General features: G+C 40.4%; 32 protein-coding genes. 8 read left to right on the top strand and 24 right to left on the bottom strand.

Features of this window, described 5'->3' with window-relative positions:
* Window positions 1–54 precede the first annotated feature (54 nt).
* The gene (locus FD17_RS10170; protein WP_057826081.1) at window positions 55–756 is read left to right on the top strand and encodes an ABC transporter ATP-binding protein; all 702 of its coding nucleotides are present in this window, start codon (window positions 55–57) and stop codon (window positions 754–756) included.
* 123 nt (window positions 757–879) lie between these two features.
* Here the strand turns inward: FD17_RS10170 and FD17_RS10165 are convergent, their stop codons facing one another.
* The 8 genes from FD17_RS10165 to FD17_RS10130 form a co-directional block, all read right to left on the bottom strand.
* Window positions 880–2,238 carry a serine hydrolase domain-containing protein gene (locus FD17_RS10165; RefSeq protein WP_057826080.1) on the bottom strand — a complete coding sequence of 453 codons (1,359 nt, stop codon included), beginning with the start codon at window positions 2,236–2,238 and terminating at the stop codon, window positions 880–882.
* Complete coding sequence (gene dltD / locus FD17_RS10160; protein ID WP_057826079.1) at window positions 2,210–3,487, bottom strand: D-alanyl-lipoteichoic acid biosynthesis protein DltD; 1,278 nt, start codon at window positions 3,485–3,487, stop codon at window positions 2,210–2,212. The genes FD17_RS10165 and dltD overlap by 29 nt, the downstream gene beginning before the upstream one ends.
* Window positions 3,484–3,717 carry a D-alanine--poly(phosphoribitol) ligase subunit DltC gene (gene dltC / locus FD17_RS10155; protein ID WP_020281524.1) on the bottom strand — a complete coding sequence of 78 codons (234 nt, stop codon included), beginning with the start codon at window positions 3,715–3,717 and terminating at the stop codon, window positions 3,484–3,486. Before dltC ends, dltD begins: the two co-directional genes overlap by 4 nt.
* Window positions 3,718–3,737: 20 nt before the next feature.
* On the bottom strand, window positions 3,738–4,955 hold the full coding sequence (gene dltB, locus FD17_RS10150) for a D-alanyl-lipoteichoic acid biosynthesis protein DltB (protein WP_057826078.1): 1,218 nt from the start codon (window positions 4,953–4,955) through the stop codon (window positions 3,738–3,740).
* The gene (gene dltA, locus FD17_RS10145; protein ID WP_057826077.1) at window positions 4,952–6,478 is read right to left on the bottom strand and encodes a D-alanine--poly(phosphoribitol) ligase subunit DltA; all 1,527 of its coding nucleotides are present in this window, start codon (window positions 6,476–6,478) and stop codon (window positions 4,952–4,954) included. Before dltA ends, dltB begins: the two co-directional genes overlap by 4 nt.
* Before the next feature lie 13 nt (window positions 6,479–6,491).
* Window positions 6,492–6,635 carry a teichoic acid D-Ala incorporation-associated protein DltX gene (locus FD17_RS10140; protein ID WP_057826076.1) on the bottom strand — a complete coding sequence of 48 codons (144 nt, stop codon included), beginning with the start codon at window positions 6,633–6,635 and terminating at the stop codon, window positions 6,492–6,494.
* 69 nt (window positions 6,636–6,704) lie between these two features.
* The gene (locus tag FD17_RS10135; RefSeq protein ID WP_057826075.1) at window positions 6,705–7,898 is read right to left on the bottom strand and encodes a serine hydrolase domain-containing protein; all 1,194 of its coding nucleotides are present in this window, start codon (window positions 7,896–7,898) and stop codon (window positions 6,705–6,707) included.
* Between the two features lie 340 nt (window positions 7,899–8,238).
* Complete coding sequence (locus FD17_RS10130; protein WP_057826083.1) at window positions 8,239–9,615, bottom strand: serine hydrolase domain-containing protein; 1,377 nt, start codon at window positions 9,613–9,615, stop codon at window positions 8,239–8,241.
* Between the two features lie 274 nt (window positions 9,616–9,889).
* On the opposite strand from FD17_RS10130, the gene FD17_RS10125 reads away from it, so the two are divergent.
* Entirely contained in the window at window positions 9,890–10,405 is a 516-nt protein-coding gene (locus tag FD17_RS10125) for a hypothetical protein (protein WP_057826074.1), read from the top strand.
* A 97-nt stretch (window positions 10,406–10,502) separates the two neighbouring features.
* On the opposite strand, the gene FD17_RS10120 is transcribed toward FD17_RS10125, so the two are convergent.
* The 3 genes from FD17_RS10120 to FD17_RS10110 all read right to left on the bottom strand — a co-directional run bounded on the left by FD17_RS10120 (window position 10,503) and on the right by FD17_RS10110 (window position 14,357).
* A complete protein-coding gene (locus FD17_RS10120; RefSeq protein WP_057826073.1) occupies window positions 10,503–12,005 on the bottom strand; it encodes a hypothetical protein in 1,503 nt (500 codons plus the stop codon).
* A gap of 185 nt (window positions 12,006–12,190) precedes the next feature.
* Window positions 12,191–12,745 carry an SDR family NAD(P)-dependent oxidoreductase gene (locus FD17_RS10115; RefSeq protein ID WP_235803209.1) on the bottom strand — a complete coding sequence of 185 codons (555 nt, stop codon included), beginning with the start codon at window positions 12,743–12,745 and terminating at the stop codon, window positions 12,191–12,193.
* Window positions 12,746–12,902: 157 nt separating this feature from the next.
* Window positions 12,903–14,357, bottom strand: coding sequence for a zinc ribbon domain-containing protein (locus tag FD17_RS10110; protein ID WP_057826072.1), 1,455 nt, complete (start codon window positions 14,355–14,357; stop codon window positions 12,903–12,905).
* A gap of 297 nt (window positions 14,358–14,654) precedes the next feature.
* On the opposite strand from FD17_RS10110, the gene FD17_RS10105 reads away from it, so the two are divergent.
* A complete protein-coding gene (locus FD17_RS10105) occupies window positions 14,655–16,031 on the top strand; it encodes an ABC transporter substrate-binding protein (protein ID WP_420864823.1) in 1,377 nt (458 codons plus the stop codon).
* A 267-nt stretch (window positions 16,032–16,298) separates the two neighbouring features.
* A complete protein-coding gene (locus tag FD17_RS10100) occupies window positions 16,299–16,601 on the top strand; it encodes a zinc ribbon domain-containing protein (protein WP_057826070.1) in 303 nt (100 codons plus the stop codon).
* A 293-nt stretch (window positions 16,602–16,894) separates the two neighbouring features.
* Here the strand turns inward: FD17_RS10100 and FD17_RS10095 are convergent, their stop codons facing one another.
* The 7 genes from FD17_RS10095 to FD17_RS10065 all read right to left on the bottom strand — a co-directional run bounded on the left by FD17_RS10095 (window position 16,895) and on the right by FD17_RS10065 (window position 26,873).
* On the bottom strand, window positions 16,895–17,926 hold the full coding sequence (locus FD17_RS10095; protein ID WP_057826069.1) for a 5-methylcytosine restriction system specificity protein McrC: 1,032 nt from the start codon (window positions 17,924–17,926) through the stop codon (window positions 16,895–16,897).
* The gene (locus tag FD17_RS10090) at window positions 17,916–19,835 is read right to left on the bottom strand and encodes an AAA family ATPase (protein ID WP_162256781.1); all 1,920 of its coding nucleotides are present in this window, start codon (window positions 19,833–19,835) and stop codon (window positions 17,916–17,918) included. The genes FD17_RS10095 and FD17_RS10090 overlap by 11 nt, the downstream gene beginning before the upstream one ends.
* A gap of 253 nt (window positions 19,836–20,088) precedes the next feature.
* Window positions 20,089–20,838 (bottom strand): SDR family NAD(P)-dependent oxidoreductase, encoded by a 750-nt coding sequence (locus FD17_RS10085; protein WP_057826067.1) that lies wholly within the window; start codon window positions 20,836–20,838, stop codon window positions 20,089–20,091.
* A 124-nt stretch (window positions 20,839–20,962) separates the two neighbouring features.
* A complete protein-coding gene (locus FD17_RS10080) occupies window positions 20,963–21,853 on the bottom strand; it encodes a hypothetical protein (RefSeq protein ID WP_057826066.1) in 891 nt (296 codons plus the stop codon).
* Between the two features lie 215 nt (window positions 21,854–22,068).
* Window positions 22,069–23,586 carry a YfcC family protein gene (locus tag FD17_RS10075; RefSeq protein WP_057826065.1) on the bottom strand — a complete coding sequence of 506 codons (1,518 nt, stop codon included), beginning with the start codon at window positions 23,584–23,586 and terminating at the stop codon, window positions 22,069–22,071.
* Between the two features lie 13 nt (window positions 23,587–23,599).
* Window positions 23,600–24,751 (bottom strand): ArgE/DapE family deacylase, encoded by a 1,152-nt coding sequence (locus FD17_RS10070; RefSeq protein ID WP_057826064.1) that lies wholly within the window; start codon window positions 24,749–24,751, stop codon window positions 23,600–23,602.
* A 346-nt stretch (window positions 24,752–25,097) separates the two neighbouring features.
* Window positions 25,098–26,873, bottom strand: a complete 1,776-nt coding sequence (locus FD17_RS10065) for a phosphatase PAP2 family protein (RefSeq protein ID WP_057826063.1) — start codon at window positions 26,871–26,873, stop codon at window positions 25,098–25,100.
* Between the two features lie 270 nt (window positions 26,874–27,143).
* Here FD17_RS10065 and FD17_RS10060 point away from each other — a divergent pair, with 270 nt between their 5' ends.
* Entirely contained in the window at window positions 27,144–27,947 is an 804-nt protein-coding gene (locus tag FD17_RS10060) for a hypothetical protein (protein WP_057826062.1), read from the top strand.
* Here the strand turns inward: FD17_RS10060 and FD17_RS10055 are convergent.
* The 6 genes from FD17_RS10055 to FD17_RS10025 form a co-directional block, all read right to left on the bottom strand.
* On the bottom strand, window positions 27,934–28,605 hold the full coding sequence (locus FD17_RS10055; protein ID WP_057826061.1) for a hypothetical protein: 672 nt from the start codon (window positions 28,603–28,605) through the stop codon (window positions 27,934–27,936). The genes FD17_RS10060 and FD17_RS10055 overlap by 14 nt on opposite strands.
* A gap of 491 nt (window positions 28,606–29,096) precedes the next feature.
* Window positions 29,097–30,845 carry a DUF2075 domain-containing protein gene (locus FD17_RS10050; protein ID WP_057826082.1) on the bottom strand — a complete coding sequence of 583 codons (1,749 nt, stop codon included), beginning with the start codon at window positions 30,843–30,845 and terminating at the stop codon, window positions 29,097–29,099.
* A gap of 18 nt (window positions 30,846–30,863) precedes the next feature.
* The gene (locus FD17_RS10045) at window positions 30,864–31,175 is read right to left on the bottom strand and encodes a nucleotide pyrophosphohydrolase (RefSeq protein WP_057826060.1); all 312 of its coding nucleotides are present in this window, start codon (window positions 31,173–31,175) and stop codon (window positions 30,864–30,866) included.
* Between the two features lie 416 nt (window positions 31,176–31,591).
* Window positions 31,592–33,343 (bottom strand): DUF262 domain-containing protein, encoded by a 1,752-nt coding sequence (locus FD17_RS10035; RefSeq protein ID WP_057826058.1) that lies wholly within the window; start codon window positions 33,341–33,343, stop codon window positions 31,592–31,594.
* A 100-nt stretch (window positions 33,344–33,443) separates the two neighbouring features.
* Window positions 33,444–34,289, bottom strand: a complete 846-nt coding sequence (locus FD17_RS10030; protein ID WP_156653620.1) for a hypothetical protein — start codon at window positions 34,287–34,289, stop codon at window positions 33,444–33,446.
* Between the two features lie 27 nt (window positions 34,290–34,316).
* On the bottom strand, window positions 34,317–34,682 hold the full coding sequence (locus FD17_RS10025) for a hypothetical protein (RefSeq protein ID WP_057826056.1): 366 nt from the start codon (window positions 34,680–34,682) through the stop codon (window positions 34,317–34,319).
* 345 nt (window positions 34,683–35,027) lie between these two features.
* Between FD17_RS10025 and FD17_RS10020 the strand changes: the two genes are divergently transcribed.
* From FD17_RS10020 to FD17_RS10010, 3 genes are all read left to right on the top strand, one after another.
* On the top strand, window positions 35,028–36,170 hold the full coding sequence (locus FD17_RS10020; RefSeq protein ID WP_057826055.1) for an exonuclease SbcCD subunit D: 1,143 nt from the start codon (window positions 35,028–35,030) through the stop codon (window positions 36,168–36,170).
* Window positions 36,170–39,307, top strand: a complete 3,138-nt coding sequence (locus FD17_RS10015) for an AAA family ATPase (protein ID WP_057826054.1) — start codon at window positions 36,170–36,172, stop codon at window positions 39,305–39,307. The genes FD17_RS10020 and FD17_RS10015 overlap by 1 nt, the downstream gene beginning before the upstream one ends.
* A gap of 198 nt (window positions 39,308–39,505) precedes the next feature.
* Window positions 39,506–40,732, top strand: coding sequence for a DNA cytosine methyltransferase (locus tag FD17_RS10010; RefSeq protein WP_057826053.1), 1,227 nt, complete (start codon window positions 39,506–39,508; stop codon window positions 40,730–40,732).
* Window positions 40,733–40,773 lie beyond the last annotated feature (41 nt).

The raw sequence follows: 40,773 nt of genomic DNA, 5'->3' as shown, positions 1-40,773 counted from the left end.
TTACTTAAGAGATTTTAGACAGCTTCTTAGGAATAACAATTCGGGAGGCACATCATGGCATATATCGACGTCAAGCAAGTTTCCAAAATATACGGCAGTGGGGAGCAGGAAGTTCGCGCCAATGACGATATTAATTTTGAAATCAAAAAAGGAGAACTCACCATTATTGTGGGAGCCTCCGGAGCTGGTAAATCAACGTTATTAAATATTTTGGGCGGAATGGACACCCCAACCAAGGGTGATGTTATCGTTAACGGTAAAGATATTTCCAACTACTCACCCAAACAACTGACCACTTACCGCCGGCTGTCCGTTGGATTTGTCTTCCAATTTTATAACTTGATTCCCAACCTAACAGCATTGGAAAATGTTGAACTGGCATCCCAAATCTCACCTGACTCGTTAGATGTGCGCGAAGTCATGAATGACGTTGGCCTTGCAAAACGAACCAACAACTTTCCTGCCCAACTATCAGGTGGTGAGCAGCAACGAGTCGCCATCGCTCGGGCAATCGCCAAAAATCCTGACCTGCTGCTTTGTGATGAGCCGACAGGTGCTTTGGACTACAAGACTGGTAAAAGTATCTTGAAATTACTGCAGGATTTCAGTCATAAAACCGACAAGAATGTCATCATCGTTACTCATAATGGCATGATTAAGCCGATGGCCGATCATATTATTGAGATTGGTGATGGGCAGGTTAAGAATGATGAGATGAATGAGACACCGGTTTCGGTTGAGGAGATTGAGTGGTAAACATAAAGAATTTTTCATCTATCTATTTTTACAATGCTCACTCAGTATTGATAAAGCCTAATAGTTCCACAACAAAAAACGGCAAGCACTCATAAGTGTTTGCCGTTTTGCATATCCAAATAATCAATAATATGTCGCCACATCATACATCTTCGACACAAACTGCTTCGATGATAAGTTACCTCCAAGTGGTGACTGGTTGGAGAAGACAACCGCAATGTGCTCATTATCATCAGATGCAAAAAAGCCGGTATTGTAACCCGTACCACCAAATGAACCGTTGTTGAAATAAATTCCGGTTCGGGTCACATACACACCACCTGAATATGTTGAGCCATATCCCAGAAGGTCGTCATGCTGATCAAACGGCAACAAGCTGCCATTTCTAATCGCCAAAATAAACTTATAGTAGTCACTCGGGGTGCTCAACAAATTTCCAGCTCCGGGAATTGCCGACATCCGAGCGTACGAGATTGTCTGCGGATTCGTATAGTCTTGGGTGCCGTTCTTCTTGTAGCCTGTTGCAAGGGTATCCTTTAGCTTAAGCTTACTTCCGGTCACCATAAACGTATTGGTCATCCCAACCGGGTTTATAATGCGCTGTTCCAAATTTTGAGCATAACTTTCCCCAGTGACTTTGGCAATAATCCCTGCCAACAGCACATAGTTTGCATCACTATATGCAAATGACTGGTTGTTGGTGGATTCCAATGTCTTGATCATATTGGCGTATGCCTGATTCTCGGTCATTTGCTTGGCTGGTGTCATATCCGTATTTTCCAAGCCGGAGGTCATCGCCAACATTTCAGCAATGGTGATATTGGCACTATACGGAACTTGCGGATAATATTGGCTCAATGGCGTTGTTGCCGATAACTTATCCTCGTCAATCAGCTGTTGGATCATCACCGCGGTCATCGCCTTTTGCAGTGATGCCAGAGGATAAACGACCGTGCCGGATCCATCATTCAATACTTTATGCGCCTGATCGGCATAACCATTGCTGACAATCACCGGTGGCTGAGTCGTATAAGGTTCAAGGGCTGCGGTGCCGATCACATCATATTGCTGCATCGTCCCCTGGGCTACTTGGGAGAAAGAAACTGGTTTGATGCCATGAACATTCATCCAACCAAGATAGTTTTTAAAATACCTTAACCGTACATATGAACCAGTCTTGGTCGTCTTGGTCTGCATCACTCTGACATAGGCATTATTGTATTTGTATCCGTTGCCCACTGCCCTTATGGATGTCGGGCTGGTATTATACGGTCCATCCAAATAAAGATTGTAGCCGGTTTTCAAATTTGTCTGGTTCACAATTTGAGCATCGTAGTGCTTGTTGCTGGTAGCTGTGACTGGATTGTATGCAGCAAAAGACTTCTGCCTGATCGCATATCCGCCAACTATCAGCACCCCCGCCAAAAAAAGCACCACAGTCCGAATTTTTGATTTAGTAGTCAAGATTGTTCTCACTTCCATTTTCGTTCTGCCACTTTTTGGAGTAGAACTGTTTGTTAATTTGATAATGAGGTGTTGCCACCTTCTTAGTTAAAAATGGTCGAATTGCCTGATCCATCTTCAGCCAACCGCGCCACCCTGGGTGAATCGTATCGGTCATAAAGTAAGGCACGTTACCGTCATGGCTGAGGTCGTCGATATGACTAAATCCTTGGGACTTCAGCTGATAAGTAATCTTTTGATCGAACTGGTCCAACATCGACTGCGAAAGGCCGGTGTATTTCTGCCACTTGGCGTTAATCGGTGGGATGATGAATAAGACCTTAGTGCGATCGTTGGCAAATTGGTTCAAAATCAGCTCAAAGTCGCTATATTCCGGGGACTTGAGGAAACTCATCCGAGTCTGAAACCCCTTCAGTTTTTTGACGTGAGGCTTCAACCGATGATTCCAAAAGTTATTGTCAATCCCAAAATTATTCGAAGATGTCTTTTGAGCGCCAATCCGGCTTGCCAAGGCATCCAACCTTTGATAGTTATAGTGCGCTGGTAGTTTCTGCTCATTCTTGTCAATCGTTTTTTCATTGTTCAACGGAATCCGATAACGCGAAAAGATCTGGTCCTCATTGAGCAGAATTCGATTTCGCAAACCAACGTAAAGCATCTGAGAAGAAGTGGGCTTCAATCCGGCAGCGATGCGGGCCAGTGCACCGGCAATCACCTTATCGGAACTCCCTGAAGGCATCTTTAACAGTCGATATGCCGCATAGCGGTCCATCTTGGAACCATTTTGATGTTCAATCCAGCTGGTCGTTTGAAGCGTTGAATAGTAAAAGGAAAACGCGTTTGGATCCTCGCCCATCGGTGTAAACCACTGGGGAGAAATGAAGAAGACGGCCTTTTTGTTTTTCAATTGAGGATTGATCGATTGCATTACAAAGAAGTGGGTCAATGACTGACTTCCACGAGCCCCTAGTAAAAACGGTCGATAACTGCGATGATACTTGGCAGCCAAAACCGATGGATGAAATGGATCAAACCGTGACCATTCAGACGAACCGAAGAATGGCACATAACCATTTTCGAATGCATTTCGTTTAATCAATTGGCCTTTTAAAACTTGCGGCGACAGTGATGCGGCAGCGTTATCAACCACCTCCGGCTTAACATAATTGAACCCCGACCACAGTGGTGATAAAAACACTGCCAGCATCAATAATGCCGCAGCAAAAATCGGCCCAAATATCATGAAGAGCCGCTTTTTCATACTCATTTGGCCGCTTCAACTTTCGCAATGATTTTGGCCGGGGTATTCCACTCGTTTCGATCGAATTCGGAAACCGGTGCTTGAACGCCCAACTTATCCTGGAGGTCCAGCAGCAGTTGAACAGTTCCCATTGAATCAAGCAGTGCACTGGCAAACAGGTCTTCGTCCAAGTTGTCGGAAAAATCTTCACCGGTTAAGTCTTGCAAAATATCCAATACAGTTTGTTTATCATCCATAACGAACAGCTCCTCTTAAATTAATATGGTTTTGGTGCAAAAAACAACGTGTTCAGGAATCCTGAGAAGATCAGGAAGCTGAAGCAGACAACGTTAAACGTTAGAAAAATCGCAAATAGTTCTGTCAATTTATTGTGGGGAATGTGCTTTTGATGCTTCTTCTTGAATTTCAGCCAGGTATCATTGATCACCATCGCAAACCCGTGGTAGAGACCATAAGTAATGTAGAACCAGGTTTCACCATGCCAGAATCCCATGATTAACATGTTAATGACATAGCACACGTTTGCGGTTGTGGTTCGCGATTTGAAGATGTGGTGTTTCATACAGAAGAACACCAGTCTCATGAAGATGTAATCCCGGAACCAAAACGATAAGGTCATGTGCCAACGATTCCAGAAGTCCTTAATGTTCTTGGATTTAAATGGCTGGTTGAAATTCATCGGTGTCTTGATGCCCATTAAGTAACTGATGCCAACGGCAAACAGGCTATAACCGGCAAAATCAAAGAAGAGATCCATACTATAAGCATACATATAGCCGACGATATTCCAGGAAAATCCGTGAGCCAACAATGCCTGCTGTTGAAGCTGCGGCATGAGGATCGTGCCAAAGTAATAGGCAAGGATGAACTTGTATAAGAAACCTTGGAACACATAGCGGACACCCTTTTGAATCATGTCCAAATATGCTTCGCGTTCCGGCACCTTTGCGTAATCAGCTTCAAAGCGCCGATATCGGTCAATTGGTCCCGATGAAATCGTCGGGAAAAATAACAGAAACTGGCCAAATAATACTGGGTGAAATTCCTTAATCATGCCATCACGGGTTTCCATAATTGTCTGGACAACCTTGAAAGTGATATAGGAAATGCCCATGAAACCGATGATCGACTGTCGCCCCGGCGTAAACAACGGCGTCAACTTAACAATCACCAGTGGCACAATTGCCAAGACGACTGCGGTCACAAAAATCCAGCCTTTGTTCGGTGAACCTTTGGGCTGGCGGTATCGGGAATACAATCCCACCAGAATCATCTGATAAACCAGGTAACTGATTAATGAAATACCGGTCTTCCAATTTGGCCCACCAAAGGTCAGTATCAAAAAGAATAGTGAAATGATTGTCTGGTATCCTCTGAACCGACGGCCGTACAATAATCCGATCATTAACGGGATAATCGCCAGCGCAAGCCAGATAAAGTAGGTCGGATTACCGTACGGAATGTACCATCTCATTGGGTGTTAACCGCCGCAATCACCGCCTTAATGTCGACCTTCCCGTTAGAGCTCAACGGCAGTGATTTTTGATAAACAATCTTTTGTGGGATCATGTAGTTCATCATGTCCTTAGCCAGGTTTTTCTTAATGGCAGCCGTCAATTGAAGGTTGTTCTTAAAGTTTCCGATTTCGGGAACCACATATGCGATCAGCATGGAAACAGTGTGTTGAGAGTTGTACTTCGGTACAACAACCGCCTGCTTGACGTGCTCTTCTCGGTTAACCATTGCGGAAACATCTTCCAATTCAATTCGGAAACCATTGAGCTTTATTTGAAAATCTTTGCGGCCAAAGTACCTCAATAAGCCATTTGGTGCCATGGTGACGATATCACCGGTTCGATAAGCTTGTTGGGTACCAATTTTGAAGAATGCCTGAGCATTTTTCTCGGGATTATTGATATACCCCTTGGAAACGTTGGTGCCGTATATGACCAACTCACCACGAGTACCATCTGTGATAAAGTCGCCATTTTCATCAACGACGCGGGCGTTCATATCCGGCTTCACAAACCCAATCGGCAACCGGTCATACTCTTCAAGGACATCGTCGGTAATTTCAATTTCCGTAATCGCAACTGTCGATTCGGTCGGCCCATAAGTATTGAAAATGTGGGCATCCGGGAATCGCTGTTTTAATGCCGCAGCGGTCTTGTGAGTCAATTCTTCTCCACAGAAAAGAAAGTGCCTCAGCTGAGGATAGTGTTCCTGATCAAATGATGATTCGAGAAGACAAATATCCATGAAGGACGGTGTGGAAACCCAGGTGTTGATGGGCATGGATCTAAGTGCTGTGAACAAAACGATGAAGTTATCGGTTGTCTTTTTCGACAACACGTGAAGGGTGCCACCCAGGTACAGAGTTGGATACAAGCTCATGACGGAGAGATCAAATGAATAGGCTGGCTGCTGAAGCATGTCCAACTTCCTTGGCAGCTCAAATTCATCACCTACAATCCAGTCCACGAAACTCTTCAAATTGCTGTAGCTGATTTCGACACCCTTTGGCACCCCCGTCGTCCCCGAAGTGAAGATGATGTAATAGGTCTGATTACCGGAAATCGGATGAGTCAGGTGATAATCAACCTTTTCCAAACAAACGTGTTCAAGTTGTTCCTCATCGATTTCTGGAACCCCATCCAGCTTGGTCGGCATTGGTTCAGCGGCAATCACTGCGACTGGCTGAGCGATTTGATTGATCATCTCCAACCTCTCTGCTGGTGAATTAACGTCTACCGGAATGTAGGCGTGACCTGATTTAACTGCCGCCAGGAACGCAACAATCATCGTAAAGGATTTCCCGCCGAACACGATAATCGGCTCATTAAGCGGTAACCCCATGGCATCGATGTGTTCAGCCAAGGCGTCTGAATAAGTTTTGAGTTCGGCGTAGGTGTGCTGCTTGCCATCGTAGGAGTATGCAACCTTATCCCCCGCTGTTTCTGCATAGTCATCGATTGCCTGAATTAAATTCTTGGACATAAAGTTCTTCCCCCTAAAAGTCGTTATAAATAAATTTTGCTTGGTTAATGCCGCTGTAATCGTAAAGATAAAATAAAACCATCATGATTGCGAAGTAAACGAGTGTGTGCAATAGAAACTGGACAATTGGTTTGCTCAGCCATTCCCTCAGTGCCATGTAACCATCTCCTTGGATAAAATCTATCTGCTGATTATGTGATATCATTCAAAATACATTTTTCGACAGCTAGGTTGCCAGATTATCAAACAGCTTAGCTGCCAAGTCCTGAATCGAGTTAGCAGGCCGATAATCATTGCTTAATAAGACGACCCCCGAACGGCCATTTCGAGTGATAAAAATAGAAGATTCATACCCATAGCCAATTCCATGGGATCGGATCCCGTTATTTTGGTTGTAGATTCCACCACCATATGGCGCATTACTGCCCGGTTGATGAAGTAAGGCAACGCTTGACTGTGGAATGATATTGCCGCGCAGAATATGCTGCTCGGTCTTATATAAGTCCCAGGCCGTCATGAAAACCTGTCCGGTACCCAGTTCGTTTTGCATTGAGGCGCGGGCTTCGTGATACTGTTTGTCATAATTTTGCTTAATCTGAGTCGACTTCAGCCAGTGATACCCCAGCGTCCGGTTGGGTCTTGACCCCCATTGCTGGACGAACCCGGTTCCTTTGAGTCTCAACGGTTTAGTGAAGAGTTTGTCGAAATACTTTTTGTATGAAGTATGGGTAATTTTTGAAATAATGCCCGCCAAGAGGACGAAGTTGACCGGCTGATACCAGTCTTTGTTACGTGGCGACCTGTTAATCACATGTTCGGTCGCATATTTAACAACTTCTTTTTCCTTGAGCGGCCTGTATGATCCGGTTCTGTTCATGACCAGGCCGGAATCCATATCCATCAAATTGCGGATAGTGATATTTCTGGCATTTTTAACCTTTGGATAGTACTTCGACAGCCTGGTGTTCAGTGATAACTTTCCCTGATGAATCAGCTTCATGGCCATCACCGCAGTCAATGACTTTTGGATTGAAAGAATCTGATACTCTGATTTCGTTGAGTTGCGTTGTTTGGTCGCATAATTTGCGTACCCAAACCCTTTTCGATAAATGATCCGGTTGTTCTTGACGATCAGGGCCGAGCCCACAAAATGATTCCGGTTGAGGTATCTCGTCACCCTGGTAGTCTGCTTAGAGGTCTTGGTGCTCAACTTCTTGGGTGCCGTCCGATTGACTTTGGCCTGTCGTTTCTTCTCCTCAACGTTTAACGCCTGTTCACGCTTGCGAGTATTTGCCTGTTTTCGTGCTTGCTGCGTTCGAAATTCTTGGTGATTGGTCCGCCAGTATACGGCTCCTCCAGCGACGCCAATGACCGCCAACAATACTGCTAATATGTATAAGTACGTGCGTCCATGCTTCATACGCACCGCCCCCTTTGATAGCCGGAAATGTGGTTGTAAATCTCCTGTAACATTCCGGTAACAATTAATTACGTCCATTATGAGCAGAAGCAAATAATTGGCAATCATTTCAACGTTCAAATGTAAGCCCTTTAGCTAACTTTTAAAATCTTGGCATTTTCTTTAGTTTTCGGTGAGTATTTGGGAATAGGTATGACGATTGAGCATGATTTTTTGATTATGATTAGAGTGAGTTGCATGATCGATTTTGGATAAACGAAAAGCCCTTGATATCGGCATTCTCATTGATTGAGACTACTTCTATCAAGGGCTTTATCAGTATGTTCAGTTGGTTATAATTTTAATAATAAGTGGCGATATTGTTCATTTTTTGGGTAAATTGGGCTGGCGTCATGTTGTTCTTCAGCGGTGATTGATTTAAGAATGTCACCGTCACATGCTGATTACCGTCAGATGCGTAGTACCCAGTGCTAAATCCGGTATCAGTGTATGTGCCGTTATTGAACTTAACTGCCTTTTGATTGACATACATTCCACCTGAATATTTGGTACTGTATCCGGTCAGCTTCTTGTAGCTATTAGGCGTCAGGATCTTGTTGTTTTGAATGCCCAATACGAATTTGTAGTAGTCGGTCGGCGTGGTTAATACGTTGCCGGCACCTGGAAGGGCAGACAATGTTGGATAAGATACCGATTGTGAATTTTGGTAATCTGAATTGCCATTCAACGTGTAACTAACCGCCTTGATTGCGGCCATCGTCGGTTGGGTATCATTGACGATGAAAGTGTTCTTCATGCCCAGCTTATTTAAAATCCGTGACTGCAGATTTTGCGTATAAGTCTTGCCGGTTACTTTGGAAATAATGCCCGCCAGTAAGACATAGTTGATGTCACTGTACTTGAAGGTTGTCTTGCCGGTTGAGGTCAAAGACTTGATGGCGTTGTCGTAGGCGTCATCTTCACTCAGCAAGTCACTTGGCGTCTTAATGTTGCCCTTGATTCCCGAGGTCATTGTCAATAATTGCTGGATCGTGAAGGTCTTGCTGTGGGCAATTTGTGGATAAAATTTGCTCAGCTTGGTCGTTGGCGTTAATTGTTTGGCGTTAATCAGCTTTTGAATGATGACGCCGGTCATGGTGCTTTGCAGAGATGCCAATGGATAGACCACCGTGCCATCACTGGCATTTTTGGTGCTGTGCAGCATGTTGGCAAAACCGTTGCTGACGATGGTTGGCGTGAGACTCTTGTTGTGTGAAACAAGCACAGTGCCAATTGCGTCATATTGCTGCATAGTGGCTTGGGCGATTGACTTGAATGAAACCTTTGTGAGACCATTTGCGTTCATCCAGCCAAGAATCTTGCCATTATAACGGATCTGCGCGTATGTAGCCGAACCGGAATCCTGTGTCTGCATGACGCGGACGTACTTGTTGTTGTACTTGCTGCTACTGGTTACCGTGGTTGGCGTGCCGGTGGTGTTCTTGGTCCCCGGTACGTTTGAGTATATTTGGTAGCCGCTGGCAAGTGACTTTGGTGCAGTGATCTGGGCATCATAACGCTTTGTGTTGGCCTTTGTGGTACTTGTCGTCTTCTTAGTTGACGAAGCCGTGGTCGTTGGTGCTGCATTGGCTGTCGTTGCTTGCGTGGCTGTGACGCCGAGGAGAAGTGCTCCTGCGGCAATCAGTAATGTTGTCTTCAATTTATTCTTTGTATTCATGATTGATGTCATCCCCATTAATTTATTGATATTGTTCATTATAATAATCTTATTCTAATTTATGGAACTTCAATGAAATTGTAACATTAGTCGCGGAGTGAATGGTACCATGTCGCTCAGAATTATTATTATCGTTAAATTTACATGCTTGCTTTTTGAAAGGATCATCCATATCAAAATCGTTAATTTTACGTAAAATCCATGCCAAAGCCGGAATGGCAACGTGATGTTGACTATAATTGAAACCAATTATGATCGATTGGAGGGATTTGTGATGGCTCGTGGAATTAAAGTGTTAGCAGTATTTGGATTAAATTGGATACTTGCAGTTGTCTTCTTGTTTTGGTTCGATGTCTGGGTCGTCTCCGGCTGGTTCCCAAAGTCGGCTGCTGATCAAGTACCAACTCCAACATATCAAGTTGCCATTTATCTTGCGGTCAATTTGGTCATCAATACATTAATTGCCTGGGCGGCGTATTGGATTGTTCGTAAAGATCTCCAGGATATTCCGATTAAGCATAAATGGACGTTCTATCTTGCTTTGCTGATTATTTTCTCCGTGATCTTGACCACCATCATGCTGTTATTTAACTTGGAACTGAACTCCGCGTTTAATATCCTCTATACCCCCTTTGCTGCGATTGCCATCTTCCTGACAATTCCATTTCTTGTTGCCATCTCTGGACCAATTTTGGGTTATCAGAGTCGGCCTTGGTTCAAGCTTGGGCTGGTGATTGAGGTTGTGAGTACTTTGCTGTTTTTTGGTGGGTTTTATACGTCGACGATGTGATATCAATTACCTTCCATGCTGACCATGAAACAATGAGTCATTTCAAAAAAAGATTCACTTTCACCAACCGGTTGAAGGGAATCCTTTATTGTTTACATTAAAACAACTTATTTTTCTTCAACAATTCAAATCTGTCAATTGAGTCGTCTACCTTACCAAACGCATCACCGAATTTACCCGTTTTGTCTAACCTTCCTTTGAGCTGTTTAACCCACTTTTTGGTCGTATCAAGATCCTTACTGAAATTCAAAAACTTACTAATGTCACTAGCCAATTGTGCCGGACCCGTCACAGTCTTTTTATTGGATTGCGGAATGACAACTGAATTCAAATACAACTCGGTAACCGGTTGTTTGGCAAACTTGTAAATGTCCGGCGCATACCGTCTGATCATCGCCATACTGTTGTATTTCTTTAATTGGTCAATAAGCTTAGTGTATTCTTTTTCTTGAAGAAGAATCTCACAATAATCATATCGACCAAGATTATCTTCCAACTCAGCTAATAAGTGTGGGTATTCCTTTTTCCACTCATGCTTGCCAACCAAAAAATCTTTGTACTGCTTGTATACGTGGATATTTCCTGACAACAGCTCGTCCTTCAATAGATCTTTCAATTTATCATCTTGGTTTGTCAGGCGATAAATTTGGGCTAACTTGGAATGCCATTGTCGCGGATCTCCTACTTTTCGAGTAATCGCATCTTGAATAACCTGTTCTGCTTTTGTAAAATTCTTTTGCGCTTCAAGAATTAATACATATTCTGACAGAACAGTGTCGTTATCCATATGATCATCAATTATTTGCTGGGCGCGATCCATGTGGCCTAACTGAAGGGCAATCCGGATCTGCAACATTATTTGGTTGGATTCAAGGTACAGCATATCAAATATGCTGTCCTGCTTTTCAAGCTTTTCCGAAACGGTAATCATCTTAGGAGCCGTTTTTTCAGTTACCAATGGTAGTGCTGTGAAAAATAAATCATATCGTTCTTCCGGCATACCCTTAAAGATGCTTTTCTTAAATAAGCTGATAACCTGTTGCATCAATCGATTTTTTATATTTTCATTGATGCTTTCAGGATCTGAAACGGCCTCCTCCAAGGCGAACATGGTATCTTGCAAACTATCTTTAAACAACTGAGTATTTTCGACCGTTTTAGGTAATAGCTGAACTTGATTTTGGTATGTTAGCAGTAAGAGCGGCACGGAAAGCTCTAATGGGATATCACCATGGTGGATTCCATCTTGAATTTCGTCGATAACCCCTTCAAAAAATTCCGTTAAAGCTCTAATTTGTCTTGGCTTTAAGTAGTCCAAATCGCCGCCATTTGCAGAAATTTCTTCGGAAATAACATCTCGAATGTGGCGGATCTCCTTATCAACTGCATTTTGATCAACTTCACTGTATTCTGTTTCGTTGAAATCTTCTGTTTGTCTGTTAGGATGTGACGCCTGGACAGGTTCATTGTTCAAGACAGCCAGAATTACCCCAGCAAGATTATCATCTAAGGATGCCAATCGAAGAATCAAAGTCTTCAGTTCCTCTGGCTGGGCGTGATTGATCTTTTTAAACAATTCTTGTTGGATATCTTTAACCATTATTTAGAATCCCTTCTGAGTAAATCATGCTGAATGCGTCAACCAATTATTAGAGTAATTGTATCGATAATAGAGTTGAAAGGCAAATGTTGATCGAGTTTTCAGAACAAAGCAAAAGGGGCGATAAACTGACCACCCCTTTTGATTATTTTTCAGTTAAAAACCGGATATGCTGATATTGAATTTTACTGTGCCAAAAATCCCCCATCAATCGGCAGCTCAACTCCGGTAATAAACGAAGAAGCATCCGAAGCCAAGAACAAAACGGCTTGAGCCACTTCGCTGGTTTCACCTAAACGGCCCAATGGGAAGATCTTCCCCAACTGGTTTTCTGGAACGCCCAGTGAAGCTGATGCATAATCTGCCATTGCGGTCTTAATGTATCCTGGATGAATTGAGTTCACCCGAATATTTGCTGGAGCATATTCAGCTGCGGCATCTTTAGTCATGGTTCTGACGGCACCTTTGCTGGCACCATACAAAATGTGGCCTGCAGATCCGGCAATTCCGGCAATCGACGATGCGTTAATCACTGACCCTTGATGCTTTTCAGCCATAACTGGCAAAACATGCTTCAAACCTAAGAACGTGCCTAAAACGTTAATGTTCATGAGCTTGTTCCATGTCTCTACAGTAATATCAGGAATCTTGCCGATGATATAAATACCGGCATTATTGAACAGAATATCAATGGTGCCATTATCATTCGCCTCCGAATAAATCCATTTGACTCTATACAAATAGAGTATAGCACCCTGTGACGGTGTTGGAAGCGATTACACTCGTGACATATTTATTGCAATTCATGATTTAAAATCAGTACATAATATGAATATTCTGTTTTATCCTGAGCCCACTAAAAACTGATTTTAATTGGACGATAGAAGAAAATAATTATCAATAGGCTTTATCATAATCACTAATCTTCTGATACTGATTTGAAATCGACTTAATTTCAACTGGGTTATCGTCATCGTCATTCTTAACGACCTCAGCTGTATATCGAAATACCTGAATGTGGTAGTGGCCACCGGTGTCAAATTCATATTTCATGTCGTATGTGACGTCGCTGCTGCTTTCTGAATCGAGCTTGATTGAATCAACGGTTGCCGACACTTTGATCCCATCCAAGTCGTCATTTTCATAGTAACTCTTACCCATGTGTCTAAATTGACCAAAGTACGGACTGGAATCACCGCCGACAAATAATGATGACATGTCATCCCCATCGTCGTCGGCTGCATCATCGAGGTCCCCGCTGTCACTGTAACTGGTCATGGCCTCAGACAAATTATCAAATAATGTGGTGGCGTCATCATCGCTGACCAAGCCTTTAAACACTAATGAAATGTCTTGATTACCATCTGAGCTGCTAATTACCCGCGGTTCAGAAGAAATCGACTTTTTGCCATTCTGGTAAACCCCTTGAACTTTCATTTCCTGAGTCCAGGGGAAATCCTTGAAGTCCATGACACCACTACTGCCAATTTTACCCTGATCTTTTGAGTTGATTTTGACGTGCGTGCCTGCCGGGCCACTGACATTAAATGAAACGGTCTTCAGGGTCAGCGGAATGGTCTTATTGCTATTTAAGTGATAAGTATTGGCGTTAGTCAGCTTATGGCCATCAAGATTAGCTGAGCTGGCAAGTTGGTAGCTGCCTGGTACCAGTGGGCCAATTTTCTTTGAAAAATGAGGCGTGTTGGAAACCGCAATTTTTGTGGCATCTTCTTTAATCTGGGCATTCTTCTTGTTGACGGTTAAGGTAACATACACAGGCTTCACCTTAATCTTCCAATTAGGAAAGATCAGAAACTTCTGGCCATCTTTTTGATAGCTAAGGCGATGATTGTCGAAGGTTCCCAATCCGGATAATTGGGTCTTAAACGATAAGAGTTTGTCCGGATTCTGATTGAAATACTTTGTGAGTGGCTGAAGTTTGCTATTCGTCAGTTTGAGGTTTGGATCGGTGGTGTAAAAGTAATCATGCAAGTCACTTTGATTATTTTTCACTGCCGCCACTGCTCGTGTTAACGTGCTGGCTTTGGAATAATAGTACTCACCATATGTAATACCGCTGATTGCCAAGATAGCCGCGAAGACGACCATCAGTGTCTCGCGTCTGCGGCGTTTTTGCTGTTTGGTTCTAACTTTCTTTTTCGTCCGACTCGCTGGCTTTTGTGGATTGATTACGGGTGCTGGTTGAGCTGGCTCTGGCGTTTGGCTCCCTGAACGATATTCCTGCAAATTATATCCACAATTAGGACAGAAATCATCGTTGGCAGTCACCCGTTGACCGCAGTTGGGGCAAAACTGCAACCCGTCGTCATCATTTGAAGTGTTTGGTCCCATGAACAACATCTCCTCAGAAGATAAACATTATTAGTATAACTTAATAATTATATCGCTTTGATGGCGGTGTGTCATGTGTGTTTTGGCATGGTTATTGTATTTAGAACTGTCTTGATAATTCTTATTCAAAGTTATAGTTAAACTAAGCTGAGCGCCTTGAGTTAGGCGTTCGAATCCACAGTCACAACTCAAAAATCTTTTTATTTACCATATCTTTACAGGATTTAAAGATCAAATTTACAAGGATATTCGATAATTAATCTGGCAATTCGTAATTAACTAAGGGAGGTATATTTGTTGGGTAATATTGTGAAGTTTATCAGGAATCACTGGATCAGTCTGGGGTTAGCTGTGTTCCTTTGTTTCAGTGCTGCAGTTGTTTCTTCTGCTTATAAGCAAACAGCTGCCGCATCTGGACGAACTAAGATTATTTTTTGGCATGAAATGGGTGGCCCTGCCGAAGTGGCTTTGGATCAAATGGTCGCTGATTTTAACAATTCTCAGAAAAAGTACGAGGTCGTTCCTCAATACGAGGGAACTTATGATGAAGCAGTCCAAAAAATTATTCAAACTCATGGTTCGAAATCTTCACCAGCACTATTTCAATCTTTTGATATCTCTACCGCTCAGATAATGCATACCCAGTATGCAACACCTGTCCAAAAGTTTATTACCAAAGAACACTATGATATGAGTCCGATTGCTCCCGCTGCAAAGGCTTTTTTCTCAAACAATGGTAAACAGTTATCAATGCCTTTCAACATCTCACAGCCGGTTATGTACTATAATGCCAGCTTGCTAAAAAAGTACCATATTCCAACCCCATCAAAGTCACCAAGTTACAGCGAAATCACTAAGACTGCTAAAGAGCTTTACCACCGTTCACATCATCAGGTCAAGGGAATGACCATGGAAATTAATGGTTGGCTAATGGAAGAAGCACTCGCCAATGCCCATCAATTATTGGTTAACCATCAAGATGGTCACGCTGGGGCCCCAGACAAAATCAATTTGAACAATCCAGCCTCTCAAAAATATCTTAGGTGGCTGCAGGACAACATCCACGCCAAAGATTTCATGAATTATGGTTCCGGATCAAATGCCGCAGCAAACGAAATTGCCGGTTTTATGTCAGGCAAAGTCGGAATCTTCTTTAATACATCTGCCTACATTAGTCAGTTAACTGCCAATCCCAAGCTTAAATTGGGAATTTCTTATTTTCCTCATCCAGATGGCGTCAAAAGAAATGGTGTCAGCATCGGGGGTGCTTCTCTTTGGATTGGAAAGGACAAGTCAGAAAACGTTCAAAATGGTGCCTTTGAATTCATGAAATACGCTCTTAAACCAGAAGAGCAAGCCAAATGGCAAAAAGCAACCGGTTATATGGCCATCAACAAAAACGCTGAAAATACTAAAACTTTAAAAGGCCTATATGCCAAGCATCCTGAGGCTCAAGTGCCATTTGAACAACTTTCAACAGTCAAGCCAAATAATGCCAACTCTGGTTTGTTGATGGAAGGAATGCAATATACCAGACAGCTTGAGCAAACCGCGATGGGACAAACTTATGAAGGTGGTAATATTGGTAGTACATTGAGTTCAGTTAACAACCAGATGAACGCCAATTTGCGACGTATTAACAAAGCAAATAATAATTTTAAGAAGGTGCAGTAACACCCGACAATTTGGTGCGTTCTGTTTATAAGATCAATGAAGACATATACAAACAAGACAATTAGAGGATTCTTTTCAAGGTACAAGTGAACTATTCCAAATTCTTTCACCGAATTGAAAAATCCAAGTATTTTTATTTAGCCCCACTTTTGAACTATCGATGAGGATAACCAACTGTTGACCTTAAAATTCAAAGATTGCCTCTCATGAGCCCACGATTGGATTATAATTAAACCATTAATGATTTGACCAATTGGGGGAATTTAGTTGACTAATAAACTGTTTGATAGAATAGTATTTTGGTCCGGGTTAACTGTGGGTTTTGTATTACATCTATCCTTTTTTGATGGCTTGTTTTTTTACCCACTGTGGCTCTTTGTTGGCCACTTGATTAAGTCAGGAATGAATTTTCCTGATGATTCTAGTTCAAGCGCAACTAACAACACTCAAAGTCAGTCTAATCCAGCAAAACTTGTCACTAGTAATCTTAACTATTGCCCAAAATGCGGAAAACTTGTTGAGTCAGGTGATAGATATTGTCCCCGCTGTGGTGAGCAATTAAGACAATAGGAGAACTGGTACTTAAATGTATCAGTTGTTTTTTAATAATGGGTAAAAATTCATATTTACAAATTGTACCAACAACTTCCTAGATGAATGGATTCACATTAGGAAGTAGAGTTCAAAAAAGCATCATTTTAAAACAACCAGGGATCATCCTTGCACGATTAATTTCCCTGCACAATAAGAATGCAATCCCACAAATTTTGAGATATAAAATGGCACCGCATGAATTAGATTTTCCCAATTCATGCGGTGCCATCTACTCATAACCCTTCGACAGGGATTTCTATGGGTAATGACTAAAATACAATCAATCGATCTAACTGTTCTGTAAGCTGCGACCATTTAACATTAAGATCCAAAGTCTTAACTTGGAACCGATGACCAAGAACGTTGATTTCTCCATCTGGATTTCCACCAATACTCGACTTGGCGTATAACAAGATCCCCTCAACATCCTCGTTGTCACCAGTCTTACTTTCATTCATAACGTAAGTGATTATCTGATACATATTGTTTGAATGAAACTTTTCAACATCAAAATGAGTTTGAAGCGAGTGTTGATAATACTTGGCATCTAAGATAACCGTCTTATTCTGGCCACAGATTCGGACATCAGAATGCATGACTGGTAATTCTGGTGTGTCTTTTTCTACTTTATCCCAAGTAATATACGCCGATCGGACATTATAGCCTGTAAAGCGTTGCTGATAATACTTCAAAAGGAATTTTTCATATAATCTGCTCATCAATTGATCTTCCAAATCAACTGCCTTGTAATTTGCATCGTCAGTTGCAAAAATCTTTCCCTCAATAAGTATTTCAGACAGCAAAACCAATAACGATCCATCCATTCCCATTCTGTGCAAATACCGCTTAATTCTTGGATATCCAGTTTGTCTAACATCTCGAACTGGCCAAAAGTTTCTCCACATTTTTTCCGCCAAAAGACGCTGATCATGTGGAAACTTTTTACTGCGAGCAATGCCAGCTAAAACCATCTTAATCAGTTGATTTTGAGGAATATTGGCTGAAAACGAATCATCTTGAACAATCACCCGCTTATTGATTAACGTTCCTTGAGTAATTGACTCCGTCATTTGAATCTGACCATGGGGGTATGATGTTTCTTCAGTATACTCACGATAATCATGAGGAAATCCTCGAATCAACTGAAGTTTGCAAGCATGCAAAAATAGTTTTCCGAGTAAATCGTAACCATCCTCAAAGTCTTCGGTTCCAAGCTTTTTGAATCCTGAGTAATTTAACTTATCATACACGAATGCCAGCATATAAAAGATATTTTGAATGCGAATGTTTCTATCTTTCATTTAAACCAACTTCTTCTTTAAGGTCAGCCGCATATTTCTCGGCTTTGTCTGGTTCATCCTGCCAGTATTCTTCCAACTGTGGAATGATGTCATATACAACCGAATCCTGTAAATACGGTAAGGTGGCAATTTTGCCATTATGCATTACGTAACTGTGTCCAATTTCGAAATCTTTACCCAAGGTTTCATCCTTATCAATATCTGAATTGAGTTGTCGAAGGCCAGAGACCAATTGGTGAGCCGCAGCTTCTGAATCTTCAGACAAAATTTGCTCGAACTTAGGGCTGTAAAATGCTGGTGAAATTGTATAGAAGCTAAACCGTCGTCTCAGTGCATAATCCATTCGGGTCAAACCCCGATCAGCTGTATTCATTGTGCCAATGAGATAAATATTTTCGGGAATATAGAACGAAGAACCATCCATTAACGTCACAGAATTTTCGGGGCTCCGCTTATCAGCTTCAATCAGCATGAGCAGTTCGCCAAAGATCTTTGAAACATTCCCACGATTAATTTCATCAATTAAAAAGAAATAGTTTTCGTCTGGATTTTTAATTGCTTGTTGAACAAGATGATAAAACACACCATATTGAAGCTTAAATCCTTGGGCATCAGGAACGTAACCAAGCATCAAGTTCGAATAGCCATAACTCTGATGAAATTGCACCATTTTAATATGATCCGCGGGATTTTCTTTGTCGTTAAGCATCACTTTTGCCAGTCGTTTGGCAATAAATGATTTGCCGACGCCTGGGGGTCCTTGGAGAATTAAATTCTTTTTCCGATTTAAAAGCCTTTCAAGCTGATTTAATTCATTCCCAGACAACAATACTTCCTTTAGAAAATCATCCCTTGTATAGGGTTTAAAATCAGTAGCGGTGTCTATATCCTCATTTCCACTAGTCTTGCTCAACTTTATGATCTCATCATATTCAGCCTTACGTATTCGAAAGAGGCTTCCTTGCTTCACGCCAGTATAGAAAGAATTTACAATCCCATCATTTTTTAACCGATCGGAAGTTACCGGATTGGACAATTGCTTATCAACTCTAAACATAACTCTGGTATCATCACTTGAAGGAATACAACTTAGTAATGTTGTGACTTTCATTTGAGGAGAGGACAAGTATCCAATAAGTTGGTCACCTTCCTTAATCGCATTAAAAGCAGATGCCATTCTTCTCGGATTCCCCTCTTCGTTCTTTTTAGTATAATCTTGTGCGCTGTTCTCCGGCTTGCTGGAGACATCCCATATAGTTGGATTACTATTCAACCAGTAATAACGTACCGAATTTCGATCAGCAAATGCCTGGTCACTATACCCAAGCAGGTCAAGATTGGATTGATTCAGTATCGAAATCATATTTTCACAAAAAGTTAAATACTCTCTACCTGACCCATTGTGTTTTAAGCTCTTTATCTGATCGCTAATTTTTGCATATGAATCTCTGTCCAAAAATTCAAATAAATATTCGATAGAATTATTATCCAAGCTGAAAAATTTATCGGGACGAATCCAAAATAAGCCGAAAGAAATTCTATTCTTGCTGCTCCTAAGACGATGAGCAGTACGAAACTCCTTATCAAACCGATTCAAGTTGTCCTCGATAGACAAATCAGTAGTAAGTGCATCTTCAAAGAGATTCCAAAAATTGTCTATATCATCTACCAAACTTCCAGGATAACAGAACCAGGCCTGCATAGGGTTCAAGGATGGTAAACCATCAAAATTCGTTGGCATATCAGATTGTAACCCCATCGCATCCTTAATATCTCTTAAAATATGCAGTCTATTTTCCGTAGTTCCACTGCGCATAAACGCACCGAAAAAAGTAAATGGATCAATCAACTGTAACTGCGAAAAATCATTCATACCAACATTTTGAAGTGCCTTTGAACCAATATCCAACAGTTCATCTTGACGATTCCGATAATCAAGAATTTTGTGACTCAGTTCTTTTAAGATCGGCTGCCAAGTATATTTTTGCTCCATAATTCATCCCTCGTTTCCTATTCAAATTATATCATTTAAAAAGTAAATGGATTATGGTCAAGGACAATTGAGCTTATTGTCAAACACAAATTCCGAAGAATCCTTCCAAACAAAAAAGGCGATCTATTGATCACCTTCTTACTCAACATATTTCTGAATAAAGATAGCCTTACTGTGCCAAGAATCCACCATCAATCGGCAACTCAACTCCGGTAATAAACGAAGAAGCATCCGAAGCCAAGAACAATACAGCTTGAGCAACTTCGCTGGTTTCACCTAAACGGCCTAATGGGAATATCTTACCCAGCTGATTTTCTGGAACGCCTAGTGAAGCCGATGCATAGTCGGCCATTGCGGTTTTAATGTAACCTGGATGAATTGAGTTCACCCGAACATTTGCTCGAGCATATTCAGCTGCTGCATCCTTGGTCATGGTTCTTACGGCACCTTTGCTGGCACCATACAGAATGTGGCCAGCAGATCCGGCAATTCCGGCAATTGATGATGCGTTAATCACTGACCCATGATGCTTTTCAGCCATAACTGGCAAAACATGCTTCAAACCTAAGAATGTGCCTAAAACATTAATGTTCATCAGCTTGTTCCAGGTCTCTACAGTAATATCTGGAATCTTGCCGATGATATAAATACCGGCATTGTTGAACAGGATATCGATGGTGCCGAATTTATCAACAGTTTGCTTTACAACATCCTTCCAATCGTCTTCATTGCTGACATCTTGTTGAATAAACAGGGCATTGTCATTATCCAAGTCTTCTTCGACTTTTTTACCGCTGTCTGTATTCACATCAGTGAAGACAACTTTTGCGCCTTCCTTGAGAAACAGTTTGGTTGTTTCCAAACCAATTCCAGCAGCGCCACCAGTAATAATTGCTACTTTGCCATCTAATTGTGCCATTATTATTCACCTCCGAATATAACTGTCTGCTTTCTATTACCAACAAAAGTATAGCATTTAGGTAGTTTATTGAAAGCGATTACACTCGCGATGTAAGGCGTCTTATACTTGAAATCAGTTCGGCTTATTTATTAATGAGTTCTTCTACTCGAATAATCCTTTTGCGAAAATCTCGGATAGCGACTCCTGGGTTTTGAATGCTGATTTGAGCTTCAACACCTTTTTTCAAAATATCCAGTTCATCCTGATATCGTTTTTGCTTTCGATATAGCATTGCAAGGATGCTGTATACTGCTGGAAATTTATTGCCCAGATCAACCTGTTCCAATGCTTCTTTCTCACATAGTTCGTACTGCTTACTTTCCCATAAGTATTGAATTCTTTGATTAGATTTTACAAAATAACTTTCTAAATAATCTTTTCTTGGAGTTTTAGGATACTTAGCTTTATTGACAACCAATAACTTGCCGCTAACCCCACGACTAGACGAATACTTCACTGTACCATCCGATTTAATAGTTTTGGCCGCTTTATGCTGCCAAATGATCTTTTTGGATTTCTGAACCACCGTTTCACCTGATTCTGTCAGCTTGTCATCAGAAGTCAACAATCCTAATGACTTTAGCTTAGAAAGAGAGCCGTAATAATCCACCCCATATTCATATAAAAAATATTGTGGCGGATTAGAAATGTTTTTTCGACTTGTTGTCCACCATAATGCTACTATATCTCCCCGCAACAACGAGTTTCCATCAAGCTCAATTGGATCCATGTACTCTTTAGGAACTAATGATGCAGGAAAGTTTCGATATGTCACCACAATTCTTTCGGCTTCCTGCTCGCTGGGAAGCTGTGGAATCGTTTTGAAACCTTTATTTTTATATAATCTCTTCAGCTTTTCCCGATTTGAAGCTTCAAGAGGAGTTGGTTTAATCGTTTTCGAATCTACCGTCTCCACAGATGGCTTTGAACTCCTGCTTTTCTTAAACATCCTAAATAAATCCAATAAATTCATATCGTCCTCCTGTAGTTTGATCACAATACCAGGCTGATAATGTGAATATGTTCCTTTGATTATATCGGATAACCATTCTTTAAGCTATATTGTTAATATACGTAAAATAAGCCGTTATCTTTCAAATCAATTCGACAATAGCGACTCATTTTAATTGTATTTAATTAGTTCATAAATACAAAACTTATAACACCGATTAATAACGGTAATTTGTCTCACATTACCGCAACAATTGCCAAGAATCCACAAGTAACAACAAATAAAGAAACAATAAGCTTAGATGTCCATCTCCACCAAACAGCCAAGCTAACATGTGAAAGTGCAAGAGCTCCCATTAAAATTGCCGAAGTTGGTGTAATAGCTGTGATTAGCCCAGAAGCAGCTTGGAACGCAGAAACCATAACACTACCATCAACGTGAGAAAATGCAGCCAAAGATCCCATAATTCCCATTGTGGCTGCTGCTAATCCCGAACTTGATGGGATCAATAGAGAAAGTACACAGAAAAACGCAAATGCTAATATTGCAAAAATTAGTTTTGGCAATCCACTTAAGCCATTCTCACCCCAATGAAGTATCGTTCCAGTGATCATCCCACTATTCATAACAGCCTGAATTCCACGTGCAACAGCAACAATGATTGCAACGTTTAGTAAGTCAGCCATCCCATTCATAAAAGCACTAATAAACTCCGCTTCTTTCATATGGCTAACAAACATGATGATAATGGACATCAGCAGGAATAGTAATGTGATCTCATTAAAATACCAGTTTCCAAGAGGGACAATATCTTTTCCTAGAACCGTCCCCAAAAATGCATTACTAGTTATCCAACCATTAAATGTATCAAAAAATGTCCAGCTTTTATTAATGCTCGTCCAGGGAATCAAGCCAACAATCATGATTACAAACGTTAAGCAAAATACCCATAGTACGTGTTTTTGAGCTTTTGTTAATGGTTGAGGTGCACTCGTTCTGTCAGCAACTGAGAATCGTTTCATGTCATCTTGTCGTTGATTATAAACTAGCGATTTAGTTGGATCTTTCTTCACCTTTTCTGCATAATGGATTACAAACCAAATGGCCATTGCAGTTACAATAACCAACAAAATTACTCGTGAGAATAATCCAACTCCCGGCGAAATTTTAATGATTCCTGACGCAACCCCGGTAGCAAATGGATTAACAGTTGATGCAAGATCACCAACACGTGTACTCAACAAAATAATTCCAACAGCAACCAAAGAGTCGTATCCAACCCCCATCATAATGGGTATAAGTAATGGGAAAAATGCCATTGTTTCTTCACCCATGCCATAAGTAGATCCACCCGCAGAAAATAGAATCATCAAGATAATGATTAAACGTTTTTCATGTCCCGTATAGCGGTGAACAATGGCACGAATTCCATCGTCTAATGCTCCTGTTTTATTGACAACTCCCAAGAACCCACCAATAACCAGAATAAAAATCGATATTTCAATTGCACCGGTCGTTGCTTTGTTACCAATCATCCCAATGATGGGTGCCATGAGCACATCCCACAATCCTTGAGTATGACTCGCAACTGTATGATAGGTGCCGCTAATCAATGTTCCATCAGCCGTAGTCTTGTAGGTCCCAGCAGGAATTATCCAGGTCATTACAGCAATAAAAACAATAATCCCAAAAAGAATTGTAAAAGCAGAAGGCATTTTGAAACGTTGCTTTTTAATTGGATCCGAATTGTTCATTTGAGTCCCCTCCTTATTGATCAAAGAATTCTTTAGCTAACTGCTTATAGAATTCCACTGACTTATGATAAACATCCACTTCAACATATTCGTTACTTTGATGGGATGTGTTATTTCCAGGTCCAAGAAGTGCAATGCTGAAATCCCCCTTAGCATGTAAAAATTCGGAGCCATCACTTGCACCAGTTTGACCATTCGCAATTAGTGGCTTTTCAAACATTTCATCATGGACTTTCTTGATCAGTTTAATGAAATCAGAGTTTTCATCACCAGGCATTGCTTCTTCCGGAAAACTATATTCAATTGTTAAATTATATCCAGACTTCCTGTTTAGCTTATCCACCAAGTCCCCTAGAGCATCAAATATAACTTGGTTTGGGTATTCAGGAATTGTCCGAATATTACCTTTCATGATAGCTTTTGCTGGAACACTATTGATTTGCTCGCCACCATTAAATATGCTTTGGACATGAGTGAGTTTGCCTAACACTGGATCAACCTTATCAAACGTTGCCATCAAAGGCTTAACTTTATTAGCGAAATCAATTAAGTGATCAATTGCATTGATACCTCTCTCAGGTTGAGAACTGTGCGCACCTTTACCTATTGAAGTTATGATGTAATCAATAACTCCCTTTGAAGTGAAACCAACCTCGCTCATTGCATTACCTGGTTCAGAAATGATTAGACCATCAAGACCATCGGCGTATCCTTCGTGAGCAAGTTGTGCAGCACCGTATTCTCCGGTTTCTTCACCCACAGTCGCAAATAATTTGATTTTTCTTGGTACTGAATCATCCTCAAGCATATCAAGCATCGCAATAATGACAGCAGCTAACCCACTCTTCATGTCAGTTGCACCACGCCCATACAACTTCCCGTCACGAACAGTTGCCACAAATGGGTCGCTTCCCCACGATTCCAGATCGCCAGCATCCACTACATCTTCGTGGCCTGAGAAGCCAAGAATCCGTTTCCCCTCTCCAATAGTTACCACAAGATTGTCTCTCTTAGGAGCATAAGTAACTCGCTCAATTTTGACCCCCTTATTCTTGTATGGCTCAAACAGTGAGGAAATGTAATCCGCTACTCTAGCTTCATTGTCATTAACCGACTGAATAGAAATCAGATTCGAAAGAATATCAATTTGTTTCTTCTTATCCATAAAAAGAACATCTCCTAAAAATATTTTTGTGATATTAATCACATATAAAGAAATAAACCAATTACGATTTATCATATAACAATACTTTATCATCGAATGTAAGCGATTACAATGTTGATTTATCAATGTATATATGGTCAAACTTGTTTATGTAATTATTCAAATTACATGTACAATTTGTGGATTAAATTCATTGAAATCATTATAAAACAGTCACTGTTCTCTAACAAAAAATAATTCCAAAAAAATATTGAGCTTCCAATAGATGTCTGAACAGAAAAAGCTTTGCATCAGATGATTTCAATCCATCTATCTACAAAGCTTTCGAACTCTTGTGACTTTATGGTCATGACTTAACTAACTCAACACGATTGTTCGTATAAGCCACATGCCAACCCTTATACCCACCAGAAACCTTAACGTGGGCAAACTTACCATGTCGTGAGCCAAACTTGAATAAGATATGCTTCTTGGCAGGTTTTGACTTCAAATTAATCACCAGCTTGCCGCCAAGCCGACCAGAACCTTTAACATTGATCCGACTATCGCCATTGACTCGGATTGTTCCATGCTTGCCTTGAGCATAACTGCCCTTAACATTAACCGTCTTGGCAGCCAACCTCAAAGTCCCATCACTCAATTTAAAACTCCCGGAACCAAGCGCATCCTTATTAGCAGCAACAATCGTACCACCCTCGATGAAAGTGCCACCTTGATATGTGTTGGCGCCCTCTAAGGTCAAGTTTCCAGTTCCTTTCTTAATCAGCGCACCACTACCAGAAATATTATTGCGCCAAGTATCACTAGCATTGAATCCCCCTCGTTTCGAATTCATGTTAACCGTTGTGTTGCCTAGCAAGCTGCCAAATCCGGCACCGGCTTTAAACAAATCCAACCGGCCCCATCCTTCGGTATCCTGGCCCATTGGGTAGCCTGATTTGAATCCAGTTGTGTACAGAACTTCTCGTCGTTGAGTAGCGTTCAAATACGGGAAACGGGTTTGGATGAGCACTTCGGCACCCTTTGGCACGCGCATCTTTTCCTTGGTGGAAGAGATTGGCTTGTAGCCGTATGTCATCCGGTATTCAAAGTTCTTCAAATTAGTTTGGTAACTACTATAGTCGTCTTTTGATTTGGTGACCTTGGAATGCAGCAGGACACTTTGCGCATTCTGATAAGCCTTATTGGCAATATCTTTATTCTGCGAATTATTCAAAACCGACGCAGCCACCGCCGTCCCTAAAATTCGGCCGCCCATAACAGCCAGAGGCGAGTGTCGGCCCACCAGGATTCGATCATAGCCGACTTCAGATGATCGGGTAACCAGTTGTTGGAAACGTTCTGGGAAGGCGTAGGCCATCGATAGGCCGGTCTCCCAGGCTTGGGTTGTGTGACCGCTTGGGAAATCATAATCGTTTTGTGGTGTCGCATCAAAGGCTGCTTTCAAATATGGATTAACCTGCACCCGAGGATCCTGCCGGAACGGCCGAATGTATTTGTAAAACTGCTTGGCGTTCCCTGATGATGAGTAGTACCAAAGCGCCGTTGTGTCCACGAGATTAACCATCGATCCCAGCTTGGAGCTGTCGTCCGCCCAAGTGATGCCAGAACCCGGATCGTCCTTGGTGTCAGCCGGCAATTCGCTGGTCGGTAAATTGTAGAACAAAGTCTTGGCGTTCGAATTCTCAATGAAGGCTTCAGCGTAAGGTCCCAGTCCACGAATCACATCGTAGGGACTGTCCTGCCGATCGGTAATGTATGACCGAAGTTCTTCAGCCGGTGTCACATTTTCAGAAATCTTGATTGATTTGTCAATATTTTCTTGAAGAATTTTGGGATTTAACTTAGTGCCATCTCCCTTATAGAATTTAGCAAAAGTATTGTTAAATAGCGCCGTGGATGGATTGGTATCCGGCGTATCGTTTTCTTTGCGATTTAAGAGATATTGATCAACGTAGTAGCCGTAACTGGCCTTATGAGGTGCAAGCAATTTTTCAACTTTGGCAGACGAATGTGCCTTTGCCTGCGCGGATTTTTGGTTCGCCAGCAATGCCGAACCAGACAAAATAACGGTGAAAGAGCCAACCATCAGCTTCATCAATAGCGAATGTTTTGTAAACATAAAATACCCTCCCAATGTATGTGGCGTGCGGAATGCGAGATTCCTACATGCTTAGGATACATTGGGAGGGTAAATTTATTGTTGATTTGGGGTAAAGGTTGGGTAAAAAGGTAATTAATCGATATTCTTAAAAGACAGGGTAAGTATTGGATTTTTTAACAGTAAGTGACTAAATTGCGAAGTATTTATAGTTGATAATTTTTAGTAGAAACTAAGCTTATTTGATATAATTACAATGAATTTCCATTTGAGAGAAAGGAATGGCATTCCATGAATATGAAAATAAAAAAAATAATTTTGAACCTCTTAATATTGGCTAGTTACTTATTTCTAATCGTGTTAGCAGCAATGGGAGACGCCAAAATTAATGAAAATAAGATAATCACCGTCTTTTCATTGTCAGCCGCACTAATTATTTACGAGTACAACCACTGGAATTGGCTATTCGTAGTATGGCACAAAATTTGTGCTGAAATATTTGGAGACACAGTTTCTTGGAAGGGTTCACATGAATTTTTTTTGAAAGACAACTCTGATTTTAAAAAAATTGCATTAGATTTTAAAATGAAACTCATTGAGAACGAAGGATTCAGCTTTGATGTAAGTCGTATCCAAGAAAACAGCGCCGATTTCGAAGTAAATATTAAGGGACTGTACAGTAAAATAAGATTACAGATGGAACCGGCCAATGGGTATGACACATTTCATCTTTCGTTTTCATCAAATACATCCTATAGAGATTCCAAAAATCAAATTAATTTATTTGACGGAATACTTAGTTATCTTCAAAAAGTTGTTACTAATCAAATTATTCCAGCTTCCGAAAACGATATGGCTTCTGGTTTAAAAGAAGCCTTGAAAGTAAAGATAATTATGGCTAAATATAACCCTTTTTACAAAATATGCTTACACCACTTCGATAAGGATAATGAGTTGAACTGGTATTTAACTATCAAAGAGGAAAAAAACTTAAAAGTAGAAATCACTAAGCATCAGTTGATAGTTACAAGTGACAATCAAAGTAAAATCATCAAAGTTTTAAAAAATTATGTGGCTATTTCTACTGTTGGCTAAGTGCCAATAACGTATCTAAAGCAAGCTGTAAATATCCTTGATCGGAGTCATCATTAGGCTTGCTGTATATAACCAGGGTTCCTTTCCTAGAGAATCCTATTGTACGTTCTTTATTGTCCACGTCAATTTTAGCCATCAAATAAGTCGCTTTATCATTATCAATTGCATCTTGAACCTCGACGTTTTCTTGAACCCCATTTCCAAAAAAATGTTTTGTATCTATATCGGTATCATCATCAACATTAAAATATATTCCTCTAGCTCCTCTTTCAAAACTGTGAATATTATGGAAGTCAAATGTATATGTGCTCAATTTATCGATTTTATTAGGATAATTATTTTCTAGTTCTTTGATAAAGTTCTTAGAAACGGCTGCTGGCGCCATCAGAAGTAGTAGATTCCTAGTTTCATCAAAGAAACCCGAAAAAGTATTAGATTTCTTATATGATTCGGTTGGAATATAAGTTCCATTCTTCATGTCCTTTGCAAGTATATCCTCATTAATAATAATATTATAAGTACAAGTAAATGGTAATACTGTGTCTCTATTGATTGTTAATGATTTCCCAACAGGAGCTATACTTCCAGATGAATCTGGTAAGCTCACCGACTCAACAAATTCAAACTTGTTCACATTGTATATGCTTAATGATTTCACAACTTTTAGCCTCCTCAGATTGTTAACCAAACCCACTCCAATAATTTCCTTCACCAAAACAATAACTTCTCTTTAATAATATATTTCTTACCTCAACAACTGTAATCCACTTCATTGCATCAGTTATTAATGTTTATCTAATGAAATTGTTGGAATCTTGAATCATTCACTTTTCGGATATGACAAATTTGTTCTGGGTACTTATAAAATGGCCTTTACCAACAACTCATGTATCTAATCGATTTCAATATCACCCCAATGGATCTTGCGATTTAACCTTTGGTAAATAATTTAATAATAATCTTTGAAGGGAGTAGTGACCAATTACAAATTTTCTATCAGATTTAGGATAGTTAAACAAAACAAGCTCATCAAGGTGCTTTTCTTGGGAGCCAAATTACCGAAATAATGTAAATGTTTTGATATAACGAATTCACACACCTGATAATTTATCAGGCTAAGACTGTAACGCTCTCTGTTTTTTCTTTCTATCATTCTAATCTTAACAAGGCTTCTCTTAATTCCTCATCTACCGCATAAATATAAAGCCCATTAACCCCACGAGTAAGCAAAACATTCAGTTCATTAGGAAGCAGCTGACTGGCGACTTTCCGTTTCTGCCCATCTTGGAGAGTTCGATTTCGAATGGCATTAGTATTCTCACTTGCGTCTGCATCAAATACAACATGTCCATTTCGATACTTAACAGACGGCCCAATAATGACACCACAATAATTCAAGTCAAATCCTTGAATGGTATATGTTGAGCCAACTTCATCAATCGTTTGTTCCTGCTCTGCCCAAGCCAGCCTGTTCAATGAACGTCCACCTTTTGGCTTAAGTTGGAGGTTCCATGGCAACGACAGATCTCCGGCTGTCACCATCCAATAATCGCCATTGTCAGGTTTTCTTTTGCTGTTGTATTTCCAATCAAAGGTAGCCAGGATTCTGGATAGCCCAGCCTTTTGATCTCCCAATGCCTTATGTCGGATCGCTTCATACATTTCCTTCGCATCGTCAAATATCCTCAAATCATATTTACTGTCTTTGGGGATTTTTTTGATTATTTTTTTATCGGTAATGTCTCTAATCCATTCAATTGTTTCCTTGTTGGCATCAATTCGCAGCTGGTTACTCAACATAATCAGATTGTTCTGCTTCATGGCCTTTTCTTCCATATTTTGAATTTGCTGGGGCTCCAAATATTCCTCAGTTTTCAAAATTTGATTCCGGTCAAAAACTGCAACAGTAATCCTAGCGCGTTTTAAAATATCATCAAGCTGATTCTGGCCTCGATATGCTTGTTTACCTTGAGTCCACAGCAAGTGAGCTTCATCAACTAATACAACATCGGCAGGATCACTTTCATCATGCGAGTTAATAAAATGAGTCGGTTTGCTAACAACATCATCATTTTTGTAGTTCAAATTCAACTTATCGATGATATCTTCGTATACTTTTAGCTGTTCATCGTGGTTAACCAAAACATAGTTCTTCAAGTGATCAAATCCTTGGCGCAGCGGACTACCGTCATCTTTTAAAGTACTGATTAGATAAAAGATCGTACTTAAAAGAACCGTTTTCCCAGAACCGGCTTCCCCTTCAACCAAAATTAATTGACCCTTTTTCTTCGAAAGTAATGCATCGATTACCCGATCAATAATAATATCCTTGGCATTCTTCTGTTCAGTTGTTAAGTTGTGAAATGGCGATGCCTTAAAAATCGCAGAATCCCGAATAATACTTTCAACGGGGAATAAGTCTCTATCAAATCCGCGGAGCTTACGCCAAATTCTGGAAAAGATCTTGTCTTTTTCGTTTGATGTATAGTATTCATTTTGCTCATTTTCACGGCGATTATTCAGCCTCTTCACACTGGGGACACCGAGCATAAAAAGCATCATTTGGTTTTCAATATCAAGCGTCAACGACTTATTGAAATGGTCATGCCCTATCACAAACATCTGAGCATCTTTTGATTTCGAAAGCTCACGCCAATCATCCCTAACTTTGGGATCCTCGTTCAAATGCTGCTCAGTTCTGCGCTCAATATCATTGGTTTCTCCAACGTAAACTTTATATCCACCGGACTTAATTGGTGAGTAAATGACGTACACCGTTGGATAGTCCATTAGAAGCTTGCGTTTCAGCTTATCGCCGTCTATGGCATCTTCAAGTTTACCAGTGGCTTGAGGATCATACTTGATTTGTTCAATTACGGGATACCCAATATCACTCATGGCAAACACCTTTCAAACTCATTCATCAAACTTCCAATGCCTTTTCTTATTTATGTCCAGTTTCTCTTGAACAATGTCATTAGGCTGAACACCTAACTTGTCACACATATAATAGCAATATGTTAATATGTCGGCGAGTTCAAGTTCCATGTCATGTTTTTGTTTCTCGGAGAACTTCTGATCATTTTCCATGTCCCATAAGAACAATTCATTTAGCTCCCCGGATTCGATACCTACAGCACGGGCTAAAGCAGGTAACGTGTGGTATTGGTTCCAGCCACGGCTGTTACGGAAGTCAGTTAGTTCTTTAATTAGTTGGTTGTATTGCACAATTGAAGCCTCCAGTATGATCATTCGATTTTCGTTATTTTGCTTAATAATATCACATTATTCGGGACAGAATTAGCTAATCTATGATGACCACAAAGCATGCAAATGGTCACTAGCCGCAGGTTCAAATTATTAGAGTATGATAACTAATCAGTTCGATTGGAAAGACGTATATAGACTGTTGATATTATCAAATGGATTGTGTTCAATACATTCGTTGTACCCGTTTAACAGTATGGAATATCTCAATACGTGTCACTCCGGCAAAATTCACTAACCTTACCCTCTTAATATTATCATAATGGTCATTTCCCACACGCTTTAACACTTCTGGCTTTTTGCATAGTAAAAAAGCATCAGGATTACTTTCGTAGTTCTGATACTCATACAACTCCGACAATTCTTGAACGGGAATATCACCAAATCTGATTAACAACATTCTGAGCGAAGTCAGTTTGTCGTTCTCTTATTTGATCAGGGTCCCAGCCACCAAACTCTACTGACTTGAATAATTCGTTATTGGCTTTAAGTTCAGATTGATTTAACGCGTCTACCAATTTACTACTATCTTCTTCAGCAGACGTAGCTAATCTCTTCTCTAGGATAGTCCAGTTGCCAATATAATCTTTATAATCTCCTAGTGAATCGTCAGAACTAATGTGAACCAATTTGTAATTGTCTTGATCAAAGACTTTGGTGTATAAATTGTTATCAGCAAAATCATCATACAAATATGAATATATTTCAGAGAGAAGATAGACAAGTGTCCACTTCTTAGGACCTTTCAAGCCGCCTTCCTTAGAAAGCGCCGAAAAGTTTGCTTTGATTGAATCATCACTCTTAAGTAACTTATCGTTAAGTTCATTGATAATATCGTCAATGCCGTTCAAGTCCACATTCCAAATATGTTGAGCGACTTCAGAAAAACCAGATTCCAAAACATTGGTTCCTTCGTTATTAATTGTACGGTGGCGAACAAATACTGATAAAATTTTATTTACAGCTTTAAGAATGTCATCTTCATGATAACCACGATAATACATTGCCATCACGATTGGATAATACAACATAACATGCATTCTATTTAAAATATCAAGATGTTGCGTGATAAATTTGTTTTTAAAGAATTCATAATGACTCTTTGGAGAAACTGGAGAATCTAAAACAGTATATATCTCCACTAGTGCATCTAAGTCTTTTAAAAATACTGTTGCATCATTACTATTCGTAATTTGCTGACTAATGGCACGATATAACTTGGACTCTTGAATTACTTTATGGCTTGCAGCCCAATACGTTCGAATGAACCTTGAAATCTTGTGACTATCCCCATTAAAAGCAGACGCAATTCTTTGCCACTGGGTATTAGCGGAATCCATGTCACTATTTAATAACGACATCAAGTGATTCTTAATAATATCTGAAACTTCAAGATCTTTTCCACGACTGTTTAGAGTTTCAAATATTGTAAAAGCATCAATTCGACTTGGTGCTGAAATCATCACAATATAAAACTTGTCGTAAAATGAATTGAAAATATTATCTAGACGATCAATTCTCTCGCCCAGTGTTTTCTTAAGCTTCAAATCATTCTCAATCCATTTGTGAATTGTGGTATATGTTGAACGCATTTTCTTAATTGGAGCAACCTTACTTGTTTCATTTAAGGCTTCACTTGCCTTGTGTGTTAGCGCATAAAAGTAATCCTCTAACTCACCATTATTTGCAGAACGTTGTTCAACAACTAGAGAGGCTTGGTCTCCTTCATGATCACCGCGAATCAGCTTTTTAACGGCATTTCTGATGTCTCGAAGTTTATCGCCACGATCAAGGTCAGACAAAGATATATCTTTAGCAAAGTTATCTTGATACATTTTAGTCGCGATATCTTTAATAACAGCCATGAAGATAGGGCTGGTTGTTAATCTTTGTTGACCATCAATAATTTCCTGACGTCCATCTTCGTTCTTAAATGTCACGATTTGACCAAAGAAATGACTATTTCGATTTCCTTCAACAAGATCAACTAAATCATCCCAAAAATCAACAATCTGGTCGCTTTCCCAATCATAATTTCTTTGATACATAGGAACAGTGAAGTTATTATCTTTAAACAATTCACCCATTCTGAATCTTGATGGTTGTGGTATTTCTACAAATGATGACATGATTACCCTCCAAAATTTTTAATAATTTCCCTTCTTTAATTACGCGGAAAAACTTCTGGTAACGGCATTCCGTAAATTTAGATTGCTAATTGTAACGTCTTCAATTCTTAAACGAATCATCCCCACTATTCTCCCCAAAATAAACACCGTCCAGCCAGCCATTATCATACCTGGCTGAAGCGTCATCCATTTCCGGATCAACATGGGAAGGCCCCTTGGAATCGTGGCGATGACGGATGTAGTGAATAATGCTAAACAATATAACTAATCCAATTCCGATGGTCCAAAGGTTGCCTTCGGTAATACCACCATTGTCTTTTTTATTTGTAGCTTTGGTATTCAAAAATGAACTGACAAAGTTCACCGTGTCCATGACATTCGCCTGGCTGTAATCTTTGAAGTTAAGCTGATGAGTCATGATATAATCCCGAACGTCGCTGATATGATCTTGGGCATCATCTGATATCAATGGCATCACTTTATACTTAAAGTGCGGTGCAACTAAAATAATAGTGACATAATCGGCAACATGCCAAGCAGCTTGTTCTTCACCCGGATCCTGTGAGTTTTCATTCAAATTAGTATACTGCTTGGTAAAGTCTTCAACGAAATCAACTGTAGCTTGCTCTAAACTAAGCAAACTAAATTTGGATTCCCCTAATGTTTCCAAATCCAAAGGACTGTTAACTGGATCGAAGTCGCTAGGTGTTTTGTTGGTAGAGATAAACCACAGCTGTTGGTGATAAGGCTTATGAGCCAACTTTTCATTTTCATTCATAATTTGTTGCTTTTGTTGCGCAGTTAAAATATGTAACTGATCGTCAATAACTGGCGTAACAGGGGCATATGCCGATGAGCTTTTAGCGAACGCCACCATGCCTATTAACGTGATAAGGCTGAACATCAGTGCTTTTATCAAACTGTTGTCTCTTAGCTTCGTTTCCACTTATTGTAGACTCCCCTCAGAGCCGGATTATCGGTGGTATCTGTAGAACGTGCCGTCTCCACCTTTAGACTGTGGCAAACCATAATACATATGCCCGTGAGACAATGTGTAAGGTTCAACCCCGACACCATTTGGAATATCGGGTAGAGCACGATGCCCTGTAAGAAATACATACTTAAATGTAACCCTGCTGTATTTGTACCAGCGACTTCTCGATCCCCAATAGACGTGATACTTTGTAATCTTCATCCTCTCGTGACCACGATACCAAACATGCCGAAACGATCTTGGCATCCCAACAATCTTTTTAGCATTGGCAGTTACTGAAGGACCTGCGATAGTCCCAAACATAACCAATGAAGCAACAAACAACAACGTTTTCTTAAACTTCATAACCCAACCACTCCCACAAGTAATTTTCTATGTATGCCGTAAATTCATCATAACAAGAATTGTAATAAACAATTGACTCATCTGACTGCAAATACCAGTAACATTTGCCTACAAAAAGTAAGCTGCCGGGCTGCAATCGTTGACATAATATAATAATACGCCAAATTAATTTGAATAACTATATTGTTATTTGATTTTAATATAAAAACCGTCCTCCCATCATCGAATCCAGTCGGTTGCTAAACCGGTAAATCCAAATTTGATCATATTACAAACGCCGTTTGATATTGATTAAATGTATACTATCAATAACAACAGAATCCACCAAAGAAAGGACCCACACTCATGCGCCTATTACACACTGCCGACTGGCATATTGGCCGTCGACTCCACGGATTTGATTTAACCGAAGAACAAGAAAATGCCTTTGACCAGATCGAAAAAATAGCTCTGGATGAAAAAGTTGACGGCATCATTATTGCCGGTGACTTATATGACCGAAGTATGCCGGCCGAGGATTCAGTTGGTGTTTTGAACTCAATGATTGAAAGGCTGAATCTCAAAGACAAACTCCCGATCTACGCAATTTCTGGTAATCATGACAGTGCCACTCGCCTATCAACTGGGACAAAGTGGTTCAAACAATCTCACTTCTACTTACATACTCAACTCGAAGAAGCATTCACCCCGGTGGAGCTTCCCGATACCCAAATCTTTTTACTACCTTATTTTGAATTGTTTGCTGCCCAACAATATTTCAATGACGATTCCATCAAACAATTGGATCAGGCATTCAAACTCATATCAGAGAAAATGAAAACTCTTTTTGATCCAAACAAAAAGCACATCCTTGTGGCCCATTTCTTTGCGGATGGCAGTGCCACTACTGATTCGGAAATCAAGCTGACGGTTGGTGGACTGGCATCGGTTCCGGTCTCACTGCTTAAGGATTTCGACTATGTTGCCCTTGGCCATTTGCATGGGAAGGATGCTCTCCACGCTGAACGCGCACGGTATAGTGGATCACCCGTTAAATTTTCATTATCAGAAGCGAATCAGAAAAAGGGTGTTTATATAATTGACACCGATCCCTTTAATATGACTTTTAAGCCAATTACACCCATTAGAGACGTCCAAATACTGACTGATAGTTTTGACACCCTCACTGACGAAACTTTTTATGACAAGCAAAATCTGGATAATTATTTTGGCATTACTTTAACTGATACGAAACTCATCCCTAACGCCATGGCCAGACTCCGCAATATTTATCCCAACATTATTTCGTTAACCTGGGAAAATGGCCTGGCTGGTGCATCGGATTATGACGGTGAAAATGGCAAAGAGATTCGTCAAAAAGATCCCATGGACCTGCTAGAAGAATTCTACGAAAAAGTGGCCAACGATACTTTGACTCCTCAACAAGAAAAGTGGGCTGCCAACGCATTGAAAGAAGCCAACAAACCTAACGCTGGAGGTAAAAACTAGTGAAACCATTAAAATTGCACATGGAAAATTTTGGCCCATATGAGAATGAAACAATTGATTTTACTGAATTGAACAGGTCATCAGTATTTTTAATTTCCGGAAATACGGGTAGCGGTAAGACGACCATTTTTGATGCAATCACATTTGCACTCTATGGCCAGGGGATCACTGACGATCGTAATCCTGCCTTATTGCGCTCCGATTTTGCGGATTTTGATTCACCAACTAAAGTTGATCTGACGTTTGAGCACCAGGGAACTACTTATCAAATTTCTCGTGAGCCTGTTCAGGTATTAAACAAGAAGCGAGGCACCGGCCAAAAGGAATATGGAGCCACTGGCAAGCTGGACATCTTTAAAGATGGCGAAAAAATTGAAGAAATTACCAAGTTGGTCCAGATTGGCACAAAAATTGATGATATCCTTCAACTCAATCGAAAACAATTTGTCCAAATTGTCTTGCTGCCCCAAGGCGATTTTCAAGAGTTTCTATCTGCCAGCAGTGACCAAAAGGAAAAACTCCTCCGTAACATTTTCCACACCAGTCTTTACCGCAACTGGGGTGACGTGTTAAACGAGGAGCTAAAGACAAAAGCCCGTAATTCCACGGGTTGGCAAGAGTCAATCAAGCACAGTTTGGCAACCATCACCTGGATTGACGCACCGGAAGATATTTCAGATCAAAATACTGAAACCCAGCTGGGCGCACTTAATCAACAGCAGGCCAACTCCAAGAAAACTTTGGAACAGCTTGACGCCAAGCTAAAACAACTCAGTAAAGAATATAAAGCAAAGAACAACGAACTTATTTCTCACCAAGAAACCAACAAACAAATCGACTCATTGGAAGATGCGAAGAAACAGCAAACAACATTACAGGCCAGCAAGCCACAATTCGATGCGCTGCAAAAACAATTTGACGACTTATCATGGGCCAAAGATTTAAAGCCAAAGCATGATCAATTTCAAAAAGGCCAAACGGATGTCCATCAGTATCAAGATGAGATTGAGACAGTCAAAAGTCAGCTGTCTGACGCTTCGTCCAAGCAAAAAGATTTAGAGCAGATTCACGAGGACCTTGAAGGACAAAAAGAACAACAAGATAAAATTACCAATGAAATGGCCGTTCTCGCAAAACAACGTGATTCATTTAAGAAACGGGATCAATTGAAACAGAAAGTTGCGACATCCACTAAAAAGGTCACTGAATTAACACAACAGGTCGTTGATAATAAAAATCAGTCGAAAAAAATGGCCACTGAAATTGATGCTTTGGAAAAGGAACTCAATGGGCAATCCAATTTAAATGATGATCTGTTAAGTGCAAAGCAAAAGTCGCACACGTTGAGTAATTTTGAAGAAAAGATAACTGACTTAACCACTTTGAGAGAAAAGAATAAGCGATTAGAATCACTAATCGTCCGAGATAAAACTTCACTGGCGGATGCATCAGCGACAAGAAATAAGCGTCAAGAAGAAGCAGATAACCTCAACAATATCCGGATTCAAAACGAAATTAGTAAGCTGGTTGAGCAACTAAAGCCCGGAACTCCCTGCCCTGTCTGTGGCGGAACCGATCATCCTGCACCGGCTCATTTGTCACCTGAACAAAATGTGAGTGACGCTGACTTAAAGGCTGCCAATACTCGACTGAACGAAGCGATAACGGCAGAATCTGCCTATAAGTCACAGGTAGAAACAAGCCAGAATCAGCTGGATGAACAAAGTAAAAGTTATCATCAGCGAGTTAAGGAAATGGTCACCAATGTTGAAGCAGAACTTCAAATTCAGGATGTTTCAACTGAAATTGATGAAGTCGCAAAGCAACTGAACGATATACAAAATGAAACCAACGAAACAATCAACAGCATAAACGATCAGATTGACCATCTTAAATCTCAGAAGAACAAAAAGGATGCTGCAAACACAAAGTTATCGAGCCTAACAAAACAACGCGAAGAATTACAGCAGTCCCTGAGAAAATTTACCAGCGACATGTCATCGCAACAAGGTGCTTTAACTGAGTTGGAACATAACTTGCCTTCAGAATTTAATGACCTTAAGTCTCTTGATAATCATTTGGCCGAGCTGAAAAACTCAAATGATGCTTATGAAAAGAACGTTAAGCAAAATAATGATGATTTGGGCAAGGTCAAGACTCATATCGGTTCACTGCAGGGAAGGCAGCAAAGTCTGTTAGTTGAACTGGATAAGTCTAAGCAATCACTTAGTGACCTGCAAGATGCGATCACCAAAGCAGTCCAAGAAAAGTTTGGCCAAGAAGATTGGAAGCAGTTTGAAATTTTACTGCAAAATCTCGATGGTATTGAACACATCCAACATCAAATTAATGATTACAATGATTCAGTTAAACAAGTTGGATATGACATCGATCACTTTAAAAAGGAAATCGGCGACAAGCAACGAGTGGATTTGGAGAAAGAAAAAGTGCTTGTGGATGCTTTGGCCGGAAAAGTTGAGGATTCACGAGGCGCATATAATCGCCAACACGAACAGTTTACCCTCAACCAAAAGACTTTGGAGAATATCGAAAAATACTATAAAAAGGTGAAGACTCAAGAAGAGGAAATCACTCAACTGCAACAACTTGTTGATGCAATTAACGGTAAAGGTGCAAACAAGCTGAGCCTGGAGCGCTATGTATTAAGAGCCGAATTGGCAGAAATCCTTCAAGTAGCTAACCAGCATCTGAAGAAGTTAAGTTCAGGCAGATATCTTCTTAAGCTCCACAGAGAATCCGGCTCATATCAGAAGAATACCGGATTGGAAATTGATGTATTTGATGGTGATGTGGGCGAAGATCGAAACGTCCATACTTTATCCGGTGGCGAAAGCTTCATCGTTGCCTTGAGCTTGGCATTAGCCCTTGGAGAAGTCATTCAAAATGAAGCTGGTGGCATTAGCATCGACACCTTGTTTGTCGATGAAGGATTTGGAACCTTGGATCAGGATTCACTCTCGACCGCGATGGCGGCATTGGAAAGCATTGAGAGTAATGACCGGACTATTGGGATTATTAGTCATGTGCAGATGCTTCAGCAGAGTATTCCTTGTCAGTTGAGAGTTAAGGCTGTTGGGCAGGGGAAGAGTCATACGAAGGTGTTGGAAACAATATAGTTCAAGAATTAACTTTTGTACTTGGAATACCAATTATTATCTTCTTTGTCTTATTTGTAATTCTTTTTAGTATTTATTGATACAAAGTAACAAAAAAGAAAGATCTTTTGGGCTGCATTTTTTTAAACGTTGCCGTATAATTAATACTTGATACGAACGTTTATTCGTATGAATTTTAAAGGATGGAGTGGCATAAACATGGATAAGATGAACGTAGCATCTCTTTTCGCCGGTGTCGGCGGAATCGATATTGGGTTCTCACAAGTAGGATGCTTTCAAACTGTCTATGCGAATGAATTTGACAAGAATGCACAAGAGACTTTCGCCAAAAACTTTGGCGATTCAATATTGGATCGACGAGACATACACGACGTTGATCCAAACACTGGTGTTCTTGGTAATTCAAACATAGACACTGTACTTGCGGGATTCCCTTGCCAACCTTTTAGTGTTGCTGGATACAGGCGAGGACTAGATGATGAGCGTGGCGATCTTTTTTTCGAAGCATTAAAAGTGATAAAGGCTAAGCAGCCAAAGGTTGTTTTCCTTGAGAATGTTAAGAATTTAGTCACACACGATCACGGAAATACTTTTAAAGTTATTCGCGAATTTTTAGTTCACGCTGGTTACTACATTAAGTGGAAGGTATTGAACGCAAAAGATTACGGGAACATTCCACAGAACCGGGAAAGAATTTATGTAGTTGGATTCAAAAACAAACAGGCCTTCGATGCATTTGAGTTCCCCAGCAAGATACCTCTAACTACCTCGCTTACAAAGGTTATTGATTTCTCTGCAAAAGTTGACGAGAAATATTATTATAGAAAAAATAAACAGCCGTTTTATGATGAATTAGCAAAGTACGTCACCTCCTCAGACACAATTTATCAATGGAGACGACAATATGTCCGCGAAAATAAAAGCCATGTAATTCCTACGCTAACTGCTAATATGGGAACCGGTGGACACAACGTACCTCTTATCAAAACATTTGACGGTCAAATTCGAAAGCTAACGCCCCGTGAGACATTTAACGCACAAGGCTACCCCAGCAAGTATAAGCTTCCAGAATCTCTGTCAAACAGTGCATTATACAAGGAAGCTGGCAATTCAGTTGTCATTCCTGTCATCAAAAGAATCGCAACAAATATCGCTAAAGCAATTGAACTGCAGCCACAAGACAGCAAGCTTCCAAATACAAAAGATAAAACTGCACTTATTTATACATGCATGAAAGGACGCATGGAAGGGACGTCATATCCGATTGGATTTTTCTCTTCCGATAACGAACTCAAAAAGTTTGTTGAAGAAAAAACTGATCAGCGTGATCGTAACTTCCCAGTTGTTCCGTTATTTGATAATGACATGTTTTTCCAAGCCATCAAAAAGGGTGGAGATCATAAGTTCTTTACTAAAGTTGGATAACATATTGTACAATGGGGCTGGGACAAAAGTCCCAGTTAACG

The organism is Lentilactobacillus sunkii DSM 19904 (assembly GCF_001435575.1).
In the GTDB taxonomy this organism is placed as follows: domain Bacteria; phylum Bacillota; class Bacilli; order Lactobacillales; family Lactobacillaceae; genus Lentilactobacillus; species Lentilactobacillus sunkii.
This window is presented reverse-complemented; position numbering and strand designations above follow the sequence as displayed.

Bases quoted from the DNA above. Each gene is read 5' to 3' on its own strand.
- FD17_RS10110 (WP_057826072.1), bottom strand. From the start codon at position 14,357: ATGGGACCAAACACTTCAAATGATGACGACGGGTTGCAGTTTTGCCCC.
- FD17_RS10135 (WP_057826075.1), bottom strand. From the start codon at position 7,898: ATGAAGCATGGACGCACGTACTTATACATATTAGCAGTATTGTTGGCG.
- FD17_RS10120 (WP_057826073.1), bottom strand. From the start codon at position 12,005: ATGGTTAAAGATATCCAACAAGAATTGTTTAAAAAGATCAATCACGCC.
- FD17_RS10125 (WP_057826074.1), top strand. From the start codon at position 9,890: ATGGCTCGTGGAATTAAAGTGTTAGCAGTATTTGGATTAAATTGGATA.
- FD17_RS10080 (WP_057826066.1), bottom strand. From the start codon at position 21,853: ATGAATTTATTGGATTTATTTAGGATGTTTAAGAAAAGCAGGAGTTCA.
- FD17_RS10065 (WP_057826063.1), bottom strand. From the start codon at position 26,873: ATGTTTACAAAACATTCGCTATTGATGAAGCTGATGGTTGGCTCTTTC.
- FD17_RS10010 (WP_057826053.1), top strand. From the start codon at position 39,506: ATGGATAAGATGAACGTAGCATCTCTTTTCGCCGGTGTCGGCGGAATC.
- FD17_RS10140 (WP_057826076.1), bottom strand. From the start codon at position 6,635: ATGGCACTGAGGGAATGGCTGAGCAAACCAATTGTCCAGTTTCTATTG.
- FD17_RS10020 (WP_057826055.1), top strand. From the start codon at position 35,028: ATGCGCCTATTACACACTGCCGACTGGCATATTGGCCGTCGACTCCAC.
- FD17_RS10025 (WP_057826056.1), bottom strand. From the start codon at position 34,682: ATGAAGTTTAAGAAAACGTTGTTGTTTGTTGCTTCATTGGTTATGTTT.
- FD17_RS10060 (WP_057826062.1), top strand. From the start codon at position 27,144: ATGAATATGAAAATAAAAAAAATAATTTTGAACCTCTTAATATTGGCT.
- dltC (WP_020281524.1), bottom strand. From the start codon at position 3,717: ATGGATGATAAACAAACTGTATTGGATATTTTGCAAGACTTAACCGGT.
- dltD (WP_057826079.1), bottom strand. From the start codon at position 3,487: ATGAGTATGAAAAAGCGGCTCTTCATGATATTTGGGCCGATTTTTGCT.
- FD17_RS10095 (WP_057826069.1), bottom strand. From the start codon at position 17,926: ATGAAAGATAGAAACATTCGCATTCAAAATATCTTTTATATGCTGGCA.
- FD17_RS10035 (WP_057826058.1), bottom strand. From the start codon at position 33,343: ATGTCATCATTTGTAGAAATACCACAACCATCAAGATTCAGAATGGGT.
- FD17_RS10165 (WP_057826080.1), bottom strand. From the start codon at position 2,238: ATGGAAGTGAGAACAATCTTGACTACTAAATCAAAAATTCGGACTGTG.
- dltB (WP_057826078.1), bottom strand. From the start codon at position 4,955: ATGAGATGGTACATTCCGTACGGTAATCCGACCTACTTTATCTGGCTT.
- FD17_RS10085 (WP_057826067.1), bottom strand. From the start codon at position 20,838: ATGGCACAATTAGATGGCAAAGTAGCAATTATTACTGGTGGCGCTGCT.
- FD17_RS10130 (WP_057826083.1), bottom strand. From the start codon at position 9,615: ATGAATACAAAGAATAAATTGAAGACAACATTACTGATTGCCGCAGGA.
- FD17_RS10075 (WP_057826065.1), bottom strand. From the start codon at position 23,586: ATGAACAATTCGGATCCAATTAAAAAGCAACGTTTCAAAATGCCTTCT.
- FD17_RS10170 (WP_057826081.1), top strand. From the start codon at position 55: ATGGCATATATCGACGTCAAGCAAGTTTCCAAAATATACGGCAGTGGG.
- dltA (WP_057826077.1), bottom strand. From the start codon at position 6,478: ATGTCCAAGAATTTAATTCAGGCAATCGATGACTATGCAGAAACAGCG.
- FD17_RS10070 (WP_057826064.1), bottom strand. From the start codon at position 24,751: ATGGATAAGAAGAAACAAATTGATATTCTTTCGAATCTGATTTCTATT.
- FD17_RS10050 (WP_057826082.1), bottom strand. From the start codon at position 30,845: ATGAGTGATATTGGGTATCCCGTAATTGAACAAATCAAGTATGATCCT.